The sequence below is a fragment of the Streptomyces sp. NPDC056222 genome (assembly GCF_042264065.1).
GTDB lineage: Bacteria > Actinomycetota > Actinomycetes > Streptomycetales > Streptomycetaceae > Streptomyces.
The window spans coordinates 1-49,427 of record NZ_JBHJTL010000061.1; the positions used below are offsets into that span (position 1 = coordinate 1).

Sequence of the window (49,427 nt, forward strand, 5' to 3'; positions counted from 1 at the left end):
CCGGGCCCGGGGGGGCGACTCGCCCCCGGGGGCCGGTGTCGTACCGCCGCGCCGGCCCGCAGGGCCGAGGGGGGAAGATCACAGGATGACCGACGAAGCGAGCAGGGGCGGAGTCCGGCGCGGCCCGACCCTGTGGCTGCTTCTCACCGCGGTCTGCTGCTGCGGGCTGTTCCTCATATTCGTCATGGGCGCGTCCGCGGGGGGCCTCGATGTCCGAGAAGCCTGCGGCCTGGCAGGACAGGACTACGACGAGGCGTACCGGGCCGAGCACTGGCAGGAACCGAGCCGCCTGTTTCCGCTGCACAACAAGTGCAACGCCTCCTTCGACCTCGTTCCCGCCTGGATCAACCCGACCCTCGTGTGCCTGACCGTCGCTGCCGGGGCCTGTGCGATCACGGGCATGGCCACGGCCCGGGCCGGACGAGCGCGCGAAAGGGCAGCGGTGACCGGCGGCGACCGTCGGTGACGGGCCGGCTACGAGGGTGACCCGGGAAGCCGCAGGTCAGGGGTTCCCTCGGGTACTGGTTCGCCCCCAGGGGTGGCGGTCAGGCAAGATGGGGTGTTTCTCTCCGACAGAGGGCACAAAACAGCCCCTCACCAGCAGGTTTCCCGCCGATGAGGGGCCGTCTCAGGCAGCCTGGGCCGTCTCTGGGCCGTCTCTGGGCCGTCATGAGCGTGACCGGCGGCCCGGTACATCGCACTGATGGCTTTCCGGGTCCGCGTCTCGCTGCTCGGCATCAGGTGCGTGTACACCCGGAGCGTGAACCCCGGATCGCTGTGCCCGAGGTAGAGACTCAGCGCCTTGATGTTCTCGCCGGCGTCCAGGAGGACGGAGGCGTAGAAGTGCCGGAGAGCGTGCATCCCGTGCTCGCGGGCGGCGGCATAGCGGTGCCCCTTCTCAGGGACAGGGATGATCCCGGCGGAGGCGAGTGCCGGTTTCCATGTCTGGTCGTTGAAGGCGTTGCTCCAGAGCGCAGTGCCGGCGGCGGCCGTGAAGACGAGCCGGTGTGTCACCTTCGGCCCGCTCGGCGTCAGCCAGGGCAGGGTGACGTCGACGGGCGGGAAGCGCCGCATGTGCTCGCGGAGAACCGCCGAGACCTCGGGGTCGAGCGGCACATCCCGGAGCCTCCCGCGCTTGGGCGGAGCGAACACGAGCCCACCACGTACCTTCTTGACCTGCTGCCGCACGTAGAGCCAGCCAAGATCACCGATGTTGTCGACCGCCAGGCCGAAGATCTCCCCTTGCCGGAGGCCGCACCCGCCACCGACGTCCGCAACGGCCTGGAACCGCTCAGGAAGTCCCGCACGCACCCCGAAGACCTGAGCGGCAGACCAGGGATGCACCCGAGTCGGCGCCGGCCGGGGTGCCTTGACCGAGCGGGCTCGGCACGGGTTGGAGGCGAGGAGCCTGTCATCCACGGCAGCGTTCAGCACCGAGGACACCGCGTCGAAGATGAGCCGCCGGTATGAGGCCGACCCCACGGTCTCTTCCAACTGTCGGCTCCAGTCGCGGATGTGCTCCGCCTGGAACGAGCCGATCGGACGACCCCCGAGGTATGGCAGTGCGTGGAGACGGAGACGTCCTTCCACGGCGGCACGGCTGCTCAGATCGGTGGTGAGCGCGGCGATCCAGCGCTCGGCGTACTCCCGGAAGGTGGTTCGACTGGCCTTGGGGTCGATGTACTGACCGCGTGCCATGTCGGCTTCGATGTTGGTCAGCCAGAGGTCGGCCAGGCGCTTCTGCTTGTCCGGGAAGCTCTTGCTCTTCTCCGTACCATCGGGCCCGATGTAGCGGGCGCGGTAGCGCATACCGATGCCGTGACGATCGGTCTTGACCTTGAGGGGCTTCCCATTGGGCCCGCTCTCGACGCGGAACCAGCGGTCCTGAACGTGACCGGCCATCAGGCGGCAACCCCTTCCATCTGCGACTCGACCCACGCACGGATGTCGTTGGGGTCGAACCGCACGTGCCGACCGACACGAAAGCCCCGGGGCCCAGTCCGCTTCCGGCGCCACTGGTAGATGGTCTCGATGGGGACGCCGAGGAGTTCGGCGACGTCGACCGGGGTCAGGTACCGGTCGGGGAGGCTCTGCGGCATGGTCACCACTCCTTTTCGTCAGGTAGTGCGCGTAGGGCTTCGCGGGCGGTCTCGCGGTTGAGCTGGATGTCCCGGGCGATGGACGCGGCGAGCGCGGCTTCGCCGGGGCTGTGGCCTTGGCCGGCGTACTGCCACGAAGTGAGGACGAGGACGGTGTCAGGCTCGACGTCGTCCAGGCCGCGGGCGGTGCGTTCTTGGGCTGCCCGGTACTCGGCACGGGTCTGACGGAGGTCGCTCAGGGTGGTGGAGTACTGCCGGGACTTGGAGCTGAAGTGGCCGCGGAAGCCGAGCATGTGCGCCCAGGCCATCAGACGCCGGTCGGGGTAGAGCGGGTCGAGGTCGAAGCAGGCTTCGACGAGGCGGCGGGTGTGATCGGGGACGCCCAGGAGCAGGAGCGCTTCACGGTTGCCGATCCGGCGGTCGAGGCTGCCGGTGGCCTCGGCGGCTTTGGTGGCGTACTTAGCGATGTAGGAGGCGACGGCCTGTTCCGTGATGTCAGAGCCGTCCCCGAAGGCTTTGACGGGCCGGATGTCGAGCTGGGTGCCCCAGCGGAGCTGGCGTAACGGCTGGTCGCCGGCGCCGGGGACGGTGACGGTCGTGTACGAGTGGCCGGCGGCCGCCTGGATCGCGTGGGTGAGGAGTTCGGTGGTGGCCCAGGCCGGCGGCGGAGTGTCGGGGCCGTCGGGTCCGTCGAGGCGGATCACGGCGTGGAAGTGGACAGCTCCGCGCCTCTGGAATTCAGCAACCTTCCCGTAGGAGAGCCGGAGCACTTCCTTGAGCGCGCGCTGAGAGAGTCCGGCGGATGCGGCGATCTCCCGGCGGAGTCGTTTGGCGAAGCGGTCCCAGAGCTGACCGGCGTGATTGTTGAAGAGAACGGCGCCCGCGTAGTCGTACGACTCGGGGTCGAGGGGAGTACCCAGCTCGGGCGAGTCCTCGGGGTGGTGGGTGCCGCAGCGGCAGGGCCGGGTGCCGGGGCGGTTGTGGACGGGGCCGAAGGACGGCGCGGTGAGCGTGAGGAAGACCCGCGGGTGGTCCCGTACGGCGGCGGGGATGTCGCGGCGGTCGTCTCCGGCGAGGCCGGCGCGGATGAGGTGGTAGGTGTCACCGGCGTAGGTCCAGGCGCAGGCGGCGCAGCGGGAGCCCCGGCGGTTGCCGCAGGCGACCCGGAGCCGACCGCCGGGCTCGGTGTCGGTGGAGTAGCGGTGGAGGGTCTCGCCGCTGGTCTTGTCCTGGGTGAGCGTCCAGCCGGTGAGGTGGATGGGGTTGGAGCAGCCGCCGGTGCGGCGGATCTGTTCCTGCCAGCGGTCGAAGCCGGGGGACCCGGCCACGGTGAGCATGTCGCTCACGGTGGCCGGGTCCAGGCCCGCGAAGGTCGCGGAGTTCGTCACGCCGACACCGCCGGGACGGTCAGGGGCCAGCGGGCGGGGCGGGTGCCGGTGCCGTGGCAGGTCGGGCAGTGGGCGGTGATGATGCGGAGGTGGCCGTGGTGGTCGCGTCCGCCGAGGGTGATGGCGACGGAGGCGTGTCCGTCGCAGTTCGAGCAGATCCGGGCCGGGGCGTGGTTGTGCTGGGCCATGATGGGCGGGTTCCTTCCGGTTCTGTGGACTGGGCAAGGGGCGTGGCTCCCGGGCGGAGGAGACTTGGCGGTTGAGGCCGCCCGGGGCCGGTCAGCGCTTGTGCTGGCCGTTGAGGAGCGAGCGCAGGACGACGGCGCAGACGGCGACCGAGGCGGCGCTGATCGCGACGGCCAGGAGCAGGGACACCAGGACCGTGCCGACGATCAGGACGAGTCCGGCGCCACCGGCAACGACGGCGATGAGGCCGGTAGGCGTGAGGCGGACTGCCGGGACCTGAACCCGGGGCGCAGCCGGGACGGGCGTCTGGGCGTGGTGGTGGTCGCAGGCCACCGGCTGAGTGTTGTGGCAGGGCTCGACGTCGGCCGTCGTGGCCGGGTGGACGAGCGGGGCGACGAGGCCGGTCGGGAGGGGGTTGACCGGGATGCGCGGTCGGAGCATGGCGGTTGTCCCCTACTGGTTGATGGTGTTGTCGATGAGCGGGGCGAGGACGCTGTCGGCGAGGAGGTAGCCGCCGAGGAGGATCACGGCGACGAGCCACCAGGGCGGGCGGATGAGCTTGATGCCGAGGGCGCCGACGACGATCAGGGCGAGCCAGAGCGGGACGTCCATGACGCGGTTCTCCTTCGCGGTTAGCGGGGCTGGCAGCGGTGGGTGCGGGCGGCGAGCTGGGCGGCGGACTGGTTGGAGTAGTCGGCGGACCAGCCGCAGTCATCGGCGGTGCAGGCGGCGGTGTGCTTGGTGCGTCCGCGGTGGTCGCGGTGGGTGCCGATCTGCACGGGGCCGATCCGCATCACGGAGTGGAAGAAGTCGCGGGCAGGCATGTGTTCAGACCTCCTTGGTGAAGTCGTCGGCGTGGTCGTTGAGCCACTGGCGGATCTCGGCCGACTCGAACTCGTCGGCAGTGGTGATCACCGGCTCGGCGGTGGCCATGGCCTCCACCAGGCGGTTGTTGCGGGTCAGTTCGGCGGCGCGTTCCAGGGCGTGACGGGTCGAGTCGCGCATGATTTGGTCTCCTTCTCAGGCGAGTTGGGCGGCGATGGCGTCGGCCATCACGGGCGGGACACCGAGGCGGGCGCGCAGGGTGTCGGTGTCGATCGGCGAGCCGGTACGGGTCTGGTGGTCGTCGGCGACCTTCTGGGCGTGAGCAACCAGAGCCGGAGGCACGGCGACGGCCGGAGGCGCGGGGACCGGCTCAGGTGCCGGGTCAGGCTCGACGGCGGGCAGAGCCGGAGCGGCAGCGGCCTCGGGCGCCAGCGCGGCGGAGTCGTCTCGCTTGACGACCGTTTCGACTGCCGGAGACTCCACGGGGTCCGCGGCATTGGTCGTCGGCTCGGCCGTGGGTGCCGGGGTGTGGACGAGGAGGGTGCCGCCGAGGAACGCGAGGGCGGGCCATCCGGCGACCAGGATGCGCAGCCAGTCGGGGACGTGGCCGAGGTCGAGCAGTCCGGCGGTGGCCACGTTCGCGCCAAGCGAGGCAGCCAGAGCCACGGTGAACCAAGTCCAGGCCGAGCGAGCAGAGGCGCCGGCAGCCCGCAACGTGCGAAGGCGACGCCAAGCGGCGACGAGCAGCAGGTCGACGGAGACGGGATAGGCCCATGCCTTCCACCCGGTCTGCCCGGCAGCTTCGGCCAGGTCATGAAGGTGAGCGAAGGACAGGGCACCAGCAATCACGGCCTGTACAAGGACGGCGTCCACACGGAGTGTTGAGCGCATCGCAGTTCCTCCTTCCTGGGGTTGGGGCCGGGACGGGGCGGGGCACTGGTGGCCGGCCGCCCGGTCCCGGAGATTCAGTCGGTGGCTTCGCCGGTGCCGAAGCAGGACAGGCAGAGCGCGGCCTGTCGGTGGTCGGTGTCGCGGCGCTTGCGGGTGCCGACCTGAACGGTTTCGGTGGTCTCGCCGTCGCCCTTGGAGTCCGGGCACTTCTTCGCCGCGGGCTTCTTCCGAGTGGCCATGGCGGGCGCTTCCTTCCGGGTTTGGGCATGGGTGGGGTAGGGACGTGGCGCGGATGCGGTCATGCCGACCGTGGGGCGGGGTGGGTCAGGCGAGCGCGGGAGCCGTCTCGGCCGCCGGGGCCGGGACCTTGACCAGGCTCGGCAGAGCGGGCCGGAAGGCGTCCAGGGCCGGGATATCCGGGGTGCGGTGTGCTTGCGCGTTGCAGAGGTTCACGGCCCGTCGCAGCGTGAGGTGCGGGGTGCGGATGCGGATCCAGCCGCCGGAGGAGTCACCGGCAACCGCGGTGCCAGGGCGATCGGTACGGATCTGGATGGTGGCGAGGACGGCGTCCGGGGCGATGTCGCCGAAGGCCATGTTCGCCGAGGTTTCGTCGTTGACGCGGTGGGCGGTGCGGCCGGTGAGCTGGGCACGGAGCATCGTGATCCCCTTGCCGAGTTCGGAGCCGAAGCGCTGGCCGCAGATCTCCAGGTAGATGCCGGCGGCGCGGCCGAGCTGGGCGAGCCGAACCAGGGCGGTGATGATGCGGTCCCGGCGCTTCTCTTCCTCCTTTGTTGCGAACAGGGCGAGTTCGGCGACCTCATCGACCAGCAGCACGATCGGCGTCGGGCGCAGGTGGTCGGGCAGGTCCCAGATGTCGGCGGTGATCTCCGCATCCGGGATATCAGCGCTCAGCCTCTGCTCGCGGCGGATGAGTTGGTAGACGTCGACCATGTGCTCGACGAGCGCATCGAGGAGTTCGGCGGCGGTGTCGGGGTTGTCGGCAAGCGCGGTGAACCTCCGGGCGAGCGGGGCGAGTTCGACACCCTGCTTGCAGTCGATGCCGACCAGGGCGACGTCCTGCGTGGCGAGGCCGGCGACGAGGTTGCGTTGGTAGACGGACTTGCCGGACTGGGTGGCGCCGACGTTCAGCGCGTGCGGGCTCTGCCGGTAGTCGCGGTAGTAGACCTCCCCGTCCTCCCGCATTGCGACCGGAACCTTCATCACCTCGGCAGCAGCGAGGGCGGGCATCTGTACGCGCTTGAGGACGTCGTAACCGGTCATCCGCAGCTCGACCACACCCGAGCGGATCTCGCGGGTGGTGACGTTCTGCATTCCGTACGAGTGCCGCAGCCGGTCCGAGGCGGCGGAGAAGTCGAACGCGTCCTGCCCCGGCCGCAACTTCACTCGCAACACCAGCCCGGTACGGGTTGGTCGCAGCCGCAGAATCCGAGGGGCCCGAGACTCCGGGATGGGCCGGTTCGCCATCCGGGCCATTGCGAGGCGGAAGCGGGACGGCGGGACGGTCAGTCCACAGGCGTCCATGACCGAGGAATACCGGACGAGGACCCGGACCACGGCGAGGAAGATTCCGAAGGTCATCCAGTACCAGGCCGGACGCTGCCACCTCAGCAGCAGCGCGACCGTGGCGGCGACCAGCGCCAGCGCCAGCGTGACCGTTAAGGCGTTCACGGTCAGGCCGCCTTCGCGACGGTCAGCGGGGTAACGGCGACGGCACGGAAGGCGATTCCGTGGCGGCCATCGCGCTCCCACGGCCGGGCGATCACGCCGGTGAGCGCGACCGGGGTGCCCATGGTCAGGTCATTGGAGACGCCGGTCTGCGGGACGGTCAGGCTCAGGATCTCGGCGTTGCCGTCCATGACGAACATGACGTCGACCGTCATGAGCGTGGCACCGGTCTCGCGGTCGGTCGCGATCTCACCGGTCTGACGGTTCGCGATCTTCGGGGTCGGGGGCTGGGCCACCATCGCCATCGCGGTGGACGTGTCAACGGGGATCTGACGCATGGAAGTCTCCTAGCTCGCAGCTGGCTCACTCGGCCAGCTTGGCTAGTCATGAATGTAGGCCAGCTTGGCTAGTCAGGTCAAGGGTTGGCTAGGCAAGTTGTTCCAGTCGTGAGACGATTCGGACATGAGCCTCGATCCAGACGACCCGCGTCCGCCGTTTGTGCAGATCACGAACTTGCTGCGGGCGGCGATCCTGACCAAGAAGCTCGCGCCCGGAGAACAACTTCCGTCGCAGAACGAGCTAACAAAGCGCTATGACGTGTCCCGGGCCACCGTTCAGAAGGCCCTCCGTGACCTGGAGACGGAAGGCCTCGTTGTCTCCCGTCAGGGCAAGGGGGTCTTCGTCCGTGTGCGAACCGAGCGCCCGATGGAACTCCGTACCCACATCGAGCAGGCGTTCCACGAGTCGGCAGTGACCATCGACTTCGCCGGCTTCTCAGGGGAGACGCTGCACACAGCGCTACTCGAGCCGATCGACAAGATCCGGTCTGGTCGGCTGCGGCCGGACAGCATCAACGTGCGCATACTCGTGCCTGACACGCGGAAGCCGCAGGCGATTCCCGCACTTGTGGACCCGGCGGAGGCGTCAGCAAGCAAGTCGACGAGGGGCAGAAGGGCGAAGGAGACGCCTCAGTCCCGTGCTCACGGAATCATGTTGCGCAGCACCCAAGCGATCACAGCTGCGGTTACCGAGTTGGAAGCCCTCGGCTTGACCGGCGAGGCGCGGGTGAGCGTGCGTGTCCACAACGTCACTCCGTCCTTCAAGCTCTACGTACTGAACCAGCGTGACGCCTTCTTCGGCTTCTATCCGGTTACGCAGAACACTGTGCCCGTCGGCGGCCAGCCGACGAAGATCTTCGACGTGCTCGGGCTGGACGCAGTTCTCTTCTCGTACACGCGAGGAGACGAGCGCGGACATGGCCCCGAGTGGCTTCAGCAGGGACAGCTCTGGTTCGACAGCCTTTGGAGCAACCTGGGCGAGGACTTCGACGTATGGGAGCACCCCGACGATGGGGACTCCTCGTGACAGAGATCCTCTCTGTCTCAGAGATCCTTGCGCGCGCGGAGTCGGTGCTGGTCGACTTCGACGGGCCGATCTGCTCGATCTTCTCCGGTCTGCCAGCCCCGGAGGTTGCTCGGCGGCTTCGGGATGCGTACGACGAGGCCCACAGCGGGGCCTCCAGACTTGCCCAGAGCGATGACCCGCTCGAAGTGGTGCGCGTGGCAGCCCTGGAGGGCTTGCCGAACGTCGGCGAGTTGGAAGCCTTGCTCACTGATCTCGAAGTCACAGCCGTAGACCAGTCGGCACCCACTCCCAACGCGCAGGTGGCAATCGAAGCGCTGCACGCGGATGGGCACCTGTTGGCTGTTGTGAGCAACAACAGCACGGCCGCACTCAAGCGCTACTTCGCCAATCATGGACTTGACCGCTATGCGTCGCCTTTGGTCGGACGAGAAGCCATACGGCTGAGCAAGATGAAGCCCGCCCCGGACATGCTCTGGCTCGCGCTGGAAGCTCACGGAGTGGCGCCGCGGGAAGCCGTCCTGATCGGGGACTCTGTGACTGACGTTCAGGCCGCTCAAGCTGCGGGGGTCATGTCGATCGGTTACGCCAACAAATCCGGCAAGGCCGAACGGCTGCACCGAGCCGGAGCTACGGCTGTCATCGATGACATGGCCGACCTGATCCGGCGCGGCTGACGCAAGCGCGGTGAGAGTTTCTCTACTTCATCAAGGGCACGCGCCGCGCACGGCGCGGCGCGTGCGGCCCGTCGTCCGGGCCGCCGCTCCTGTCTTCGCCCCGCTCCGGCCCGGCCGCCGGCCGCACGCCTGACAGCTCGGGTTGATGGGTGGTGAACCCCTCTGTGGCTGGGGCCGGTCGGCTCCACGGCTTTAGCCACCTCCCCGGTCAGGGACCCGCGTCGAGCAAGACCAGGGGGCCACTCGATCACATTGCGGTCAGGCTCAAGAGCTGACCGAGTTGCCGGCAAGCGTACGGCCCCCTGATCATGCTCAACCCCAGCCCGGGCAGGCCACCGGCCAAAGCCGCTCCGCCGACCTGAGGAGGGCTCCGCGCCAGCCAATAGCCAGACTAGGTAATGGGGCAATACACCGTCTTGGCGATGACGATCGGTTGCTTGCACTTCCTTTCCTCGGCTGTCACGTTATCTACAGCAAAAGCAGCTAGAAAGCCGAAGCCAGCGAGCACTGTAATAAGTTGCAGGAATGCATAGACCTCCAACGTGCCTCCGCGCGGCCGCAGGTCTGATTCCGCCAGGAGATTAACTTGTTGTCCCATCACGAGAAATCCCAGGATAAGGGAAACGCCCAGAAGTGCCCATCCGACCCACAAGGCGGTCAGGGATTGGCCCTGATATAGATCCCCAAGGAAAGTTGCGCTGATTGCCAGTGTCGCAGTAGATACGGTTGATACGACAGTCGTCATACTGATGATGGCGAGCATCGCTGCTCGTTTGTCGTCAGGAGACCCCGTGTTGCGCTGACTGGTGCCGGGCGTGGGGCTGGTGGCGGACATGGGACTCCCAATCAGCAGAAGAAGAGCGGGAACGGGCAGTTCCACGTGTATTTGGTCACTGCCAGAAATACTCCCTCAGTGATAGGTCGCACGTCGTCCCGCTCGATTTTATCGATGGGCGCAATCTGGTTGATCGTATTCAGGCACTGAGTCAGCGCTTCACGCGCCACAGAAAGTCCGCCCTCCGTTCTCGCTGGATCGGCGTTCCATTCTCGTTCGGGGGCCAAAACCCGCTCTTCGATAAATGTCGCGATGGCATTCAGCGCTGGACTTCCAGCAAGGTTATTTTCTTTTGCGAAATCATCAATCACGACATTGATGAAATCGGAACGCCGAACAAACTCGCCAATGCTTGCCATGGACTTCGGTGCTGTGCTCATTGCTAACCCTTGCGGTAACGACATCGGATGGCTGCGACATGAGCACCCTCCTCCTGTGTGCCACTCCTCGCTATTTGACAGCGCCCAGGTGGTCGACACCCGCACCCGAATGAGGGCCTAATCGGCATGGCCAGCCGTCTTCGAGCGGATGTTGCGTAGCGATCGACCGACGTCCTTGCCTCGGCGAGGACGCACGGGCCAGCACTCTGGGCCGTCTGTGGGCCGTGCGAGGGGGCTCAGGGGTGACCGGTGGCGACCAACAGTGACAGGGCCGCTACGAGGGTGATCCGGGAAGTCGCAGGTCAGCGGGGCCCCCGCCTACTGGTTCGCTCCCAGGGGTGGCGGTCAGGCAAGATGGGGTGTATCTGCCCACTCACTCTTTGCCGGACGGTTTCTCTTGGCTGAGTACATCTACACGATGCGCAAGACGCGCAAGGCGCACGGCGACAAGGTCATCCTCGATGACGTGACGCTGAGCTTCCTGCCCGGTGCGAAGATCGGTGTGGTCGGCCCGAACGGTGCCGGTAAGTCCACCGTCCTCAAGATCATGGCCGGTCTTGAGCAGCCGTCCAACGGTGACGCCTTCCTGTCGCCCGGCTACACGGTCGGCATGCTCCTCCAGGAGCCGCCGCTCGACGAGTCCAAGACGGTCCTCCAGAACGTCCAGGACGGCGCCGCCGAGATCATGGGGAAGCTTCACCGCTTCAACGAGGTCGCCGAGCTCATGGCGACCGACTACTCGGACGCGCTCATGGAGGAGATGGGCAAGCTCCAGGAGGACCTGGACCACGCCAACGCCTGGGACCTCGACGCGCAGCTCGAGCAGGCCATGGACGCGCTGGGCTGCCCGCCCGGCGACTGGGCCGTCACCAACCTCTCCGGTGGTGAGAAGCGCCGCGTCGCGCTCTGCAAGCTCCTCCTCGAGGCGCCTGACCTGCTCCTCCTCGACGAGCCCACCAACCACCTGGACGCCGAGTCCGTGCAGTGGCTGGAGCAGCACCTCGCCAAGTACCCCGGCACCGTCGTCGCCGTCACCCACGACCGGTACTTCCTCGACAACGTGGCCCAGTGGATCCTGGAGCTCGACCGTGGTCGCGCCCACCCCTACGAGGGCAACTACTCCACCTACCTGGAGAACAAGGCCACCCGCCTCAAGGTCGAGGGCCAGAAGGACGCCAAGCGTGCGAAGCGTCTGAAGGAAGAGCTCGAGTGGGTGCGGTCGAACGCCAAGGGGCGTCAGGCCAAGTCCAAGGCCCGTCTCGCTCGCTACGAGGAGATGGCCGCCGAGGCCGACAAGATGCGGAAGCTGGACTTCGAGGAGATCCAGATCCCGCCGGGCCCGCGCCTGGGCTCCATCGTCGTCGAGGTCAACAACCTCTCCAAGGCCTTCGGCGACAAGGTCCTCATCGACGACCTCAGCTTCACGCTGCCGCGTAACGGCATCGTCGGCGTCATCGGCCCGAACGGCGCCGGCAAGACCACGCTCTTCAAGATGATCCAGGGTCTGGAGACCCCGGACTCCGGCGACATCAAGGTCGGCGAGACCGTCAAGATCTCGTACGTCGATCAGAGCCGCGCCAACATCGACCCCAAGAAGACGCTGTGGGCCGTCGTCTCCGACGAGCTGGACTACATCAACGTCGGCCAGGTCGAGATGCCGTCCCGCGCCTACGTGTCCGCGTTCGGCTTCAAGGGCCCGGACCAGCAGAAGCCGGCCGGCGTGCTCTCCGGCGGTGAGCGCAACCGCCTCAACCTCGCGCTCACCCTCAAGCAGGGCGGCAACCTGCTGCTCCTCGACGAGCCCACCAACGACCTCGACGTCGAGACCCTCTCCTCGCTCGAGAACGCGCTCCTGGAGTTCCCGGGTGCGGCCGTGGTCGTCTCCCACGACCGCTGGTTCCTCGACCGAGTCGCGACGCACATCCTCGCGTACGAGGGTGAGTCGAAGTGGTACTGGTTCGAGGGCAACTTCGAGTCCTACGAGAAGAACAAGATCGAGCGTCTCGGTGCGGACGCGGCCCGTCCGCACCGCGCCACGTACAAGAAGCTGACCCGAGGCTGAGCGTGCGTCACATCTACAGCTGTCCCCTGCGCTGGTCGGACATGGACGCCTTCGGGCACGTCAACAACGTCGTCTTCCTGCGGTACCTGGAAGAGGCGCGGATCGACTTCATGTTCCGGCTGGCGCCGGGCGACGGTTCGCCGTCGTTCTCCGGCGGGTCCGTCGTGGCCCGGCACGAGATCGACTACGTACGGCCGTTGGTCCACCGGCACGCGCCGGTGACCATCGAGTCGTGGGTCACGAAGATAGGCGCGGCGTCCCTGACGATCGCGTACGAGATCAAGGACCCGGAAGTGACGTACGTACGGGCCTCCACGATCGTCGTCCCCTTCGACCTGGAGGCCCAGCGGCCGCGTCGTATCTCCGCCGAGGAGCGCTCGTTCCTCGAGGAGTACATGGACGACGGGATGACTGCCGCCGCATGATCGCGCCGCTGCACTTCGCCGATGCCAGGGAGGCGGCGGACCTCGCCGCCTTCCTGGCCCGGTTGATCCACTACGACCGCGCCGCCGCCGTCCGCCTCCAGGCGGGAGGCGGGGCGCTCGCCGTGTTCGGTCGGCCGCCGTCGTTCGAGGTGCTGGCCATCCGCACGGCGCGGCTGGTCGACGAGGTGGAGCTGGACGTCACGGTGTCGGCCGGTGAACTCCTCGAAGGCATCGAGGAGTCGGCCGGCAAGGCCGTCGTCCCCGGCACCGTCACCGGCCCGCCGTGGACCGGTGTCCTGCCGCCGCGGGGCGGCTGGGAGCCGGTCACCGGAGTGCCCGGAGTCGTGGCACTGCGCGGCGCGGTGGCAGCCGCGGTCGCCGAATTCCGGGCGCGGGACGAGGAGTTGCCCGAGGAGCGCAGGACACGGGCCGAGCGGGACCGGATCGGCCGCGAGATCTGGTCGCGGACGGTCGCGGGCACCGGGCTTCCGCTGCGGGCCGTCCACGCGGCGCAGTCCCTCGGTTTCCTGCCCCCGCACGAGGCCCCGGTGGCGCTCCTCGCCTCGGGTCCCTGGCTGCGGCTGCGGACCCCGTACGGCTCGATAGCCCTGCGTACGGTCCCGATGTCGCTGACAGTCGCCCCTGCCTCACGGCACGGGCACTGACCTTCACGCGAGCCGAGTGAGCCCTCGGGAGGGCCGGCGCCGCACGGTCACGACACCGACGGCCAGAGCCCAGTAGACGATCAGGGCCGCGGTCAGGGCGGTGTTCCCCCAGCCGACCGCGCTGTAGAAGTCGGCCGCGTCCGTCCCGAAGAACAGGGACGGTACGAACGCCACGTTGACCGCCGCGACGGCGTAGGCGCTCCACCCGGCCCAGCGCGGCAGGACCCCACTGCGCAGGATCGCGTACCCGGCGGCCACCAGCAGGATCGCCGTCAGAAGCCTGGCCACCGATCCGTGCAGCAGCATGTTCGCGTGGGCCAGCGGCCCGTCGACGGTGGGGTCCAGCGTCCCGTCGGGACGCTGCAGAACGGTCCCCGCCTCGATCGACGCCGCGACCAGTGTGACGGTGACGTACGCCGTGCCCGCGCCGAAGACGAGGCTCGCCGGCCACTCGAACGCCGGGCCCGCGCCGCGGATCAGATGGCGCAACCCCGTCAGGAAGACCAACAGGGCTCCGCACGTCAGGATGTTCAGCAGGATCCTGGCGAGGACGTTCGAGGCCGGCGGTGCTCCGGAGTACACGAAGTACAGCGGCACGCCGACAGCGGCCAGCAGGCCGGCGGCGATGCCGCAGGCACCCATCGTCCGTCGTATCCGTAGGTCGTCCATGGTGGTTCCTTCCTCGGTCGATCACTCGGTCGATCACTCGGTCGATCAGGGGTCAGACGGGTCGGTGGGGTGCGGCCGCGGCCTCGATGCCGTCGAGCAGCCGCGCGATCCCGTGGCGGACGATCGGGGTGACGTCGCCGTCCTCGTCCTCGTCGAGCCCCTCCTCGCCCGCGAGCGAGCAGAGAAGGGGGAAGCGCTCCGGGTCGAGCCGTCGGGCCAGCACCTCGCCGTACGCGGCGGCGCTCTCGGGATCGAGCTCGGTGGCCACCCGCGCCAGGTCGCGTACGGCTCCGGAGACGAAGGTGGCGAGCGGGATCAGCTCCTCGCGTGGCAGGCCCGCGCGGTGGAGGGGCCTCAGGAGCGCCTCGAACCAGGCCAGTTCGTTCGGGCCGACCGGTGCGCTCGACGTAGGGACCCGCAGCATCCACGGGTGGCGCAGATAGAGGTCCCACAGCGACGCCACCCATGCCTCGATCTCGGCACGCCAACCGGCCGGGGGAGAAGGGGGCGCGGGCGGACGGCCCGTCGCGAAGTCGTTCATCGCCGCGATCAGTTGATCCTTGCCGGGGATGTGCCGGTAGAGGGCCATGGCCGTGCAGCCGAGTTCCGCGGCGACGCGCTGCATCGAGAGTGCGGCCAGTCCCTCGGCGTCGGCGGCGGCCACGGCGGCCGTCACGATCCTCCGGACGTTGAGCCGGGGGCGGTCCTCGGGCTGCTCCTCCGCGTCGGCGCGCCACAGGAGGTCCGCGACCGCGCTCAGGTCGTGGGGCGTGGCGGGACGGCCGCTCCGGTTTTCGCGCGTCATGGGCACTCCACTCCAGCGGTGTGTTTACGCGATATACTTAGCGTACGCCATAAACAGAAGCGCATGCCAGTCCCTGAGTACGTGGCGCAGTCGGCCAGGGGGCGAGCCCCCGCACACCAGGGAGGCGAGAGCTCCCGCGCACCGGGGGACGAGAGCCGCCCCCCGGCGGACCCCGTCAGCCCTCCGTGCCGTCCGGACCCTTGCCGTCCGGCCACACCCCGATGTGGTCCTGTTCCAGCTCCAGCATCACGCGGTGCTCCATGCCCAGCGTCTCCGTGTACTCCGCCGGCAGCTGCAGCCGCCCCGCGCGGTCGAGCATCGCGTACTCGCGCGCCACCAGGGATTCCTGGCCCTCCGCGTCGACCTCCGTACGGCGCAGGACCTCCGAGGAGGTGCGGCCGTCGCGGATGGCGACCGTGCGGCGGACCTCGGAGGCGACCGCCTGGTCGTGGGTGACGATCACGATCGTCGTGCCCAGCTCCTCGTTGGCGCGGCGGAAGGCCGCGAAGACCTGCTCGCCCGTCGCCGAGTCCAGCTCGCCGGTCGGCTCGTCCGCCAGCAGCACCGAGGGGGAGTTGGCCAGCGCGACCGCGATCGCGACCCGCTGCTGCTGGCCGCCGGACATCTGGTGCGGGCGCCGGTCCCGGCAGTCCGCGATGTCCAGCATCGCGAGCAGCTCCTCCGCCCGCTCGCCCTTCCGCCGCGACCGGCCGCCGCCGCGCAGCTGCATCGGCAGAGCCACGTTCTGCGCTGCGGTCAGATACGGGAGGAGGTTGCGCGCCGTCTGCTGCCAGACGAAGCCCACCACGTCCCGCCGGTACCGCAGCCGCGCCTTCGCGTCCATGGCCAGCAGATCGCAGCCCGCGACCTTCGCCGCCCCGGCCGTCGGCACGTCCAGACCCGCCAGGATGTTCATCAGGGTCGACTTGCCGCTTCCGGACGCGCCGACCAGGGCCATCAACTCGCCCTCCTTCACCAGGAGATCGAGCCCCTGGAGCGCCTGCACCTCCACCCCGTCCGTGGTGAAGATCCGTACGAGCCGGTCGCAGGCGATCAGGGCGTCGTGCCCGTACGAGGGCCGGTCGCGGTGCGCGGTCGCCCGCTGTTCCAGCTCCGCAAGGCTGATGTCGGTCATCGTGCGTCTCCTGCCCTGAGTTCCTTGATCGAGCCTGTGCGCGCCGACCACCACGCCTGAAGGACGGCCGCCACCCCCGTCAGGACCACCACGCCCAGCGCGGGCAGCCCCAGCGACCACGGGTCCGCCCGCAGGGTCGCGCCGTCGAGGACGGCGAACCCCGGCGCCGCCGCCAGGGAGAGCCGGACCAGATCCACTCCCGGTCCGAGGAGCAGGATCGTCGCCCAGCCGACGAACGTGCCGCCGACCGCGGCGAGCAGCGCCTGCGGCAGCGCCTCGAGCCCGAGGAGCCGCCGACCCTGCCGCCGGGTCAGTCCCATGGTCCGCAGCCGGGCCAGGAGCATGGCCCGCTCCGGCGCGGACTGCATCAGCGACAGCAGAACGGCGAGCACCGCGTAGCCTGCGCCCGCGCCGATCGCCGCCAGGTAGATCCGCTCGGCGCCCGACTGCATCGGCGAGTCCACATAGGTGGCCCGCCGTTCGGTCCGCAGCACCACCGAGAAGTTCGGGGACTTCGCCGCGACCGCGGCCCGCAGCGCCTTCCCGTCGACCGAAGGGCCGGACGCCAGCAGCGCGGTGTCCGCCCGGTTCGTCAGGTCGGCGGCGTTGACCAGCAGGAAGTCCCCGCCGGGCAGGGCCGGGGTGGTGGCCCGTACCGCCACGATCCGCACCTTGAACTCACCCGCCGCCGCCGTCACGCTCTGCGGCTCGCCACCGAGCCGCGCCGCGACCGCCGGGGAGGCGATCGCCGGCAGGACCCGGTCGTGGTCGATCCGGCCGCCCGTACCGGTGGACTTCAGCAGACCGGCGGGGAAGGGCCCGAAGTCGGTCTGCCGGGCCAGCCGGGTGTACGACTCCGGTTCCACCCCCACCAGGGGCGTGGACCGCGCCTCCTGAGCGCGGCCCGTCCCGGGCGGCAGCAGCAGGCCGTACTCGATCTGGACCGCGGCCACGTCCCGTACCCCCGCCGACCCACGCACCGCCGTCGCCAGTCCGGCCGGCAGCGGCATCCCGTCGGTGTTCCCCGAGACCCGTGCGTCCGCGCCCGTCTCCAGGAGCGCGGCCCGGTCGCGGGCGTCGGCGACCCCGGCGAGCACCGAGCCGCCGAACGCGGCCGTCGTCAGCGCCACAAGAAGCGCGAGCAGCGGCAGCGCACCGGTCGCCGAGGAGCGCCCGGCCCGGGCGAGCGACAGATGTCCGACCGCGCCGCGCAGCCTGCGCGCCGGGCGGGCCGCCCACCGCAGCGGCAAGGGGTACAGCCGTACGAGCACCAGAGCGGCGATCAGCGCGACCAGCACCGGCGCCGAGCTGACGAGATAGTCCCCGGAATCGTCCGTACCGCGTCGGCGCAGCGCCACCACGGCGCCGACGGCCAGGACGAGCACGGTGAGTTCGGCGACCGTACGGCCCCGGGAGGGGCGGGCGTCGACCAGGTCCTGGCGCCCGCCGTGCGTGAGCGGCCTGCGGTGCAGGAACAGCGCGCGCAGCGGCAGCGCCAGTGTGGCCAGGAGCGCGACCGCGCCCGCCGCGGCCAGGGCCGGCAGGAATCGGGCGTCGGGGAGGACGACCGTCGCGAGCAGCAGACCGAGCCCGGCGGCGGGCAGGGCGAGGACGGCCGTCTCGCCGAGCAGCCGGACGCCGATACCCGCGAGCGAGCCGCCGCGCGAGCGCAGCAGCGCCAGCTCGGCGGAGCGCCGGGCCGCGAACAGCCCCCCGGTCATGGCGAGGACGACCGCCGCGACCGCGCCGATGCCGAACGTGGCGACGGCGACGACCGGGGCGATGGCCGTACGCATCCCGCGGTAGGCGCCGACGACCTCGTCGAGGTCGGTGTCGACCGCGCCGTTCCGGCCGATCGCCTCCCGGACCCGCACCAGGCCGGGGCCGCCGGACATGGAGGCGACGGCCTCGCCGAGCCGGGGCGTGTCCTGCGCGGTGAGATGGCCGGAGGCGGGCGCGAGGCGCCAGTAGAGCTCCGGTTCACCGCTGCCGGAAAGGAGCACGGGGCCGGCGGCGGGCGGGAGCAGCAGCGCGGCCTGCCAGTAGAACTGTGTGCCGTCGCCGCGCGGGACGACGGCGTACACGGGGGACCGCAGCAGCGGTTCGACGGACCAGTAGGGGCCCCCGGGCCGGATGGGGTCCACGATGCCGGTGATGGTGACGGCGAGCGGGGTCGAGGAGAACTTGGCCGGCACGTGCACCACCGAACCGACCTTCAGCCGCAGCGACTTCGCCGTCGCCATGGTGACGGCCGCCTCGCTCGTGCCCTTGGTCGCGTCGGCCTTCGCGGGCAGCCGGCCCTCCCGTACCGTCGCGTGCTCGGCGAGCCCGGACGGCGTGGCCATCGTGAGCTCGGGGGGTATCCCGAACGGCTGGGGAAGCCAGGGGTCGAGCCCGGTGACCCGCTTCGTGGTCCGTACCCCGTGCACCGACTCCCGTGGATCGGCGCGCAGCGGCTGCGGCAGCAGTTCCTCCAGTGCGGCGCGGTCCTTGGTCAGCCGCTCGGGGGCGATGCCGCCTTCCGCGGGCACCCGAGGAAGGAGAGTCGTGACGTCGAGGACCGCCTCGGCGGGCGCGGCCGTGGCGATGTGGTGCCGCAGGCCCTCGGTCTCGTACCTGTCGACGGTCCGGGGAAGTGCGGCGGCGAGGAAGGCGGTGACCAGGACGAGGAGCGCGAAGGCCCACGCCGTCCCCGGAGCGGTCCGCAGCCGGGTCCGCACCCAGGGAGCCACGGCGCGGGCGGGCTTGCGGGGCATGTCGGACGCCTTCCTTCCGGGTGCGGTACGCATCACTGGTCCCCCTGGTGGCGCAGGGTCACGGCCGGGTCGGTGCGGCGCAGCGCGATCGTGGCGACGATCAGCAGCGGCAGCGCGGCGACCCCGGAGAGCAACAGGGCCACGTGTCCGGGCGGGAGTTCGACCAGGACGCGGGGGACGGGCCGGGTCGCCTGTCCGGTCAGGACGACCAGCGGGACGACGGCCCGGGTCAGCACGGCGCCGAGGGCGACGCCCACGAGCAGGCCGATGCCGACCAGCAGGCCCTGTTCGGCGGCGATCAGCCGGGCCAGCTGGCGACGCGGAGCGCCGAGCGCCCGCAACACCCCGAACTCTGCCGACCGTTCACGGGTCGAGCCGGCCGCGCTGACCGCGAACCCGACGGCCGCGAGCGCGGCGGCGGCCGCCGCCACCGCCATCAGCGCCGCGTTGGGGCCCGCGCCGAGGGGGTCGCCGAGCAGCTCGGCGGCGGCCTCGTCCCGTACGAGCACCTGGCCGGGATCGGTGTCGGGGCGGGCCCGCAGCGCCCGGGCGACCTCGCCGGTCCGGCCGGGCGCGGCGGTCAGCCACCACTCGGTGGGCGGCAGGGTGGCGGTGCGGTCGGAGGCGAGGTACTGGTTGGCCGCCTGCAGGTCGACGAGGAGGGCGCCCCCGTCGTCGGGCGTGGCGGCCGGCGCGGTCGCGGACACGGCCCGGGCCCCGTTGCCGGTGGTGGGCAGCTCCCGGACGCTGTCGGCGATCGTCACCCGTAGACGCAGGCCGGCGAGCGACACCTCCACCTCGTCGCCCTTCTTCGCCCCCGCCGCCGCGAGGAAGGCGTCGCTCGCCACCCCGCGCAGCGTCTTCGGCGGGGCGGGCCGCGGGGCGGCGATCCGCACGGTGAAGTCCTCCGGACCGTCGAAGAGGTCCGTCCGGGACACGCCGTCGACGTCGTATCCGATCGAGAACGGCGCGCTGCCGCCCGAACTCCCGGTGAGCGCGAGCGGATCCTGCCACTCGCCGTTCGACGTCGTCCGGTACCCGGCGGTCCAGGAAGCGAAGGGACGCGCGATGTCGAGCGGGCGCTCGGCGCCGCGCTCGTGCAGGGAGACGATCCGTTCGACGGCGAGGGTCTGCCGCCCGCCCGGGCCGTCGGCGCTCTGCCCGTCCAGCTCCACGCCGGTCAGGTTCAGTACACCGCCGGCCGCCGGGCCGGTCCCGTCGGGGCCGAGGTCGAGGGCGAGCCTGTGCGGCTTCCCGTCGGCCGGCAGCGGCCCGAGGAGCTGACGGTACGGAACGCCGTGGCGGTCCTCCAGGACCACCGTCACCTGGACCGTCGCCGTGCCCGGCGGCGCCGTGCGCCGCAGGTCGAGGGCGAGGCCGCGGCTGCCGGCGGGCAGCGCGAGCCCCGGGCGCGGGGCGTCCTTCGGGGCCAGGGAGGTCAGCAGGGCTGAGGTGGGACGGTCGGCGAGGTCGTCACGGAGCAGGAACCCGTCGGCGGCGTGCCGTGTGTCCAGGGCGAGGACGGTCGCGGTCCGGTTCTCCGCGAGGTCCGTGGCGGCGCGGTGCGCGGGGGCGGCCGAGCCGAGCCCGGGCAGCGCGGCGTACCGGCCGGCCCGGGTCGGGTCGGGGGCGCCGCCGGTGAGGACCCGGAGCGCCGCTCCCGTACGGAAGTCGGCCCGGTCCTCCTGCGAGCGGTCCCAGGAGGCGCTCTGCCCGATGGCGAGCATCCCCATCGCGACGGCGAGGACGAGCAGCAGCACCGGGCCCGCGCCGCGCAGCGGCCGGCGGCTGAACTGCCAGCCCGCGAGCGCGGCCGGCAGTCCCCGCCCGCCCGCGGCGCGCCGCTCGGCGAGCCTGGCGGCGGGCGGCAGCAGCCGCAGGGTCAGAACGGTGCCGGCGAGCAGCGCGAGCGCGGGGGCGGACACGAGCAGGGGGTCGATGCCGAGGGAGCCGCCGCGGTCGCCGCTGAGCGCGCCGGTGCCCCCGTCCCCGGACGCGCCGGTCTGCCGGTCGAGCTGCCAGTAGGCCACGGCGGCGACGAGGAGGAGGGCGATGTCGGCCCCCGCCCGTACAGGTCCGGGCAGCGCGGCCGTACGCCCCTTGCGGAGCTTCACCACCGCCCCGTCCCCGGTGCTCAGCGCGGGCGCCACGACGGCGGCGGCGCAGCACACGGCGACCAGCGCCGCGACCAGGGACACCTGACCGAGAGGGGCGTCGTCGAGCCGTAGGCCCAGCGCGCCGAGCGAGGACCGTTCGGCCAGCAGCCGGGTCAGCGGACCGGCGAGGAGCGGGGCGATCACGGCGGCGGGCAGGGCGAGCAGCAGCGCCTCGACGGCGGCGAGCGAGGTGATCCGGCGCCGCGAACCGCCCCGGGCCCGCAGCAGCGCGGTCTCGCCCGACCGCTCGGAGCTGAGCAGCCGGGCGACGAGCAGCAGGGCGTACGCGGCGAGCAGCACCAGCTGCACGGCGACGATCATCAGCGTGGACCGGGAGACCAGCAGGGCCCGGTCGGTCTGTTCGAGGACGGTCGGCAGCGAGGTGTGCGCGGTGACGGTGGAGCCGAACCGGGAGGTGTCGGCGGCGAGCGCCTTCGGCTCCGCCGTGGCGGCGGCGTGCAGCGCGTCCATCCGGCCGGTGGTGACCCCGGTGAAGTCGGCGGTGGCCAGCCAGGACGTCTCGCCCGCGGTGACCCGGCCGGAGCCGAGGACGGCGGGATCGGCGACCAGCGGGCCGTACGTCGTGAACACGACGGTCCGCACCCCGCGCCCGCCCGCCGGATCCAGCTGCCAGTAGAGATCGGTGAGGTCGGCGGGTCGGTAGAGGCCGGTGATCCTTGCCTTGACCGGCTTGCCACCGAGCCGGTCGGTGAGATCGAGTACGGTCCCGGCCCCGATCCGCAGCCGCTGGGCGGCCTCCTCGGGCACCGCGACGTCGATCGTTCCCCCGGCCGCGCCGTCGCGGGGCCAGGCGCCCTTCACGAGCGTGAGGCGCGAACGGTCGAGAGCGGCGATGTGGGTGAGGTCGGGTTCGCCCAGGCGCGCGCCCGGATCCTGAAGGCTCCGGGGGAGTGCGTACGGCCCCGAGCGCTCCAGCTTCCGTACGTCGACCGGCAGCCCGTCGAAGGTCCGGTCGGCCGCCTCACGCGTCGCCGCGTCGGCGCCGTCCCGCTTGCGCGTCGGCACCTGCGCGGAGACGACCAGTGCGGCGGCGGGCGCGGCCCGGCCCCGCAGGGTGCCCTGGAGGGCGGCGTCGCCGATGGAACCGGAGAAGGCAGCGAGCGTGGCGAGCACGGAGGTGGTCAGCAGGACGGCGAGAAGCGCCGCGGCGAGCAGCAACCGGTGTGCCCTGACACGCAGAAGTACGAACCCGGTCACCCATCCCCCTGAACCCCACCGAACGTTCATCCGATGCTTTCAGAGGGCACGTGCCCCTGGAAACCGCTTGCACTGGGTCCTTGACTCGATCGTGACCGTTATTCGGGGTCACGACACCGGAATGCGTCAGTCCGCGGTGTTCACCATCGACGCCGCCGCATACGTCAGGTACTTCCACAGCTGGCTCTCGTGCTCGGGCGCCAGGCCCAGCTCGTCGACCGCGTCCCGCATGTGCCTCAGCCAGGCGTCGTGCGCCGCCTTGTCGACCGTGAACGGGGCGTGGCGCATCCGCAGCCGGGGGTGGCCGCGGTGGTCGCTGTAGGTGCGGGGGCCGCCCCAGTACTGGATCAGGAAGAGCACCAGGCGCTCCTCGGCAGGTCCGAGGTCCTCCTCGGGGTACATCGGGCGAAGCAGAGGGTCCTCCGCGACTCCCTGGTAGAAGCGGCGCACGAGACGCCGGAAGGTCTCCTCGCCACCCACCTGCTCGTAGAAGGTCTGCTCCTGAAGTGTGCCGCGCGGAATCTCCATCACCGTTCCATCGTCTCAGATGCCCCGACCGAGGACCGGAGGTCTAGGACCACCGGCCTCAGGACCGCTCGCCTCCCCACCGCCCGCGCAGGACAGTGGAGGCATGGGCGCTCAGCCGGACGGCTTCGCCGAGGACGGTGCGCGGGCGCGACAGGTTCTCGTACGGGAGATCGCGGCGTACGGCGCTCTGCGCGACCCCGCCTGGCACACGGCCTTCTCCGAGGTGCCCCGCCATCTCTTCGTCCCCTGCTACTACGTCTCCGGGACCGGCGGCCACGAGCGGTTCTGGTCCGACGACCCCGACCCCGGCCGGCGCGCACGCTGGCTGCGGGGCGCCTACCAGGACGAGCCGCTGGCCACCCGGGTACGGGACGGGGAGCTGGTCACCTCCTCCAGCCAGCCCTCCCTGATGGCGCAGATGCTGGAGGCCCTGGAGGTACGGGACGGGCTGGACGTCCTGGAGATCGGCGCCGGCACCGGCTACAACGCCGCCCTGCTCAGCCACCGGCTCGGCGCCGAGCACGTGACCACCGTCGATCTGGACGAGGACATCACCGAGTCCGCCCGCACCCATCTCGCCGCCGCCGGATACCGGCCCGCCGTGATCACCGGCGACGGCGCCCGCGGCTGCCCGGAACGCGCCCCCTTCGACCGGATCGTCGCGACCTGCACCGTGCCGTCGATCCCGTACGCCTGGCTCGCCCAGTGCCGCCCCGAGGCGCTCGTCCTCGCCCCGCTCTCCACCGGGCTGATCCTGCTGCGGGTGCGCGACGCGTCCCACGCGGAGGGCCGCTTCCTGCCCACCTCCGCGTACTTCGTCGCGCTGCGTGGCGGCAACGCCCGCTTCCCCCGGCGGCGGCCGATGGGCCTGCCGAGGCAGGTGTACGACGACGAGCGCTTCCGGTTCCTGCGCACTCTGGCGGAGGACACCCTCGACACGCGCGAAGCGCTCTCGCTCTGGCAGCGCGAGCGGCGGCCTGAGCGGGAGCGCTTCGGGGTGACGGTGCTCGGGGGCCGGCAGTGGGCCTGGCTGGACGACCCCGAGGGGCCGTACGCCTGGCCACTGCCGAGCGGCTGATCCCGGGGTCGCCGGGATCCCGGCCGGCTTATCCCCGGCGGACCGTGATCGTCGTCCAGGCGCCGACGTGCACCCGGTCACCGTCCTGGAGCGGGACGGGCACATAGGGCTGGATCGGTTCTTCTCCACCGTTGATCGTCGTGCCGTTGGTGGAGTTCTGGTCCACCACGGCCCACGAGCCGTCCGGCTGCTGCACCAGCACGGCGTGCTGGTGCGAGACGCCCGGGTCCTCCGGCGGCACGGAGAGGTCGATGTCGGGGGATTCGCCGGTGGAGTGCCGACGGCGGCCGATGCTGATCTGGTTCCCCTGGAGCGGCAGATGCTGCTCGGGGGAGTAGGCGGGCAGGTTCAGGCCCGTGGCCTCCGGACCGCTGCGCTGCATCATCGCCATGAAGTAGTCGCGGTCCGGCCCGATGTACGCCGACCAGCCCGCGGCGGGCCGCTGCGGCTGGTACTGCTGCGGCGGCTGCGGCGCGTGATGCTGCTGCGGGGGCTGCGGGGCGTGCTGCTGGGGCGCGTGCTGCTGCATCGGGGGTGCCTGCGGCGGAGCCTGGGGCTGCGAGGGCGGCGGCAGCATCCAGTCGTCACCGCCTCCAGCCCCACCGTGCTGCGGCGGGGCCTGCGGCGCGGGTTGCTGAGGCGCCTGCTGTCCGGGCGGCGGGCTCTGGAAGAACGACGGCGGGGGCTGCGGCGGTCCCTGCTGGAACCCCTGCGGTGCCTGCGGCTGGGGAGCCTGCCCCTGGGGCTGCTGCTGCATCGGCGGCCGCTGCGGCGGCGCCTGGTGGTGCGTGGGGTCGGCGGACAGCGGCTCCGCCGGCCGGTTCATCTGCGAGGGCCGCGAGCTCTGGTACTCGTACGGGTCCGGCTGCTGCGGTGCCTGCGGCTGCGGCGGACGCGGCGGCGACTGGAAGCCCGGCGGCAGATTGAGGCCCGGCGGCGGGCTCTGCTGCGGGGTGGGCGGCGCCACCGGCGTGTACGAGGTCGCCGTGTTGGTCAGGAAGTTCCAGCGGCACTCCTCGCAGAACGGGGCCATGGCCTCGCGCGGGGTGCGGCACTGGGGGCAGAGCTCCGCCTGGGCGGTCGCGTTCGGGTCGTAGCCCCCGGGGCCGGGCCCAGGGCCACCGGGACCCTGTCCGGGTCCGGCCGGGCCCGGGTATCCGTACGCCGGCGGCGGAGGCGGGGGAGGCGGCGGTACGGCACCCGCCGGCGCACCCGCCCCGGCCATGCGGTGGCCGCAGACCTCGCACCAGTCGTCGGAAACCGACTGGTGTCCGTTCGGGCAGGTCGGCATGTCGGTGCTTCCCCCTCTCGTCGTCCGGCCCCCTGGCCGGGCTACTTCTTGACGCGAACCGTCTTGGTGGAGCGGGTCTCGAGTGTCATCTCGTCCGCTTCCGTGACCTTCGCCTTCAAACGCACAGTACCTGTCGCCGCGTCGACGACGTCCACCACCTTCGAAAGCAGTTTCGCAGTGTCCTCGTTGCCCGACGCGGCCGCCAACTGCACCGCGCGCCCCAGCTTGGCCGTCGCGCCGCCGTGGTCACCGGACTTGCGCGCGTCCAGGCCCTGCTGGATGACCTGCGCCAATTCGGCCTGGCCCGTGTAGTGCGCGACCTGTGGATTGATGGACGTGGACATCACCATGTCGTCCGTCCACACCGCCCGGACCAGCCCCTGACCCAGCGTCTGCGGAGTGCCGCCCGCCGGGTCGGGGACGATCAGTGAGACCCGGGCGGCGAGCATCTCCTGGCCGATTTGGGCCTGTGGCACGCGGACGCAGACGTGGTAGTCCCGGGACTCGTCGCCCCAGGAACCGGTCGGGTAGTCACCGGCCCGCGGGGGCACCTCCGTACGGCGCGAGGTCAGGTCCTCGACCGTCGGCGCGACCTGCTTCACGAACGCGATCTCCACCCCGACCGGGGTCCACAGGCGCAGCGCGACATCCGCGACCTCCTTGCCCATGGCGTTCTCCATCATGGTGGTGAAGTCCGCGGAGAGGCCCGTCGGGTCGGCCACGATGTCGGCCGTGCCGAGCAGGGCGGAGGCGATGCCGGTGACCTCCTTGACCTCCCAGTCGGTACCGACGCCACGCGCGTCACAGGTGAATCGGCTGGCGCAGGCGTCCAGTGCGGCCCGCAGGTCCTCCGGCGTCTCGTGTTCGTTGCGTCCGTCGGTGAGCAGGATGCCGTGCCGGATCGACACCTCGGCGGAGGCCAGCAGCCGGTCCGCGAGGCTCAGCCAGGTGCCGATCGCCGTACCGCCGCCCGCGCTCAGCCGACGCAGCGCGTCCTTGGCCTGGCCACGGGTCGCCGGCCCGGCGACGGCGAGGCCGCCGTTGCCGGGGAAGACCTCCTTCGCCTCGTGCGTACCGGCGATCACGGCGAAGGAGGTGCCGTCGCGCAGGGCGTCGATCGCGGCGGCCGTCGCGTCCCGCGCGCCGCGCATCTTGGTCGGCGGGTAGTCCATCGAACCGGAGCAGTCGACCATGATCACCACGGCGGCGTCGGTGCCGGTGCCATGGCCGCCGAGCGCCGCACCGCGACTGGTGCCGCCGCCGGTCGAGGTGACCGTGACGATGGCGCTGACCTCTCGTCCGCCCTCCGGCAGGAACTCGTTCTGGTACACGTCCACCGAGAACTGAGGCACGTTCGACTTGGAGAAGTTCGCCATGAGTTGAGGCTCCTCGACAACAGGCGTGGGACAAGCGTTGAGACAGGCGTGGGACAGGCGTGGTTCAGAGGCGAGAGGGACAGGGGCCGGCGACCGCTCAGGCCGATCCTGCCCCTTGCGAGGAGAGGGCGAACGGCAGCAGCGCCACTGTTACGTTGTCGTGGCCCCCGCCGTCCAGGGCGTGGCCGACCAGCACCTGGGCGCCGTGCAGCAGCCGTCCGGCCGCGTCCGTCGGTACGACCCGGGCCATGTCCTCGGCGGCCTCCGCGTAGTTCCAGAGGCCGTCCGTGCAGACCACGACCACGCCGGGCCGGTCCGGCTTGAACGCGGCCGTGTGCGGCTCCAGTTCGTACGCGTCGGCGCCCAGCCAGCCGGTGATGGCGTGGGCGCGCTCGTCCGCGTACGCCTCCGCCTCGTTCATCAGTCCTGCGGCGACCATCTGGGCCGCCCAGGAGTCGTCCTGGGTGAGCCGGGCGGCCGGGGAGGTGCGGTCGTCCGGCACCCAGTACGCCCGGCTGTCGCCGACCCAGCCGACGATCAGCAGCCCGTCGGCGACGACCGCGCCGACGATGGTGCAGGCGGGGGCGTTCTGGTGGCGGTGCGGATCGTGCTCCATGCCGCCCTGGCCGGGCTCCTCGGCCAGCGCGTTGACCGCCTCGGCGGCGGCGACGATCGCCTCGTGCATGGCCTGCTGCGGGTGCGTGCCGCGGGGCAGGGCGGCGAGCAGCGACTGACCGGCGGCGCTCGCGGCGGCGGCGGAGGCCTCGTCGGGCCGGGTCGCCGAGGAGACGCCGTCGCAGACGATCGCCAGGGTGGCGGGAGAGCCGTCGGGGAGCGCGGTGGCGGAGACGGTGAACGCGTCCTCGTTGCGGTGGTGCCGCAGGCCGCGGTCGCTGACGGCGGCGACCGCGGAGAGCTCCTGCTCCATGTGGTCGCGCTCGCGGGGCTGGGCGTGCCCGCAGTTCTCGCAGTACCCGTCGGGGTCCACATGTCCGGCGCGGCAGGCGACGCAGAGCTTGGTCCCGGCGGGCGGGGTCGGCGTCGGCGGGGCCGTACGGGGGTCGGGCGCGGCGAGCGTGAAGTCGCCGTCGGGGCCGGGGGACGCGGGCGCTTCCGTGGGGCCCGCCGTCTCCGCGGCACCCGCAGCGCCCGCCGTTTCCCCGGCGAGCGCGGCGAGGCCGCTGCCGGACGTCGCGGCGGCGTGCGGTCCGTCCGTACGGACGGGGACGGTCGGCAGGTCCCGTGCGGGCCGTGCCGCCGAAGCCTCCGCGCCCTCCGATGCCTCCGTGGTGGGGAGGTCGTGGCCGCCCGAGTCCGTGCCCGGCAGGTCGCCCGGGTGCTGGGTCACCGTCGAAAGGGAGCCGGGCTCGCGGGCCGGAGCGTCGGGCCAACTCACGGGCGTACCGATCGCCACCGTCGGACGGTCCGGCGCCGACGCCGGTACGGCCGACAGGTCGTATCCGCACGCCCCGCAGAAACGGTCACCCCTGTCCAGCGGCTCCGCGCAGCCGGGGCAGGCCGAGAGATCGTGCTGGGGCTTCTGGGACATACTCACACCCACGTCCTGGGGCGGAAACGGTTGGCCCGCTCCACCAGTTCGATCCTCTCCTCGCCCCGCTGAGCGAGCCGGGCGAGCACCCGGTACGAGCGTTCGAGGCCGAAGCGCAGTCCGCGCTCGTCCAGTTCGCTGCCGAGCAGCATCGCGCCGCCGGGCCCCGCTCCGGGACTTCCGGAGAGTACCCAGTCGAGCGCCGTGCCGAGGACCTCCGTCGACAACTGCTCCCGGCGTACCGCGTCCAGACCGAAGCCCTGGAGCGCGGAGACCTGAGCCGCCGCCGCCGTCAGATCCGCGCCGAGCGGCTCGTTCGGCGGCCGACGCCGCAGCCGGGCCCGTACGGCCGCGACCCGGGCGGCCGTGTAGTGGATCGACGCCTCCGGTACGGACTCCAGCGTGCGTACCGCCCCGGTGCGGTCACCGGCCGCCAGCTGCACCCGGGCGAGCCCGAACGCGGCGCTGACGAAACTCGGATCGGTCGCCCACACCAGGCGGTAGTACTCCGCCGCGTTGTCCAGCTGCCCGAGGACCTCCGCGCAGATGCCGAGGGCCAGCTTGGGCGCGGGCTCTCCGGGAAACGCGTCGTAGATCGCGTCGAAGGACAGCGCCGCGTTCTCGTGGTCGCCGGTCACCAGCGAGGTGAGGCCCCGGTACCAGACCACCCGCCAGTCGTCCGGGACCTGCTCCTCCAGCGTGGTCAGTGCCCGCCCGGCGGAGCCGAGGTCGCCCATCTCCAGACGGGCCCGCAGCTCGCGCAGCCGCAGCTCCAGGGAGGGCGCGGGCGCGTGGTGCAGGGCGCTGATCAGCTCGGCGGGCGCGGAGGCCATCAGTCCGGCGAGGAAGCCGGCGTTCGGGTCCCCCGGGTCCACCCGAGGGACGGGCAGCGCGAGCGACGTGGCCCGCCCGTCCAGAGGCGTGAGGAAGGGCCCGGCGCCGAATGACCCGACCGCCGATCCGGCCGCCGTTGGGGCCACCGCCCCGACCACCGATCCGGCCGCCGCCCCGGCGCCCGGGCCCGGAGGCAGGGCCTTGCGGCCGCGCCGCTTCTCCCGCGCGCCCAGGGCCGACACGTCCTCGGTCAGCTCCGCGAACAACTGCGTGTCCGTGACCCGCAGTTCGGTGCCGAACAGCGTCGAGAGCGCGGGGCGCGGGCGGCCGGACTGGAGGGCGACGACCTCCCGCAGCACTCCGGTCAGCTGCTCCGCCATCTCCTGCGCGGAGGAGAACCGGCGGGCCGGGTCGGGGTCCGTCGCCCGGACCAGGAGCCGGTAGAACGACTCGTACGTCCGGAAGACCTCGATGTGGTCCGGCTCGGGCAGCGAGTCGACGAAGACGTTGGTGTAGCCCTGGAAGTCGAAGGTCAGCACGGCCAGCGTGCGCGCCACCGTGTAGAGATCGCTGGCCACCGACGGGCCGACCTCGGCCACCTCCGGGGCCTGGTAGCCGACGGTGCCGTAGATCGCGGACTCGTCGTCGTCCATCCTGCGGACCGCGCCCATGTCGATCAGCTTGAGCTGGTCCTCGGACTGGATCGCGTTGTCGACCTTGAAGTCGCAGTACAGCAGGTTCCGGCTGTGCAGGTGTCCGAGCGCCTCCAGCGCCTCGATCCCGTACGCGCAGGCCTGCTCCACCGGCAGCGGATCGCGCCGGCCGTCCGCCGTCCTGCGGTCGTTGGCGATCTCCTTGAGCGACTTGCCGCCGACGTACTCCATGACGATGTAGCCGTCCATGGAGCCGGTGCGCTGGTCGAGGTGCTCGACGAAGTTGTAGATCCGGACGATGTTGGAGTGTTCGATCTCGGCGAGGAAGCGGCGCTCGGAGATCGCCGCGGCCATCGCGTCCTGGTCACCGGTGTCGAGCAGGCCCTTGAGCACCACCCAGCGGTCGGAGACCGCCCGGTCGACGGCCAGATAGATCCAGCCCAGCCCACCGTGCGCGAGACAGCCCGCGACCTCGTACTGCCCGTGCACGATGTCGCCGCCGCGCAGCTTGGGCACGAAGGAGTACGGGTGGCCGCACTTGGTGCAGAAGCCCTCGGTGCGGCCCGGCCGGTCACCGCGCGAACGGCCCACCGGAGCGCCGCAGTCCGAGCGCGAGCAGAATCGCTTCCGCTCCGGAACCTCGGGGTTGTCCATCACCGCGGCGCGCGGGTCCGGACGCGGCACCTCCGGAATCGAGACCAGACCGGCGCCCAGCCGGTTCCGCCCGGACTGCGCCGCCGACGCGCCCGAGCTGCGTACCGAGACCGAACGGCTGCTGCTCCCGCCCGACAGCGAGCGCGAGAGCCGCCCGGAGACCGAGCGGCGGGACGTGGACGAGCGGGAGGAGCGCGAGGAGGTGCGGGAGGACGCGCGCGAACTCGACCGGGACGAGGCCGACCCCTTGCCCGGCACGGCCATCCCGGTCGGGTTGGCCTGGAGCATTCCGCCCGCGGCGACGACCGGCGCGAGCCCGCAGGTGTCGCAGTACAGCTCGCCGTCGCCCATGTCCTCGTACGATCCCTCGCACGAGGGACGCTGACAGGTGCTCACCACTGACTCCCCCTGGCATCTCTGGGTCCGGACAGGACCTCCGCGGCGGCCTGCTGGTACCGCAGCACGGCCTGCTCGGCGACCCGCAGGTCGCACGGCGCGCTCCACAGCATCCGGCGGGCCGCGTCGTACCGCTCGATCAGCAGCGGATCCTCGGCCGCGCCGAGGCGGGCGACCTTCGCCTTGTAGGCGTCGAGCCGGCCGCGCAGCTCGGCACGGACCGCCAGCGGCGCGGTGACCGCGGTCAGGGACTCGCGGGCACGGAGCAGTTCGTCCTCGGCCTCCCGCTCCAGGGACTCCAGGAGCGGGGAGAGCCGGTGCCACTGGGCGTGCCTGCGGTACTCGGCGGCCGTCGAGAGCCGCTCCTGGAGGACCGTCGGCGGGCCGCTGACGGCCGGCACCTCGGAGGCCGCGATCTTGGCGAGGACCTCACCGCGCGCCGCCCGGGCCTCGGCCAGCGTCCGGTCGGCCCGCGAGAGCACGTCCCGCAGCCGCAGCAGCCGCTCCTCGGAGTCCTGCCGGACCGCGAGGACCGCCTCGATCTCCCGCCGGATGTCCTCCAGGGCCCGCGCCGCCCGGTCGTACCGCTCGGTGTCGGGCCGGCCGCCGCCGGGCGCCGAACTGCCCGCAGCGGGGTGCCAGAAGGACAGCGGGTCGGTGACGACCTGGGTGCGCAGCGCGGTGAGCTCGGCCGTGATCGACTCCAGCTCGTCGCCGGCCGGGTGCTCGCCTGGCCGTACGCCGACGGAGTGCGCCAATGAGCGCGTACGTCCCAGCTCCGCGGCGAGGAGATCTATCCGGGCGGGCAGCGCGGACCAGACGGCGTCGGAGGTCACCACCGTGTCGAGCGAGGAGGCGTACAGCTCGTTCATCCGCCGTACGAGCCCCTCCAGCGTGAACCGCTCGGAGAGCTGGGCCTGCTGCTGCGCCCCGCCCGCGACGACGACGCTCTCGCCGCGCAGCCGCTCGGTCAGCTCCTCCAGGTCCTCGCGACTGGACCAGCGCCGTCGTGCCCGCAGCTCACGGGCTTGGCTCAGCGCGCCGGTGTAGGCGTCGAAGTACGTCCAGAGCAGGGTGATCGTCCGCTCGGTGGACTGCCAGCGGTCCCGGGTCGTGCCGGTCAGCTCGGCGCCTTCCAGCAGCCTGCGGCCCGCGTGGTCCTGGAGAGCGAGGAGCGAGTCCTCGATCGCCTTGTGCTCCGCGCCGAGCCGCGCCAGCGCACGGTCCACCTCGTCCCGGTCCATCACCGGCCCGGGGGTGCCCGCGACGCCCATCGATCACCTCTCGCTCTACTTGTACTTGGGTGCGGGTGGCCCGGCTATCCCGGGCAGGTCCGCCTTCAGCCACTTGTCGTACGCCGCCTTCCAGGGACCCTGGCGGTACTGCACGAGGACCTGGTTGACCCGGCGGACCAGGTCGTCGTTGCCCAGCTTGGCGGCGACTCCGTAGTACTCGGTGGTGAACGGCTTGCCCTTGAGCTCGACCGCCGGATCCTGGGCGGCCTGACCGGCCGCCAGCGCGTTGTCCGTGAGGACGGCGTCGACCTCGCCCAATTGGAGCCGTGCCAGGCAGTCCAGCTGATTCGGGACGGTCAGCAGGTCCTTGTCGGCCTTGGTGCCGTCCGCCTCGTCCTTGAACGTCGCGCCGAAGGAGTTCTTCTCCAGGGCCTCGTAGGCGGTGGAGCCCTCGGCCGTGCAGACCCGCTTGCCGCCGAGCGAGGAGTCGTACCCCGTGATCGTGGAGCCCTTGGGCGCGAGGATCTGCTGGCCGACCTGGAAGTAGGCGGTGGAGAACGCCACCTGCTCGATCCGCTTGCAGTTGATCGTCATCGTCCGCACGACGAGGTCGACCTTGCCGCTCTCCAGGGCCGCGATCCGCTGATTGGTGGGGATGGCCCGGAAGATGATGTCGTTCTCGCTGCCGAGGACGTCCTTCGCGATCGCCTTCGCCAGGTCGATGTCGAAGCCCTCGAGCGTGCGCTCCTCCGCGTTGCGGTAGCCCCAGCGGAAGCTGTTCTGGTCGACGCCGACGACGAGCTTCCCCCGGGCCTTGATCGCCGCGATCGAGGGACCGTCGGCGCTCGACGGGGTGAGGGAGGCCTCCGGGTTCTCGCAGGTGTCCGCCTTCACCGGCACACCGACGCCCACGCCCGGACCGGTCACCTCGGTGGCTGCCGAGTCGCCGCGGGCGCTGTGGGTGAGGGGCAGCAGGGTCAGCGAGGCGGTCAGACCGCACGCCACGGCCATGGCCGCCACCCCGCCCCAGCCGCGCAGCCGCCCGAGGGGGCGGCTGCCGAGGAGGCGCGCGCGGAGCCCGGCCGGGCCGCGCATCCTCGCGCCGTCGACGCCGTTCCGCATCCCGCCCCCTCTCACCGGTACTCCGACAGCCTGCGGTTGATGCCCACGACGGCACCGGCCGCGCCGAGCACACCGAGCACGGCGGCGCCCAGCGGAAGCCCGGTCAGCGCTCCCCGGCCGCCCTCGGCGGCGCCGGTGAACTCGGACTGCTCGTGGGCCAGCGCCTTCTTCAGGGCGGCGTCGACCTGGTCGAACGACTGCCCGGTGGTCTTGTCGGGGCCCACGACCCGGAGCCGTGCTCCCTCGAAGTCGCCCGCGTCGTCCTTCGCCCGCGCGTCCTTGTGCCGGTCCTTCCACTCGGCGGTGCGCTCCGCCACGGTGGCCAGCGGGTCGCGCCCGGCGTCGTCGTCGGCCAGCTCCCGGGCCTGGGCGAGCGCGTCGGTCAGCGCGGTCATGCTGCTCGTGTAGTCCGTCTCGTACTTGTCGTTCTTGCCGTCCTCGGTGAGGACGGCGCCGCGCGCGACCAGCGTCAGGTTCTCGTTGGCCCGCGCCTTCAGGGAGCTGATCCGGGCGGCGTTGAGGACCTGGAGCGAGCTCTGGCCGTGCTCGCGGGCGTCGTCGAGACCGGCGCGGGCGACGGTGTGCGCCGCCGCCATCCAGAGCAGCACGACCACGGAGGCGGCGGTGGCGGCGAGCAGCCCGTGGTTGAACACCCGGTTCGTCAGGGCGTAGTTGCGCCGCTGGGCCAGGACCAGGACGGCGAGGGCGAGGATCCCGAGAGCGAGGGAGAGGTATGGCCAGTCCCGGGCGTCCTCGTCGTCCTGATGGAGGCGCGCGGTCTCCGCCTCGTACAGGCGCTCGGCGGCGGGCAGCAGCTCGCTGGTCATCTGCTTGTTGGCGTACCGCAGATAGGCGCCGCCGAGCGGCAGGCCCTGCCGGTTGGCGGCGCGGGCCCGCTCGATCAGGCCGGTGTAGCGGGGGAGCTGCTCGTTGAGGGCGGCGATCTCGCGGGCCGACTCGGTCGAACCCTCGGTGCTCGCCGCGGCCTTGACCAGGAGCCGGGAGGCGGTCCTGATGTCGTCGGCGTACCGCTTCTGGACGTCCGGGGGCTCCTGCGCGCCGGCCAGGAAGGCGCTGGCGGCGGCCGTGTCGGCGTCGGCGAGCGAGCGGTAGATGTCGGCGGCGTCGGCGCTCAGCGGCTGGCTGCGGCTCACCACGTCGTCGGCGGAGGAGGCCCGGTCGGCGACCTCGAAGGCGGTGACGCCCCCGAACGCGACGACCAGCAGGGCCAGTACGGCTCCGAGGATCTGGAGCCGTCCCGGCTCGGTCGTGGCGGCGCGGCGCAGTCGCTCCTTGACCTCGCCCCAGGCGCTCGGACCGGCGGGCGGCGGGGGGACGGGCGGCACGGACGGCTGCGCGGGCACACCCGGGCCCGGCTGTGCGGGCGCGATGCCCGGTGCCGAGGCGGCGGGCGCATTCGGCGGGTATGTCAACGTGGCCTCCCCCTCGGTCGATGACGACTCCCCGGAGGGCAGTATGGCCTCAGGGGCCCCACCCGCACACCAGGAATGACGCGATCTTGTTCCTATCGTGCCTCATGTCCGCGCCACCCCCGTAGGCGAACCCCCTGCTATGAATACGCCTCCCGGCCGAAATCGGTTCCACCACGTGGGGGTGAACGCGACCGGCGGGGGCGCCCCGAAGGACGCCCCCGCCGGAGTGCGGCATCACGCGCCGTAGTGCGCCCGCAGCCGCGCGGCCGCCCGGGGGCCGTCCCCCCAGTCGTCGAGCGCGAACAGCGCCGCTCCCAGTACCGGTGGCGCGGTCACGACCCCGATCACGGCCTTCGGCGCCTTCAGGGCCAGCAGTTCGGTGATCCGGGCGTCCAACTCCGGGTGCCGCGCGGCCAGCACGCTGCCCCCCAGCATCACCGGCACCTCCTCGTCGAGCAGCCCGAGGCGCCCGAGGGCGACCGTCGAGAGGGCGACGACCTCCTCCGCGAGCCGGTGCACCAGCGACCGGGCGATCGCGTCGCCCTCCACGCTGGTACGGAACAGCACGGGCGTCAGCTCGTGCCGCCGCTCGAACGCGATACGGCCCAGGTGCAACGCCTCGATCAGCGCGTACATGGACGGCAGCCCGAAGTGCGCGGGCAGCTCCCGTGCCAGGGCGGTCGGTTCACCCCGCCCGTCCTCCGCGCGGGCCGCGAACCAGAGCGCCTCCTCGGCGAGTCCGCTGCCGCCGCCCCAGTCGCCGGAGATCTTCCCGATGGCGGGGAAGCGGGCGGTGCGGCCGTCCGGCACCATGCCGACACAGTTGATGCCGGCCCCGCACACGACGGCGACGCCCCGAGGCTCGTCGATCCCGGCGCGCAGGATCGCGAAGGTGTCGTTGCGGACCCGGATCGAACGGCTCCACCGCCGCGCGTGCAGGGCCTTCTCCAGTTCCTGCTCCTCCACCGCCAGATCGGCGTTGGCGAGGCAGGCGGAGACGTGCGAGAACGCGGGCGGGGAGTCGGCTCCGCCGGCCTCCGCCCAGGCCCGTCCGACCGCCTCCGCGAGGGTGTCCACGGCCGCCTCGACCCCGACGACCGGGGGCTGGAAGCCGCCGCCGCGGGCCGAGCCCAGCACCGTCCCGTCCGTCCCGACCACCGCGACGTCCGTCTTGCTGTTCCCGGCGTCGATCGCGAGGAGCGGCCCGTTCAGGTTCACGCCCACGCGAGGTGCTCCCGGTTGTGCGCGATCAGCTGGTCGGTGAGCCCGTCGGCGTACGCGTACTGCCCCACCAGGGGGTGCGCGAGCAGCGCCCGGAACACCCGCTCGCGGCCGCCGCGCAGTGCCGCCTCCAGGGCCAGGTCCTCGTACGCGGTCACGTTCGCGATCAGCCCGGCATAGAGCGGGTCGAGCGGGGCGACCGGCAGCGGCGAGACGCCCTGCGGCCCCACCGCAGCCTGTACCTCGATCACGGCGTCGTCCGGCAGGAAGGGCAGCGTGCCGTTGTTGTACGTGTTCACCACCTGGTACGGAGAGCCGCCCGCCCGTCGCCCACGGCCACCCTCGACGGATGGCCCTTCGGGCCCGCCGCTGTTTCCCAGCAGGGACGCGGCCAGGTCCACGGCGGCCTCCGAATAGAACGCGCCGCCGCGCTTGCCGAGCAGCGCCGGCTTCTCGTCGAGCGCCGGGTCCCCGTACATCTCCAGGAGTTCCTTCTCCATCGCGGCGACCTCGGCGGCCCGTGAGGGCTTGGAGCCGAGCTCTCGTACGACCTCGTCGTGCGCGTAGAAGTACCGCAGGTAGTACGAGGGGACGACGCCGAGCCGGTCCACGATCGCGTGCGGCAGACGGAGGTCGTCGGCGATGGCCTCGCCGTGCTCGGCGAGCAGCCGGGGCAGGACGTTCTCGCCCTCGGGCCCGCCGAGGCGGACGGCCGTCTCCCAGGTCAGGTGGTTGAGCCCCACGTGGTCGAGATGGACGTCGGCGGGTGCCACGTCGAGCATCCCGGCGAACTTCCGCTGGAAGCCGATGGCCACGTTGCACAGTCCGACGGCCTTGTGGCCGGCCTGGAGCAGCGCGCGCGTGACGATGCCGACGGGGTTGGTGAAGTCGATGATCCAGGCGTCCGGGTTGGTCCGCCGGACCCGCTCGGCGATGTCCAGAACCACCGGCACGGTCCGCAGCGCCTTGGCGAGCCCGCCGGCACCGGTGGTCTCCTGCCCGACACAGCCGCACTCCAGCGGCCAGGTCTCGTCCTGGTTCCGGGCGGCCTGCCCGCCGACCCGCAGCTGGAGCAGGACGGCGTCCGCGCCCTCCACCCCTGCATCGATGTCGGAGGTGGTGACGATCTTCCCGTCGTGGCCCTGCCTGGCGAAGATCCGCCGGGCGAGCCCGCCGACCAGCTCCAGCCGGTCGGCGGCCGGGTCGATCAGGACGAGTTCTGTGATGGGCAGGGTGTCGCGCAACCGCGCGAATCCGTCGATCAGTTCGGGGGTGTAGGTGGAGCCGCCCCCCACGACAGCGAGCTTCATATCGTCAGCTAGCCCTTCACTCCGGTCAGTGTGACTCCCTCGACGAACGCCTTCTGGGCGAAGAAGAAGACGAGGATCACAGGGGCCATGACCAGTACGGTCGCGGCCATGGTCAGGTTCCAGTCGGTGTGGTGCGCGCCCTTGAACGACTCCAGGCCGTAACTCAGCGTCCAGGCCCCGGGGTTCTCGGAGGCGTAGATCTGCGGCCCGAAGTAGTCGTTCCAGCAGTAGAAGAACTGGAACAGCGCGACGGCGGCGATGCCGGGCCTGGCCATCGGGAGCACGATCTTGAGGAGCGTACGGAACTCGCCGCACCCGTCGATCCTCGCGGCCTCGATGTACTCGTTCGGGATCGTCAGCAGGAACTGGCGCAGCAGGAAGATCGCGAACGCGTCGCCGAACGCCATCGGGACGATCAGCGGCCACAACGTGCCGGAGAGATCCATCTGCTTGGCCCAGAACAGATACATCGGGATGATGATCACCTGCGGCGGCAGCATCATCATCGAGATGACGAGCAGCAGCGACAGATGCCGGCCGCGGAAGCGGAACTTGGCGAGGGCGTACGCCACCGGGATCGAGGACACCACCACGAGCACGGTGCCGAGCCCCGCGTACAGCAGGGAGTTGCGCCACCAGGTGAGGAAGCCGGGGGTGTCGAGGACCCGGACGTAGTTGTCCCAGTGCCAGGAGTTCGGCGTGAGGTCCCGGGTCAGCGCCTGCTGGTCGCTCATCAGGGACGTCAGGAAGACGAAGACGAAGGGCAGCACGAAGAACAGGGCCGCCGCGATCCCGAGGGAGTGCACGGCGATCCAGTGCAGCGCCGCCTTGCGGCGGGCGCGCCTCTCGGCGGGGCCCACCACGGGACGGTCGAAGGCGGATGCGGTGGTCATGGATCAGTCACCCGAGCCGATCAGGCCGCCGCGCCTGCGCATCAGCAGCGCGGTGCAGGCCATGGAGAGGGCGAACAGGACGAGCGCCACGACGCACGCGGCGCCGTAGTCGAAGCGGCCGAAGCCGAGGTTGTAGACCAACTGCGGCAGGGTCAGCGTGGAGTCGTCCGGATAGCCCGGCTCGAAGGTCTCGCCCGAGCCGCCCATCTTCCCGGAGGCGACCTTCGCCGCCACGATCGGCTGGGTGTAGTACTGCATCGCGCCGATGATCCCGGTGACGACCGCGAAGAGCACGATCGGCGAGATGTTCGGCAGCGTCACGTAGCGGAACCGCTGCCAGGCCGAAGCCCCGTCCAGCTCCGCCGCCTCGTACTGCTCCTTCGGTACGTCGAGCAGCGCCGCCATGAAGATGACCATGAGGTCGCCGACGCCCCAGACCGCGAGGACGGTCAGCGCGGGCTTGGCCCAGGCCGCGTCGTTGAACCAGGACGGCGCCGGGATGCCGACCGCCTCCAGCAGCGAGTTGACCGGCCCGGTGCCGGGGTTGAGCAGGAAGACGAAGGCCAGCGTCGCGGCCACCGGCGGGGCCAGGTACGGCAGGTAGAACAGGGTGCGGAAGACGCCGGTGCCGGTCTTGATCCTGGTGATCAGCAGACCGACGCCGAGGCCGAAGACGACCCGGCAGGCGACCATGACGACGGCCAGCCAGAGGGTGTTCTGCATCGCCGGCCAGAACTTCGGCAGATCCGCGAAGACGTACGTCCAGTTGTCCAGGCCCCGCCAGGTCGGCGGGTTGAGCCCGTCGTACTTCATGAACGAGAAGTACAGGGTCGAGACGAGGGGATAGGCGAAGAAGACGCCGAATCCGACCAGCCAGGGCGACATGAACGCCATGGTGCGAAGCGCGCTGCGCACGCGCTTCGACCGCAGCGTGTGACGCCCGTCCTGGGAGGCGGCGGCCGGACCGGCCGGTCGCTTCGTGGGCAGGGTGTCGGTGCTCATGAGGAGTGCGCCCCGACCGTCACTTCGCCTGGGCGATGTCGCGGTCGATCTGGGCCGCGGTCTCCTCGAGACCCTTCTTCAGGTCCGGGACCTGGCCCTTCTCGTACTTCTGGGCGAAGTCCTGGAAGGTGTCCTGGTACGTGGAGCCGTTCACCGCGCCGTCGGAGGTGGAGGACTCGGGGTGCTGGGCGATCTCCAGGAAGGTCTTGAAGCGCTCGTCGACCTTGAGGTTCGGGGACTTCAGCGCCTCCAGGGTGGAGGGGACGTTCCCGATGCCGTTGGCGAAGTTCACCACGGCCTCGGTGTCCATGGTCATGTACTTGACCAGCTCCCAGGCCGCGTTCTGCTTCCTGCTCTGCGGCGCGATGCCGATGATCGTGCCGGAGAGGTAGCCCTTGCCGTACTCGGCCACCTCGTCGTCCGCGACCGGCAGCGGCGCGACGCCGACCTCGAAGCCGACCTTGGCCTCCTTGATGAAGTTCAGCCGCCACTCGCCGTCGAGCTGCATGGCGACCTGGCCGGTGTGGAACGGGTGCGTGGCGCCCCACTCGTCGCCGAAGGTGGTGCGGTACCTGTCCAGCTTCGCGAACCCGCCCAGGCCGTCGACCAGCGACTTCTGGTAGGTCAGCATCTCGGCGAAGGCCGGGTCCTTGGCGAGGTTCGACTTGCCGTCCGCGTCGAAGTACGTGTGGTCCCACTGCGACATGTAGTGGCTCGGGACGGTCTCGTAGCCGAGGTAGTTCGGCATGAAGCCGAGCCGCTCGTAGCCGTCGCCCTTCTCCTTGGTCAGCTTCTTGGCGACGTCCCTGAACTCCGACCAGGTCTTCGGCGGGGCGGTGATGCCGGCGGCCTTGAAGGCGTCCTTGTTGTAGTAGAGCCCGTAGGCGTCGGAGAGCAGCGGCAGGGAGCAGCGCTTGCCCTCGAACTGGGTGTAGTCCTGGAGGACCTTGGAGAACGTCCTGTCCAGGTCCACCTTGTCCTTCTCCAGGAAGGGCTTCAGGTCCGCGAGCGCGCCGGAGGCGCAGAACTTGCCGACGTTGGAGGTGGTGAAGGAGGCGGCCACGTCCGGGCCGTTCGAACCGCCCGCGCGCAGCGCCTGGTTGAGCTTGTCGTCGTTGATGTTGCCGACGACCTTCACCTTGATGTTCGGGTGGGCCTTCTCGAAGCGGGCGACGTTGTCCTGGATCGCCTTGACCTCGGTGGGCGCCGTCCAGCCGTGCCAGAAGGTGATCGTGGTCTGCGCGTTCGGGTCGTCGCTCGCCTTGTTCTCGGCGGAGCCGGTACAGGCCGAGGCGAGGAGGGCGATCGAGGCGGTGGCGGCGAGCGCGACGGCGGCTCTGCGCGGGCGTACGGGCATGGCGAAGTCTCCCTGTGGCGGAGGGGGTACGGAGGGAAGGGGGTACGACGAAGGGACGGCCGGTCGGTGAGCCGACTGGTGGGCCGGTGGTGCGTCGGTGGTGCGTCGGGTGGTGGGAGGTCCGCGGTCCTAGCGGGACGTGTCGAAGACCTCGTCGCGGGTGGTGGCGAGGGCGCTCTCCAGGGCCCCGCGCAGGACGGGGTGCCGGTCCACGTCCCCGAGGACGAGCCGGGGCCGGGAGGCGGCGAGTTCGGCCAGCTCGGACTGGACGCGCTCGCGCAGGGGTTCCCCGCCGGCGACGGTCACCTCGCCGGACAGGACGAGGAGTTCGGGGTCGAGTACGGCGACGAGAGAGGCCAGACCGGTGGCGAGGCGCTCGGCGTACCGGTCGAGGAGCGCCGCGTACCGGGGGTCTTCGTCGTGGTGGGCGGCGGCGTGGGTGAGCAGCCGGGTCGCGGTGGGCACGAAGGGCTGTTCGGGGGTGTCGATGCCGAGCTCCCGGGCGATCCGGGGCACGGACTGGACTCCGGCGAGCTCCTGGAAGCCGCCGGAGTTGGCCTTGGTGACCTGCCGTACGAGCGGGGTGCCGGGCACGGGCAGGAAGCCGACCTCGCCGGCGCCGCCGGTGAAGCCGCGGTGGAGCCGGCCGCCGAGGACCAGGGCGGCGCCGAGGCCCTCCTGGTTCCAGAGCAGCACGAAGTCCTCGTGGCCCCGGGCGGCGCCCAGGCGCTGCTCGGCGACGGCGGCGAGGTTGACGTCGTTCTCGTACTCGAACGGCATCGTGAGCACCGCCGCCAGCTCCTCCAGGAGTGTGGGGGAGTGCCAGCCGGGCAGATGGGAGGCGTACCGCAGCCGCCCGGTGGCCGGGTCGAAGGCGCCGGGGGTGCCGATGACGAGGCGGTGCACCTCGCCGCGGGTGATCCCGGCGTCCTTGGCGGCGCCGTCGAGGGCGGTGGTGACCTGCCGTACGACTCCCTCCGAGGCGCGCCCCGGGGTCCTGAGCTCGAACTCGCCGACGACCTCGCCGGTGATGTCGGCGACGGCGGCGCGGATCCGGTGCGGGTTCACATCGAGTCCGGCGGCGAAGGCGGCCCGGGGGTTGAGCTCGTACAGCTGGGCACTGGGCCCCGGCCGGCCCGCCGTGGTGCCGGTGGCGAGGACGAGCCCGGCGGCTTCGAGTCGGGCGAGGAGCTGGGAGGCGGTCGGCTTGGAGAGACCGGTGAGCTTGCCGATCCGGGTACGGGACAGGGTCCCGTGCTCCAGGAGCAGATCGAGGGCGGCGCGATCGTTCATGGCCCGCAGGACGCGCGGGGTACCGGGGGTTCCCGGGGTCGTACCGGCCATGACGGTGCACCTGCCCTTCGGCTCTGGAGGGGCCATTCTGCTGCCCCGCCGCCCGCTCTCCCAACTACGCTGTTAGGAAAGTTTCCTATTCAGTGGGAGGACCGTAGGACGGGCGCCGTCGGGGCGTCAAGACCTGCGCACGCACGACGCCCCCGAAGGCAACCAAAGCGTTACCTGCGGGGGCGTCGTCCGGAGCCGGTGCTCCCTGTCGTCGGGTGCGCTACTTGTTGAGGTCCGGCCTCGGCAGCGGGCTTGCCGCCGCGCCCTGCGGGGACGTCGGGGAGGCGAAGGCCGAGGGGGCCGCCATGCCCGCCGTCGGATCCGCCGAGGACTCCTCCGCCTGAGCCGGGACGCCGCCGACGATACGGATGCCGGCCGCGTCCAGCGCCCGCTTGATCCGCCACCGCAGCTCGCGCTCGACACCCAGGGCCTTGCCCGGCATCGTCTTCGCCGAGACCCGGATCGTCATGGAGTCGAGGAGCACCTCGTTGAGACCGAGGATCTCCACCGGGCCCCACAGCCGCTCGTTCCAGGGCTCGTCCTTCGCCATGGACGCCGTGGCCTCGTTGATCACCGACTGCACCCGGTCCAGGTCCTCCGTCGGACGCACCGTGACGTCCACCCCGGCCGTCGCCCAGCCCTGGCTGAGGTTGCCGATCCGCTTGATCTCGCCGTTGCGGACGTACCAGATCTCGCCGTTGTCGCCGCGCAGCTTCGTCACCCGCAGCCCGACCTCTATGACCTCGCCGGACGCCACCCCGGCGTCGACCGAGTCACCGACCCCGTACTGGTCCTCAAGGATCATGAAGACACCGGAGAGGAAGTCCGTGACCAGGTTCCGGGCGCCGAAACCGATCGCCACACCCGCGACACCCGCGGAGGCCAGCAGCGGCGCCAGGTCGATCTTGAAGGCGCCCAGGATCATCAGGCCCGCCGTGCCGAGGATCAGGAACGACGCCACCGAGCGCAGCACCGAGCCGATCGCCTCCGAGCGCTGTCTGCGCCGCTCGGCGTTGACCAGCAGACCGCCGAGCGCGGTGCCCTCCACGGCCTGGGCGGAGCGGTTCATCCGCTCTATCAGCTTCGTCAGGGCACGGCGGATCGCCATCCGCAGCAGCAGGGCGACGATCAGGATGAGGAGGATGCGAAGACCGGTGTTCAGCCAGGTGGACCAGTTCTCCTCCACCCAGCCCGCGGCGTTCGTCGCCCTCTCCGCGGCCTCGTCGAGGGTGACGGGGACCTGTTGCGGATCGTCGGCGGTCAGCAGGGCGGACCAGGACACGTAGAACCTCCAGGCGTGTCGTACGCGGAACATCCACACTAACGGGGCATCGGATGTGCTCCTGTTGCCCTGTTCGAGGGAGAGACGGACCTCACGCGGGGAGGATCCGGGTGACGATGCCGATGTGGTCGAGAACACCTCAAGCCCGTTACCGGTACGTGGTGGCGCTCCGACCAGGCATGAGGAGAGACTGAGAGCAGTTCGTCCCGGCGCGAGCCACGCGCCGCCGGCGTATTAGGAGGCATCCGTGCCGCATGTCCTGGTCCTCAACGCGTCGTACGAGCCCCTCGGCGTCGTACCGCTCCGCCGCGCGCTCGTCCTCGTCCTCGAGAACAAGGCACTCTGCCTCGAGGAGTCCGGCGCCTTCCTGCACAGCGAGACCCGCGTCATCCCCGCACCCAGTGTGGTCAGGCTGAAGCGGTTCGTGCGGGTCCCCTACCGGGGGCCCGTTCCTCTGACCCGCAGAGCGCTCTTCGCCCGTGACGGCGGACGCTGTATGTACTGCGGTGGCGTCGCAACCAGCGTCGACCACGTGATTCCGCGCAGCCGCGGGGGTACGCACGCCTGGGAGAACGTCGTGGCGGCCTGCCGCCGCTGCAACCACGTCAAGGCCGACCGGCACCTGCGCGAGCTGGGCTGGCGGCTGCGGCACCAACCCGCCCCGCCCACCGGGCTGGCCTGGCGGATCATCGGGACCGGACACCGGGACCCACGCTGGCTGCCCTATCTGCAGCCGTACGGCGCGGACGATGTGATGGCCCGGATCGACGCCGTCTCCACCACCCCCGTGGGGGCCGTGAAGACGGGTTGAGCCGGGCCTTCGTCGTACGGGGCGCCTCCCGGGAGGCGCCCCTATTCCGGCTGCTCGGGCGGGCCGGGCTGCTCGGACCGACCCGGCTGCTCGGGCTCGGCCGGCGTGGCCACCGCGTACGTCTCCACCGACCACAGCGAGTATCCGTACTCCGTCGCCCGCGCGTCGCCCTGGACGCGGAGGAAGCGGGTGTCCGCCGCGTCCATGCGGACGCTCTCCCGGCCGCCACGCCCGTCGGCGACCGTCGCGGCCGTGCGCCAGGTGCGGCCGTCGGCGGAGACCTGGATGCGGTAGCGGGAGGGGTGCGCGTCCTGCCAGTGGAGGACCACCTGCCCTATCCGGGCAGGCCGCGGGAGTTCCAGCTGCCACCAGGCACCGTCGTCGACGGGTGAGGACCAGCGGGTGGCGGGATCGCCGTCCAGCGCCGAGGCGGCCGGGAAGTCGGGCGTCTCGTCGCCGGAGGAGGAGGCCCTCGCGGCACGCGCCAGGTCGGGGCCCGCCGTGCGGGGGAAGGCCCGGACCGTCAGGACCCGCTCCTCGCCCGCGAAGGACACCGGCACCCGGTACGAGCCCGCGGGCACGTCCGGCGCCACCGACACCTCCAGCGGGACGGTCGTGTGCGTGCCGCGCGGCACCCGGGTCTCCTTCGGCAGCCGCACCGTGATCCCCTTCGGTGCCCGCGCCGCCAGCTCCCCGCGCACCTCGTCGGCGCGCCGGCCCGCAAGACGGACGTCCACCCGCTGCACGGGGCCGCCGATCTCGGCGTCGGTCTCCTGCCGGGCCAGCTCGAGCTCGGCGCGCGGCTCGTCGGCGAACCACGGCACCAGGGAGCGCACCCGAGGATCCGCGCCGTCCCACACGACACGGACCGCGTCCGCGCGCAGCCCCTTCACGTCCGCCTGCGTCCAGCCGGACGCGGACACCGGGCCCAGCGTCCGCCAGCCCTCGCCGGGGACGTACGCCTCCACGCGCGCCGACCCGGCCGCGCCCGGCTCCGTCATCACCGTCACCGTCTCGACGGGCCGCGAGCGCTCCAGTCGCACGGTGTACGCCGCCGTCTCGCGGTCCGCCACCCGCCCGTTGCCCCGCTCCCGGTCCGCGCCGGTCCAGGCCGCCGACTCCGTCGCGGCCCGCGCGAGGAAGGGATCCAGGACGCCGTCGCCGACGGTCACCCCGCTCGCCTTCAGCGCCTCCCGCAGCGGCTCCAGCCGCAACTGGGCCTGCCAGGCCGCCGCGCCGTCGCCGCCGGCCTGCGCGAGCAGCATGTCGACGGCCGTCTCCCCGGCGAGCCCGTGGCGGGACAGCTGCTCCAGCCAGGGCCGTACCTCGTCGTCCAGGGTGCCGTCGGCGGTCGCCGTCAGCCGCTCGGGCGCCTCCCGCATCACGGTGAACGCGGCCCGCAGTTCGCGTGCCGCCTTCTCCCGCGCCACCGGGTCGGGGCTCGTACGGCTCCGCCAGAACGCGGCCATCAGCGGCTTCAGGTACGCCGACTCGCCCGACGGGTCGAGGAGCGAGGAGGCGTCGTTGCCGGCCAGGGCCCGCAGCGCCTCGCGGGCCGCCGGGTTCGGTCCGGCCAGCTCGTCGACGGCCGCCTGCCAGGACTCCTGCGGCCGGTAACCCTTCGGGTTCCAGGCGTAGTCCGCCGCGGTGAAGAGCGGGATGCGGGAGATGGCCGCCTGCTCCATGGCGTTGGCGAGGAACGCGGCCGAACCGGCCGCCACGGCCGGCTCGCGGCCCATGGAGGGGCCGAGGAAGAGCCGGTCCCGGGCGTAGTCGTTGACCGGGTAGTTGTCCATGGTGACCAGCGGGTGGCGCAGCGCGTCGCGGGCGCCCGCCAGCTCCCGACCGGTGATCGTGCGGGGGACGGCCCCGACGCCCGTCCAGGCGACCCGCACCCGGTCGTCGAGCGCGGCGGCGAGCGCCGTGCGGTACTTCGTCGCGCCGTCCTGGTAGTACTCCGTCGGCATCAGGGTGAGCGGTTCCGCGTCCGGGTACCGGGCGGCCAGATGCCGGGCCACCACGCTCGCCACGCGCGCGTGGGCGGCGGCGGCCGCCTCGGGCCCCCGGCCGAAGGTGTCCGCGTCCCTGGAGCAGTGCCACTCGCTGTAGCTGACGTCCTGGAACTGGAGCTGGAACGAGCGCACCCCCAGCGCCCACATGGCGTCGAGCTTGCGGGTGAGCGCCTTCACATCGTCGTCCGAGGCCAGACACATGGACTGGGCCGGCGCCACGGCCCAGGCGAGGGTCACATGGTTGGCGCGCGCCCGCGCGGCCAGCGCGCGGAAGTCGGCACGCTGGTCCGCCGGGTAGGGCTCGCGCCACTGGGTCTGGCGGTACGGGTCGGCGCCGGGCGCGTAGAGGTAGCGGTTTTGCTTGGTGCGGCCCATGAAGTCGAGCTGGGCGAGGCGCTGTTCCTGGCTCCAGGGGCGGCCGTAGAACCCCTCGGTGAGGCCGCGCACCGCGGTGCCGGGCCAGTCGCGGACGACCACGCCGGGGACGGTCCGCCCGCCGTCGGTGCCGTCGATCAGCTGACGCAGGGTCTGTACGGCGTGGAACAGGCCGTCCTCGCCGACGCCGTCCAGGGCGACCGTGTCCCGGCCCTGCACCTGGCCGGTGGCCAGCCGGTATCCGCCGCGCGGCAGGTCGGCACGCTCGGGCACACGCAGCGCCCGCAGGGCGTCCGAGGAGGCGGCGGAGCCCGCGCGGAGCACGGTCCCGGCACCCGGCAGCGACGTGTGGACGGTCCGTACCCCCGCCGCCCGCAGCACCTCGCGCAGTGCGGCGACGGCGTACGGATCGGCGTCGGCGTCCGTGAGCAGCGTCACCTCGTCGCCGAGCGGCACGGACGGACCCGTGGCCCGCTGGGACTGAGGGCGCGGCCAGACCGCCGTCCCGGGCGACAGCTGCGTGTCGGTGTCGGGCGTGGTGACGGGGGAGCCCGGGGGTGTCGGCGCCGCCGTGGCGAGGCTCGGCACGCTGCCGCCGAGGAATCCGCCGATCACCGCGGCGGCGACGGCCGAAGCGGTCCGCCGTCTGTGCCCGAGGTGCATGGGGGACTCCTCTTCTCCCGTGGGGCTCCCGTGGTCACGAGAGGGTTACGAGCCCACCACCCGCCCGGCTGGGGTGTCAATGCACGTGGTCGATGTGTCGGGTTTGCCGGGCGGTCTTTCGGCGAGGTGGCGCCACCACGACAAGTTCCGCCGGTAAAACGGGGTGCGATGGGTAGGGCTCTCGGAGCCCCACCTGTCGAGACGAACCGGGAGACCCCCGTGACCGCGACCATCCCCCTCTCCACCCCCATACGCGTACCGAAACAGGGCCCGCTCACGAGCGAACCGCCCCTCGCCGACGCCGCACCCCTCACCAGCGAGCCGCCCATGACCGAGGCGGCGCCCCTCACCAGCGAACCCACCGCCCGCGCCACCGCGGGCGGCACGGAGTCCCCCGGAGTGTGAAGTGACCCTGGCCCGTCTCGCCGAACTCCATGGCGTCGCCACCGCGTACGAGCCGTCCGAGGGCGTCACCGTCCAGGTGCCCGACGCCACGGTCGTGGCCGTCCTCGGCGCCCTCGACGTGGACGCCACTACCCCGGAGGCCGTCGCCGCCGCGCTCCATGCGGCACAGCGGGCCGACGAGGACCGGATGCTGCCGGCCACGCTGGTGCGCTGGCAGGACGGCCCGTTGCGCCCGCCGCAGGACCTTCCGCCGGGCACCCGGCTGCGCGTCACGACCGAGTCCGGCGAGGTGGTGGAGGGCGGCGGCTGGGACGGGCTGCCGCTCGGCGTCCACCGCGTCGAGGCCCTCGCCCCCGAAGGGCGCACCGGCACGAGCACGCTGATCGTCGCCCCCGCGTGCGTGCCCCGGCCCGAGGGGCGCGTGTTCGGCCTGCTCGCCCAGGTGTACTCGATGCTCTCCACCCGCTCCTGGGGCATGGGCGACCTCGGCGACCTGCGCGAGCTCGCGACCTGGGCCGGACGGACGCACGGTGCCGGGTTCGTCCAGGTCAACCCTCTGCACGCGGCGGTTCCCGGGGCGCCCACGGACCCTTCTCCGTACCGCCCGTCCTCGCGCCTCTTCCCCGACCCCGTCCATCTGCGGATCCAGGACGTCCCCGAGTTCGGTTTCGTCGGGCCCGAGTACGGCGCCGAAGTGGACGCGGTCCTCGCCGACGCCGCCGAGCTGCGCGAACGGGTCCTGCGCAAGGGCGCCTTGATCGACCGGGACGCGGTGTGGGAGGTCAAGCGGCGCGCCCTGGAGCTCGTACGGACGGTGGAACTCGGCCCCGGCAGACGGGCGGAGTACCTCGACTTCCTCGCCGAGCGCGGCTCCGCCCTGGAGGACCACGCCACCTATCAGGCGCTCGCCGAGCGGCACGGCCACCACTGGCGCAGCTGGCCCGAGGAGCTGCGCGACCCCCGCTCCGCCGCCGTGGCCGTCCGCGCCGACGACGAGCTGACCGCACGGATCGACTTCCACTGCCGGCTGGCCTGGCTGACGGACCGGCAGCTCGCCGCCGCCGCCGAGGCCGCCCGCGAGGCGGGCATGGGCGTCGGGATCGTCCACGACCTCGCCGTCGGCGTCCATCCCGACGGCTCCGACGCCTGGGCCCAGCAGGACGCCTTCGCCACCGGCATGTCGGTCGGCGCCCCGCCCGACGCCTTCAACGCCCGCGGCCAGGACTGGGGGCTGCCGCCCTGGCGCCCGGACGCGCTCGCCGCCTCGGGCTACGGCCCGTACCGCGGCCTCCTGAGGGAGCTGCTGCGGCACGCGGGTGCGCTGCGTATCGACCACGTGATGGGGCTGTTCCGGCTCTGGTGGGTCCCCGAGGGGCGCGAACCCACCGAAGGGACGTATGTCCGCTACGACGCCGAGGCGATGCTCGCGGTCCTCTCCCTGGAGGCCCACCGGGCGGGCGCGGTCGTCATCGGGGAGGACCTCGGCACCGTCGAGCCGGGCGTCCGCGAGCGGCTCGCGCACCGCGGGGTGCTCGGCACCTCCGTGCTCTGGTTCGAGCGGGACTGGTCCGGCACGGGCCGCCCGCTGGCCCCCGAGGAGTGGCGCACCGACTGCGTGGCCACCGCCACGACGCACGACCTCCCGTCCACCGCGGCCAGGCTCTCCGGCGACCATGTCGCCCTGCGCCACCGGCTCGGACTGCTCACCGGCGATCTCGGGCGTGAGCGCGCCCGGGACGCGGCCGAGGTCGCCGAGTGGCTGACGGAGCTGGAGCTGCTCGGGCTGCTCCCGGAGGGGCCGGGCGACGAGGAGGCCGAGGTCCGCGCGGTCCACCGGTTCCTGCTGCGCACCCCGGCGTCGATGGTCGGGGTGTGGCTGCCGGACGCGGTGGGGGACCGACGGCCGCAGAACCTGCCCGGTACCTGGGACCAGTACCCCAACTGGCGGCTCCCGGTGGCCGGCCCGGAGGGCCAGCCCCTCACCCTGGAGGAACTGGCCGCCTCGCCCCGCCTCCACCGTCTTCTGGCCGTGTTCGGCCCGCTGGGTTCCCGTACGGCACCCCCGGACGCGCGGTCCGTTTAGGTGTTCGCTACGTTTGCACCGTGGACAAGAAGAACGCCCTGCGCGCCGGTGCTGTAGCGGCCGGTACGACGCTGATGATGCTGCTCATGTCGTCCCCCGCGCTCGCGCTCACCCGCGACGACGGTGACGACCCGGCCCCCAAGCTGAGTGTCGTCGAGACCCTCGGCCTGTTCGTGGCCCTGCCGATCGTGCTGTTCCTGGTGATCGCCGGTCTCGTGATGGTGCTCGACAAGTCCGACAGGCCCAAGAAGGCCTAGGGCCCAGCTTCTTCCGAGGGCGCTGCGGCGGTACGGACGTACC

Annotated in this window: 46 protein-coding genes; 11 read left to right on the plus strand and 35 right to left on the minus strand. The window is 71.8% G+C overall.

Annotated elements, in window-relative coordinates; all coding sequences use genetic code 11:
• Positions 1-85 precede the first annotated feature (85 nt).
• Positions 86-466: a hypothetical protein gene (locus tag ACFC0D_RS25375; RefSeq protein WP_376440153.1), complete on the plus strand. Its 381-nt coding sequence runs from the start codon at positions 86-88 to the stop codon at positions 464-466.
• A 128-nt stretch (positions 467-594) separates the two neighbouring features.
• Here ACFC0D_RS25375 and ACFC0D_RS25380 read toward each other — a convergent pair whose 3' ends face one another.
• From ACFC0D_RS25380 to ACFC0D_RS25435, 12 genes are all read right to left on the minus strand, one after another.
• Complete coding sequence (locus ACFC0D_RS25380) at positions 595-1,902, minus strand: tyrosine-type recombinase/integrase (RefSeq protein ID WP_376440156.1); 1,308 nt, start codon at positions 1,900-1,902, stop codon at positions 595-597.
• Entirely contained in the window at positions 1,902-2,099 is a 198-nt protein-coding gene (locus tag ACFC0D_RS25385) for a helix-turn-helix transcriptional regulator (protein ID WP_376440159.1), read from the minus strand. Before ACFC0D_RS25385 ends, ACFC0D_RS25380 begins: the two co-directional genes overlap by 1 nt.
• 2 nt (positions 2,100-2,101) lie before the next feature.
• On the minus strand, positions 2,102-3,487 hold the full coding sequence (repSA, locus tag ACFC0D_RS25390; RefSeq protein ID WP_376440162.1) for a replication initiator protein RepSA: 1,386 nt from the start codon (positions 3,485-3,487) through the stop codon (positions 2,102-2,104).
• Complete coding sequence (locus ACFC0D_RS25395; RefSeq protein ID WP_376440164.1) at positions 3,484-3,675, minus strand: hypothetical protein; 192 nt, start codon at positions 3,673-3,675, stop codon at positions 3,484-3,486. Before ACFC0D_RS25395 ends, repSA begins: the two co-directional genes overlap by 4 nt.
• A gap of 91 nt (positions 3,676-3,766) precedes the next feature.
• Complete coding sequence (locus ACFC0D_RS25400) at positions 3,767-4,114, minus strand: SpdD-like protein (protein ID WP_376440166.1); 348 nt, start codon at positions 4,112-4,114, stop codon at positions 3,767-3,769.
• A gap of 12 nt (positions 4,115-4,126) precedes the next feature.
• Positions 4,127-4,285, minus strand: a complete 159-nt coding sequence (locus ACFC0D_RS25405; protein WP_376440169.1) for a hypothetical protein — start codon at positions 4,283-4,285, stop codon at positions 4,127-4,129.
• A 20-nt stretch (positions 4,286-4,305) separates the two neighbouring features.
• A complete protein-coding gene (locus tag ACFC0D_RS25410; RefSeq protein WP_376440171.1) occupies positions 4,306-4,497 on the minus strand; it encodes a mobile element transfer protein in 192 nt (63 codons plus the stop codon).
• 4 nt (positions 4,498-4,501) lie between these two features.
• Positions 4,502-4,678, minus strand: a complete 177-nt coding sequence (locus tag ACFC0D_RS25415) for a hypothetical protein (RefSeq protein ID WP_376440174.1) — start codon at positions 4,676-4,678, stop codon at positions 4,502-4,504.
• Between the two features lie 15 nt (positions 4,679-4,693).
• Entirely contained in the window at positions 4,694-5,389 is a 696-nt protein-coding gene (locus ACFC0D_RS25420; protein WP_376440176.1) for a DUF2637 domain-containing protein, read from the minus strand.
• A 74-nt stretch (positions 5,390-5,463) separates the two neighbouring features.
• Positions 5,464-5,628 (minus strand): hypothetical protein, encoded by a 165-nt coding sequence (locus ACFC0D_RS25425; RefSeq protein WP_376440179.1) that lies wholly within the window; start codon positions 5,626-5,628, stop codon positions 5,464-5,466.
• 85 nt (positions 5,629-5,713) lie between these two features.
• On the minus strand, positions 5,714-6,988 hold the full coding sequence (locus ACFC0D_RS25430) for an FtsK/SpoIIIE domain-containing protein (RefSeq protein ID WP_376440263.1): 1,275 nt from the start codon (positions 6,986-6,988) through the stop codon (positions 5,714-5,716).
• A gap of 92 nt (positions 6,989-7,080) precedes the next feature.
• The gene (locus ACFC0D_RS25435) at positions 7,081-7,413 is read right to left on the minus strand and encodes a hypothetical protein (protein ID WP_376440182.1); all 333 of its coding nucleotides are present in this window, start codon (positions 7,411-7,413) and stop codon (positions 7,081-7,083) included.
• 124 nt (positions 7,414-7,537) lie between these two features.
• On the opposite strand from ACFC0D_RS25435, the gene ACFC0D_RS25440 reads away from it, so the two are divergent.
• The gene (locus ACFC0D_RS25440) at positions 7,538-8,440 is read left to right on the plus strand and encodes a GntR family transcriptional regulator (RefSeq protein WP_376440185.1); all 903 of its coding nucleotides are present in this window, start codon (positions 7,538-7,540) and stop codon (positions 8,438-8,440) included.
• Positions 8,437-9,114 (plus strand): HAD family hydrolase, encoded by a 678-nt coding sequence (locus tag ACFC0D_RS25445; protein WP_376440188.1) that lies wholly within the window; start codon positions 8,437-8,439, stop codon positions 9,112-9,114. Before ACFC0D_RS25440 ends, ACFC0D_RS25445 begins: the two co-directional genes overlap by 4 nt.
• Before the next feature lie 391 nt (positions 9,115-9,505).
• Here ACFC0D_RS25445 and ACFC0D_RS25450 read toward each other — a convergent pair whose 3' ends face one another.
• Together ACFC0D_RS25450 and ACFC0D_RS25455 are read right to left on the minus strand one after the other, a co-directional pair.
• Positions 9,506-9,949 carry a hypothetical protein gene (locus ACFC0D_RS25450; protein WP_376440190.1) on the minus strand — a complete coding sequence of 148 codons (444 nt, stop codon included), beginning with the start codon at positions 9,947-9,949 and terminating at the stop codon, positions 9,506-9,508.
• 11 nt (positions 9,950-9,960) lie between these two features.
• On the minus strand, positions 9,961-10,329 hold the full coding sequence (locus ACFC0D_RS25455) for a hypothetical protein (RefSeq protein WP_376440192.1): 369 nt from the start codon (positions 10,327-10,329) through the stop codon (positions 9,961-9,963).
• Between the two features lie 397 nt (positions 10,330-10,726).
• On the opposite strand from ACFC0D_RS25455, the gene ettA reads away from it, so the two are divergent.
• The 3 genes from ettA to ACFC0D_RS25470 are packed head-to-tail and all read left to right on the plus strand — an operon-like array spanning position 10,727 to position 13,481.
• Positions 10,727-12,391, plus strand: coding sequence for an energy-dependent translational throttle protein EttA (ettA, locus tag ACFC0D_RS25460; RefSeq protein ID WP_376440195.1), 1,665 nt, complete (start codon positions 10,727-10,729; stop codon positions 12,389-12,391).
• A 2-nt stretch (positions 12,392-12,393) separates the two neighbouring features.
• Positions 12,394-12,816, plus strand: a complete 423-nt coding sequence (locus ACFC0D_RS25465) for a thioesterase family protein (RefSeq protein ID WP_329120466.1) — start codon at positions 12,394-12,396, stop codon at positions 12,814-12,816.
• Positions 12,813-13,481 (plus strand): hypothetical protein, encoded by a 669-nt coding sequence (locus tag ACFC0D_RS25470; protein WP_376440199.1) that lies wholly within the window; start codon positions 12,813-12,815, stop codon positions 13,479-13,481. The genes ACFC0D_RS25465 and ACFC0D_RS25470 overlap by 4 nt, the downstream gene beginning before the upstream one ends.
• Before the next feature lie 3 nt (positions 13,482-13,484).
• Here the strand turns inward: ACFC0D_RS25470 and ACFC0D_RS25475 are convergent, their stop codons facing one another.
• From ACFC0D_RS25475 to ACFC0D_RS25500, 6 genes are all read right to left on the minus strand, one after another.
• Positions 13,485-14,150, minus strand: a complete 666-nt coding sequence (locus ACFC0D_RS25475; RefSeq protein WP_376440202.1) for a hypothetical protein — start codon at positions 14,148-14,150, stop codon at positions 13,485-13,487.
• Between the two features lie 52 nt (positions 14,151-14,202).
• Positions 14,203-14,955, minus strand: coding sequence for a TetR/AcrR family transcriptional regulator C-terminal domain-containing protein (locus tag ACFC0D_RS25480; protein WP_376440205.1), 753 nt, complete (start codon positions 14,953-14,955; stop codon positions 14,203-14,205).
• A gap of 175 nt (positions 14,956-15,130) precedes the next feature.
• On the minus strand, positions 15,131-16,090 hold the full coding sequence (locus ACFC0D_RS25485; RefSeq protein WP_376440208.1) for an ABC transporter ATP-binding protein: 960 nt from the start codon (positions 16,088-16,090) through the stop codon (positions 15,131-15,133).
• Positions 16,087-18,846, minus strand: a complete 2,760-nt coding sequence (locus ACFC0D_RS25490; protein ID WP_376440211.1) for an FtsX-like permease family protein — start codon at positions 18,844-18,846, stop codon at positions 16,087-16,089. The genes ACFC0D_RS25485 and ACFC0D_RS25490 overlap by 4 nt, the downstream gene beginning before the upstream one ends.
• 32 nt (positions 18,847-18,878) lie before the next feature.
• Positions 18,879-22,220: an ABC transporter permease gene (locus ACFC0D_RS25495; protein ID WP_376440214.1), complete on the minus strand. Its 3,342-nt coding sequence runs from the start codon at positions 22,218-22,220 to the stop codon at positions 18,879-18,881.
• A 126-nt stretch (positions 22,221-22,346) separates the two neighbouring features.
• Positions 22,347-22,751 (minus strand): globin, encoded by a 405-nt coding sequence (locus ACFC0D_RS25500; protein ID WP_329120479.1) that lies wholly within the window; start codon positions 22,749-22,751, stop codon positions 22,347-22,349.
• 100 nt (positions 22,752-22,851) lie between these two features.
• Between ACFC0D_RS25500 and ACFC0D_RS25505 the strand changes: the two genes are divergently transcribed.
• A complete protein-coding gene (locus ACFC0D_RS25505) occupies positions 22,852-23,826 on the plus strand; it encodes a methyltransferase domain-containing protein (RefSeq protein WP_376440218.1) in 975 nt (324 codons plus the stop codon).
• A 28-nt stretch (positions 23,827-23,854) separates the two neighbouring features.
• On the opposite strand, the gene ACFC0D_RS25510 is transcribed toward ACFC0D_RS25505, so the two are convergent.
• From ACFC0D_RS25510 to ACFC0D_RS25575, 14 genes are all read right to left on the minus strand, one after another.
• Complete coding sequence (locus ACFC0D_RS25510; protein WP_376440221.1) at positions 23,855-25,117, minus strand: FHA domain-containing protein; 1,263 nt, start codon at positions 25,115-25,117, stop codon at positions 23,855-23,857.
• Between the two features lie 41 nt (positions 25,118-25,158).
• Positions 25,159-26,493 carry a VWA domain-containing protein gene (locus ACFC0D_RS25515; protein WP_376440224.1) on the minus strand — a complete coding sequence of 445 codons (1,335 nt, stop codon included), beginning with the start codon at positions 26,491-26,493 and terminating at the stop codon, positions 25,159-25,161.
• 97 nt (positions 26,494-26,590) lie between these two features.
• A complete protein-coding gene (locus ACFC0D_RS25520; protein ID WP_376440226.1) occupies positions 26,591-28,042 on the minus strand; it encodes a PP2C family serine/threonine-protein phosphatase in 1,452 nt (483 codons plus the stop codon).
• Positions 28,043-28,044: 2 nt separating this feature from the next.
• Positions 28,045-30,582: a tetratricopeptide repeat protein gene (locus ACFC0D_RS25525; RefSeq protein WP_376440228.1), complete on the minus strand. Its 2,538-nt coding sequence runs from the start codon at positions 30,580-30,582 to the stop codon at positions 28,045-28,047.
• Complete coding sequence (locus ACFC0D_RS25530) at positions 30,576-31,853, minus strand: hypothetical protein (RefSeq protein WP_376440230.1); 1,278 nt, start codon at positions 31,851-31,853, stop codon at positions 30,576-30,578. The genes ACFC0D_RS25525 and ACFC0D_RS25530 overlap by 7 nt, the downstream gene beginning before the upstream one ends.
• A gap of 15 nt (positions 31,854-31,868) precedes the next feature.
• Positions 31,869-32,909 (minus strand): glutamate ABC transporter substrate-binding protein, encoded by a 1,041-nt coding sequence (locus ACFC0D_RS25535; protein WP_376440266.1) that lies wholly within the window; start codon positions 32,907-32,909, stop codon positions 31,869-31,871.
• A gap of 38 nt (positions 32,910-32,947) precedes the next feature.
• Complete coding sequence (locus ACFC0D_RS25540) at positions 32,948-34,369, minus strand: hypothetical protein (RefSeq protein WP_376440233.1); 1,422 nt, start codon at positions 34,367-34,369, stop codon at positions 32,948-32,950.
• Positions 34,370-34,603: 234 nt separating this feature from the next.
• Positions 34,604-35,593 carry an N-acetylglucosamine kinase gene (locus ACFC0D_RS25545; RefSeq protein WP_376440236.1) on the minus strand — a complete coding sequence of 330 codons (990 nt, stop codon included), beginning with the start codon at positions 35,591-35,593 and terminating at the stop codon, positions 34,604-34,606.
• Positions 35,584-36,900, minus strand: coding sequence for a 6-phospho-beta-glucosidase (locus tag ACFC0D_RS25550; protein ID WP_376440238.1), 1,317 nt, complete (start codon positions 36,898-36,900; stop codon positions 35,584-35,586). Before ACFC0D_RS25550 ends, ACFC0D_RS25545 begins: the two co-directional genes overlap by 10 nt.
• Positions 36,901-36,908: 8 nt before the next feature.
• The gene (locus ACFC0D_RS25555) at positions 36,909-37,793 is read right to left on the minus strand and encodes a carbohydrate ABC transporter permease (RefSeq protein ID WP_376440241.1); all 885 of its coding nucleotides are present in this window, start codon (positions 37,791-37,793) and stop codon (positions 36,909-36,911) included.
• Positions 37,794-37,796: 3 nt separating this feature from the next.
• On the minus strand, positions 37,797-38,687 hold the full coding sequence (locus ACFC0D_RS25560; protein WP_376440268.1) for a carbohydrate ABC transporter permease: 891 nt from the start codon (positions 38,685-38,687) through the stop codon (positions 37,797-37,799).
• A 127-nt stretch (positions 38,688-38,814) separates the two neighbouring features.
• Positions 38,815-40,152 carry an ABC transporter substrate-binding protein gene (locus tag ACFC0D_RS25565; protein WP_376440243.1) on the minus strand — a complete coding sequence of 446 codons (1,338 nt, stop codon included), beginning with the start codon at positions 40,150-40,152 and terminating at the stop codon, positions 38,815-38,817.
• Positions 40,153-40,281: 129 nt separating this feature from the next.
• A complete protein-coding gene (locus tag ACFC0D_RS25570) occupies positions 40,282-41,496 on the minus strand; it encodes an ROK family protein (protein ID WP_376440245.1) in 1,215 nt (404 codons plus the stop codon).
• A gap of 220 nt (positions 41,497-41,716) precedes the next feature.
• Entirely contained in the window at positions 41,717-42,778 is a 1,062-nt protein-coding gene (locus ACFC0D_RS25575) for a mechanosensitive ion channel family protein (protein WP_376440248.1), read from the minus strand.
• A 247-nt stretch (positions 42,779-43,025) separates the two neighbouring features.
• Between ACFC0D_RS25575 and ACFC0D_RS25580 the strand changes: the two genes are divergently transcribed.
• Positions 43,026-43,589 (plus strand): HNH endonuclease, encoded by a 564-nt coding sequence (locus tag ACFC0D_RS25580; protein ID WP_329120506.1) that lies wholly within the window; start codon positions 43,026-43,028, stop codon positions 43,587-43,589.
• 41 nt (positions 43,590-43,630) lie between these two features.
• Here the strand turns inward: ACFC0D_RS25580 and ACFC0D_RS25585 are convergent, their stop codons facing one another.
• The gene (locus ACFC0D_RS25585; RefSeq protein WP_376440252.1) at positions 43,631-46,639 is read right to left on the minus strand and encodes a beta-N-acetylglucosaminidase domain-containing protein; all 3,009 of its coding nucleotides are present in this window, start codon (positions 46,637-46,639) and stop codon (positions 43,631-43,633) included.
• Positions 46,640-46,807: 168 nt separating this feature from the next.
• Between ACFC0D_RS25585 and ACFC0D_RS25590 the strand changes: the two genes are divergently transcribed.
• The 3 genes from ACFC0D_RS25590 to ACFC0D_RS25600 are packed head-to-tail and all read left to right on the plus strand — an operon-like array spanning position 46,808 to position 49,384.
• On the plus strand, positions 46,808-47,044 hold the full coding sequence (locus ACFC0D_RS25590; RefSeq protein ID WP_376440255.1) for a hypothetical protein: 237 nt from the start codon (positions 46,808-46,810) through the stop codon (positions 47,042-47,044).
• Between the two features lies 1 nt (position 47,045).
• Positions 47,046-49,127 carry a 4-alpha-glucanotransferase gene (gene malQ / locus ACFC0D_RS25595; protein WP_376440258.1) on the plus strand — a complete coding sequence of 694 codons (2,082 nt, stop codon included), beginning with the start codon at positions 47,046-47,048 and terminating at the stop codon, positions 49,125-49,127.
• A 20-nt stretch (positions 49,128-49,147) separates the two neighbouring features.
• Positions 49,148-49,384: a hypothetical protein gene (locus ACFC0D_RS25600; RefSeq protein WP_376440261.1), complete on the plus strand. Its 237-nt coding sequence runs from the start codon at positions 49,148-49,150 to the stop codon at positions 49,382-49,384.
• Positions 49,385-49,427: the final 43 nt, after the last annotated feature.

Bases quoted from the DNA above. Each gene is read 5' to 3' on its own strand.
- ACFC0D_RS25560 (WP_376440268.1), bottom strand. From the start codon at position 38,687: ATGGCGTTCATGTCGCCCTGGCTGGTCGGATTCGGCGTCTTCTTCGCC.
- ACFC0D_RS25450 (WP_376440190.1), bottom strand. From the start codon at position 9,949: ATGTCCGCCACCAGCCCCACGCCCGGCACCAGTCAGCGCAACACGGGG.
- ACFC0D_RS25380 (WP_376440156.1), bottom strand. From the start codon at position 1,902: ATGGCCGGTCACGTTCAGGACCGCTGGTTCCGCGTCGAGAGCGGGCCC.
- ACFC0D_RS25550 (WP_376440238.1), bottom strand. From the start codon at position 36,900: ATGAAGCTCGCTGTCGTGGGGGGCGGCTCCACCTACACCCCCGAACTG.
- ACFC0D_RS25485 (WP_376440208.1), bottom strand. From the start codon at position 16,090: ATGACCGACATCAGCCTTGCGGAGCTGGAACAGCGGGCGACCGCGCAC.
- ACFC0D_RS25490 (WP_376440211.1), bottom strand. From the start codon at position 18,846: ATGCCCCGCAAGCCCGCCCGCGCCGTGGCTCCCTGGGTGCGGACCCGG.
- ACFC0D_RS25430 (WP_376440263.1), bottom strand. From the start codon at position 6,988: ATGACCTTCGGAATCTTCCTCGCCGTGGTCCGGGTCCTCGTCCGGTAT.
- ACFC0D_RS25400 (WP_376440166.1), bottom strand. From the start codon at position 4,114: ATGCTCCGACCGCGCATCCCGGTCAACCCCCTCCCGACCGGCCTCGTC.
- ACFC0D_RS25405 (WP_376440169.1), bottom strand. From the start codon at position 4,285: ATGGACGTCCCGCTCTGGCTCGCCCTGATCGTCGTCGGCGCCCTCGGC.
- ACFC0D_RS25395 (WP_376440164.1), bottom strand. From the start codon at position 3,675: ATGGCCCAGCACAACCACGCCCCGGCCCGGATCTGCTCGAACTGCGAC.
- ACFC0D_RS25565 (WP_376440243.1), bottom strand. From the start codon at position 40,152: ATGCCCGTACGCCCGCGCAGAGCCGCCGTCGCGCTCGCCGCCACCGCC.
- ACFC0D_RS25535 (WP_376440266.1), bottom strand. From the start codon at position 32,909: ATGCGCGGCCCGGCCGGGCTCCGCGCGCGCCTCCTCGGCAGCCGCCCC.
- ACFC0D_RS25375 (WP_376440153.1), top strand. From the start codon at position 86: ATGACCGACGAAGCGAGCAGGGGCGGAGTCCGGCGCGGCCCGACCCTG.
- ACFC0D_RS25585 (WP_376440252.1), bottom strand. From the start codon at position 46,639: ATGCACCTCGGGCACAGACGGCGGACCGCTTCGGCCGTCGCCGCCGCG.
- ACFC0D_RS25410 (WP_376440171.1), bottom strand. From the start codon at position 4,497: ATGCCTGCCCGCGACTTCTTCCACTCCGTGATGCGGATCGGCCCCGTG.
- ACFC0D_RS25515 (WP_376440224.1), bottom strand. From the start codon at position 26,493: ATGGCGAACTTCTCCAAGTCGAACGTGCCTCAGTTCTCGGTGGACGTG.
- ACFC0D_RS25435 (WP_376440182.1), bottom strand. From the start codon at position 7,413: ATGCGTCAGATCCCCGTTGACACGTCCACCGCGATGGCGATGGTGGCC.
- ACFC0D_RS25510 (WP_376440221.1), bottom strand. From the start codon at position 25,117: ATGCCGACCTGCCCGAACGGACACCAGTCGGTTTCCGACGACTGGTGC.
- ACFC0D_RS25480 (WP_376440205.1), bottom strand. From the start codon at position 14,955: ATGACGCGCGAAAACCGGAGCGGCCGTCCCGCCACGCCCCACGACCTG.
- ACFC0D_RS25555 (WP_376440241.1), bottom strand. From the start codon at position 37,793: ATGACCACCGCATCCGCCTTCGACCGTCCCGTGGTGGGCCCCGCCGAG.
- ACFC0D_RS25520 (WP_376440226.1), bottom strand. From the start codon at position 28,042: ATGTCCCAGAAGCCCCAGCACGATCTCTCGGCCTGCCCCGGCTGCGCG.
- ACFC0D_RS25425 (WP_376440179.1), bottom strand. From the start codon at position 5,628: ATGGCCACTCGGAAGAAGCCCGCGGCGAAGAAGTGCCCGGACTCCAAG.
- ACFC0D_RS25415 (WP_376440174.1), bottom strand. From the start codon at position 4,678: ATGCGCGACTCGACCCGTCACGCCCTGGAACGCGCCGCCGAACTGACC.
- ACFC0D_RS25570 (WP_376440245.1), bottom strand. From the start codon at position 41,496: ATGGCCGGTACGACCCCGGGAACCCCCGGTACCCCGCGCGTCCTGCGG.
- ACFC0D_RS25590 (WP_376440255.1), top strand. From the start codon at position 46,808: ATGGGTAGGGCTCTCGGAGCCCCACCTGTCGAGACGAACCGGGAGACC.
- ACFC0D_RS25385 (WP_376440159.1), bottom strand. From the start codon at position 2,099: ATGCCGCAGAGCCTCCCCGACCGGTACCTGACCCCGGTCGACGTCGCC.
- ACFC0D_RS25420 (WP_376440176.1), bottom strand. From the start codon at position 5,389: ATGCGCTCAACACTCCGTGTGGACGCCGTCCTTGTACAGGCCGTGATT.
- ACFC0D_RS25475 (WP_376440202.1), bottom strand. From the start codon at position 14,150: ATGGACGACCTACGGATACGACGGACGATGGGTGCCTGCGGCATCGCC.
- ACFC0D_RS25470 (WP_376440199.1), top strand. From the start codon at position 12,813: ATGATCGCGCCGCTGCACTTCGCCGATGCCAGGGAGGCGGCGGACCTC.
- ACFC0D_RS25455 (WP_376440192.1), bottom strand. From the start codon at position 10,329: ATGAGCACAGCACCGAAGTCCATGGCAAGCATTGGCGAGTTTGTTCGG.
- ACFC0D_RS25505 (WP_376440218.1), top strand. From the start codon at position 22,852: ATGGGCGCTCAGCCGGACGGCTTCGCCGAGGACGGTGCGCGGGCGCGA.
- ACFC0D_RS25530 (WP_376440230.1), bottom strand. From the start codon at position 31,853: ATGGGCGTCGCGGGCACCCCCGGGCCGGTGATGGACCGGGACGAGGTG.
- ACFC0D_RS25440 (WP_376440185.1), top strand. From the start codon at position 7,538: ATGAGCCTCGATCCAGACGACCCGCGTCCGCCGTTTGTGCAGATCACG.